The organism is Micromonospora sp. HM134 (assembly GCF_007833915.1).
Classification (GTDB): Bacteria; Actinomycetota; Actinomycetes; order Mycobacteriales; family Micromonosporaceae; genus Micromonospora; species Micromonospora wenchangensis.
Map to the genome: position 1 here is coordinate 453799 of NZ_CP041061.1, position 52346 is coordinate 506144.

84 protein-coding genes (1 of these 84 running past the window's edge) are annotated in these 52346 nt (G+C 72.8%); 73 read left to right on the top strand and 11 right to left on the bottom strand.

Annotation, left to right across the window (positions count from 1 at the left end; all coding sequences use genetic code 11):
• The first annotated feature begins 258 nt into the window (after nt 1–258).
• The 50 genes from FJK98_RS02220 to FJK98_RS02465 all read left to right on the top strand — a co-directional run bounded on the left by FJK98_RS02220 (nt 259) and on the right by FJK98_RS02465 (nt 28295).
• Nucleotides 259–1080, top strand: coding sequence for a hypothetical protein (locus FJK98_RS02220; RefSeq protein WP_145917514.1), 822 nt, complete (start codon nt 259–261; stop codon nt 1078–1080).
• Nucleotides 1077–1403 (top strand): hypothetical protein, encoded by a 327-nt coding sequence (locus FJK98_RS02225; protein WP_145917515.1) that lies wholly within the window; start codon nt 1077–1079, stop codon nt 1401–1403. The genes FJK98_RS02220 and FJK98_RS02225 overlap by 4 nt, the downstream gene beginning before the upstream one ends.
• Nucleotides 1404–1408: 5 nt before the next feature.
• Entirely contained in the window at nt 1409–2221 is an 813-nt protein-coding gene (locus FJK98_RS02230; RefSeq protein ID WP_145917516.1) for a GGDEF domain-containing protein, read from the top strand.
• Nucleotides 2218–2577, top strand: a complete 360-nt coding sequence (locus FJK98_RS02235) for a hypothetical protein (protein ID WP_145917517.1) — start codon at nt 2218–2220, stop codon at nt 2575–2577. Before FJK98_RS02230 ends, FJK98_RS02235 begins: the two co-directional genes overlap by 4 nt.
• Nucleotides 2574–2876 carry a hypothetical protein gene (locus tag FJK98_RS02240; protein ID WP_145917518.1) on the top strand — a complete coding sequence of 101 codons (303 nt, stop codon included), beginning with the start codon at nt 2574–2576 and terminating at the stop codon, nt 2874–2876. Before FJK98_RS02235 ends, FJK98_RS02240 begins: the two co-directional genes overlap by 4 nt.
• A complete protein-coding gene (locus FJK98_RS02245) occupies nt 2873–3157 on the top strand; it encodes a hypothetical protein (protein WP_145917519.1) in 285 nt (94 codons plus the stop codon). The genes FJK98_RS02240 and FJK98_RS02245 overlap by 4 nt, the downstream gene beginning before the upstream one ends.
• A complete protein-coding gene (locus tag FJK98_RS02250; protein ID WP_145917520.1) occupies nt 3157–3678 on the top strand; it encodes a hypothetical protein in 522 nt (173 codons plus the stop codon). The genes FJK98_RS02245 and FJK98_RS02250 overlap by 1 nt, the downstream gene beginning before the upstream one ends.
• Nucleotides 3675–4136: a hypothetical protein gene (locus FJK98_RS02255; protein ID WP_145917521.1), complete on the top strand. Its 462-nt coding sequence runs from the start codon at nt 3675–3677 to the stop codon at nt 4134–4136. Before FJK98_RS02250 ends, FJK98_RS02255 begins: the two co-directional genes overlap by 4 nt.
• Nucleotides 4133–4636: a hypothetical protein gene (locus FJK98_RS02260; protein ID WP_145917522.1), complete on the top strand. Its 504-nt coding sequence runs from the start codon at nt 4133–4135 to the stop codon at nt 4634–4636. Before FJK98_RS02255 ends, FJK98_RS02260 begins: the two co-directional genes overlap by 4 nt.
• Entirely contained in the window at nt 4633–4875 is a 243-nt protein-coding gene (locus FJK98_RS02265; protein WP_145917523.1) for a hypothetical protein, read from the top strand. Before FJK98_RS02260 ends, FJK98_RS02265 begins: the two co-directional genes overlap by 4 nt.
• Nucleotides 4872–5816, top strand: coding sequence for a PD-(D/E)XK nuclease-like domain-containing protein (locus FJK98_RS02270; protein WP_145917524.1), 945 nt, complete (start codon nt 4872–4874; stop codon nt 5814–5816). The genes FJK98_RS02265 and FJK98_RS02270 overlap by 4 nt, the downstream gene beginning before the upstream one ends.
• Complete coding sequence (locus FJK98_RS02275) at nt 5813–6130, top strand: hypothetical protein (RefSeq protein ID WP_145917525.1); 318 nt, start codon at nt 5813–5815, stop codon at nt 6128–6130. Before FJK98_RS02270 ends, FJK98_RS02275 begins: the two co-directional genes overlap by 4 nt.
• Nucleotides 6127–7029: a hypothetical protein gene (locus FJK98_RS02280; RefSeq protein ID WP_145917526.1), complete on the top strand. Its 903-nt coding sequence runs from the start codon at nt 6127–6129 to the stop codon at nt 7027–7029. The genes FJK98_RS02275 and FJK98_RS02280 overlap by 4 nt, the downstream gene beginning before the upstream one ends.
• Nucleotides 7026–7262: a hypothetical protein gene (locus tag FJK98_RS02285; RefSeq protein ID WP_145917527.1), complete on the top strand. Its 237-nt coding sequence runs from the start codon at nt 7026–7028 to the stop codon at nt 7260–7262. Before FJK98_RS02280 ends, FJK98_RS02285 begins: the two co-directional genes overlap by 4 nt.
• On the top strand, nt 7259–7516 hold the full coding sequence (locus tag FJK98_RS02290) for a hypothetical protein (RefSeq protein ID WP_145917528.1): 258 nt from the start codon (nt 7259–7261) through the stop codon (nt 7514–7516). Before FJK98_RS02285 ends, FJK98_RS02290 begins: the two co-directional genes overlap by 4 nt.
• Nucleotides 7516–8127, top strand: a complete 612-nt coding sequence (locus FJK98_RS02295; RefSeq protein ID WP_145917529.1) for a crossover junction endodeoxyribonuclease RuvC — start codon at nt 7516–7518, stop codon at nt 8125–8127. The genes FJK98_RS02290 and FJK98_RS02295 overlap by 1 nt, the downstream gene beginning before the upstream one ends.
• Nucleotides 8124–9065, top strand: coding sequence for a hypothetical protein (locus FJK98_RS02300; RefSeq protein WP_145917530.1), 942 nt, complete (start codon nt 8124–8126; stop codon nt 9063–9065). Before FJK98_RS02295 ends, FJK98_RS02300 begins: the two co-directional genes overlap by 4 nt.
• Nucleotides 9058–9249, top strand: a complete 192-nt coding sequence (locus FJK98_RS02305) for a hypothetical protein (protein ID WP_145917531.1) — start codon at nt 9058–9060, stop codon at nt 9247–9249. The genes FJK98_RS02300 and FJK98_RS02305 overlap by 8 nt, the downstream gene beginning before the upstream one ends.
• Nucleotides 9240–9689: a hypothetical protein gene (locus tag FJK98_RS02310; RefSeq protein WP_145917532.1), complete on the top strand. Its 450-nt coding sequence runs from the start codon at nt 9240–9242 to the stop codon at nt 9687–9689. The genes FJK98_RS02305 and FJK98_RS02310 overlap by 10 nt, the downstream gene beginning before the upstream one ends.
• Nucleotides 9686–9940 (top strand): hypothetical protein, encoded by a 255-nt coding sequence (locus FJK98_RS02315; RefSeq protein WP_145917533.1) that lies wholly within the window; start codon nt 9686–9688, stop codon nt 9938–9940. The genes FJK98_RS02310 and FJK98_RS02315 overlap by 4 nt, the downstream gene beginning before the upstream one ends.
• Nucleotides 9937–10299: a hypothetical protein gene (locus tag FJK98_RS02320; protein WP_145917534.1), complete on the top strand. Its 363-nt coding sequence runs from the start codon at nt 9937–9939 to the stop codon at nt 10297–10299. The genes FJK98_RS02315 and FJK98_RS02320 overlap by 4 nt, the downstream gene beginning before the upstream one ends.
• A complete protein-coding gene (locus tag FJK98_RS02325; RefSeq protein ID WP_145917535.1) occupies nt 10296–10661 on the top strand; it encodes a hypothetical protein in 366 nt (121 codons plus the stop codon). The genes FJK98_RS02320 and FJK98_RS02325 overlap by 4 nt, the downstream gene beginning before the upstream one ends.
• Complete coding sequence (locus tag FJK98_RS33025; RefSeq protein WP_168222367.1) at nt 10658–10816, top strand: hypothetical protein; 159 nt, start codon at nt 10658–10660, stop codon at nt 10814–10816. Before FJK98_RS02325 ends, FJK98_RS33025 begins: the two co-directional genes overlap by 4 nt.
• Nucleotides 10813–11040 carry a hypothetical protein gene (locus FJK98_RS02330; RefSeq protein ID WP_145917536.1) on the top strand — a complete coding sequence of 76 codons (228 nt, stop codon included), beginning with the start codon at nt 10813–10815 and terminating at the stop codon, nt 11038–11040. Before FJK98_RS33025 ends, FJK98_RS02330 begins: the two co-directional genes overlap by 4 nt.
• On the top strand, nt 11037–11324 hold the full coding sequence (locus FJK98_RS02335; RefSeq protein WP_145917537.1) for a hypothetical protein: 288 nt from the start codon (nt 11037–11039) through the stop codon (nt 11322–11324). The genes FJK98_RS02330 and FJK98_RS02335 overlap by 4 nt, the downstream gene beginning before the upstream one ends.
• A gap of 235 nt (nt 11325–11559) precedes the next feature.
• Nucleotides 11560–12594, top strand: coding sequence for a hypothetical protein (locus FJK98_RS02340; RefSeq protein WP_145917538.1), 1035 nt, complete (start codon nt 11560–11562; stop codon nt 12592–12594).
• Nucleotides 12595–12841: 247 nt separating this feature from the next.
• Nucleotides 12842–13201: a hypothetical protein gene (locus FJK98_RS02345; RefSeq protein ID WP_145917539.1), complete on the top strand. Its 360-nt coding sequence runs from the start codon at nt 12842–12844 to the stop codon at nt 13199–13201.
• Nucleotides 13198–13467 carry a hypothetical protein gene (locus FJK98_RS02350; RefSeq protein WP_145917540.1) on the top strand — a complete coding sequence of 90 codons (270 nt, stop codon included), beginning with the start codon at nt 13198–13200 and terminating at the stop codon, nt 13465–13467. Before FJK98_RS02345 ends, FJK98_RS02350 begins: the two co-directional genes overlap by 4 nt.
• Nucleotides 13464–13670: a hypothetical protein gene (locus FJK98_RS02355; RefSeq protein WP_145917541.1), complete on the top strand. Its 207-nt coding sequence runs from the start codon at nt 13464–13466 to the stop codon at nt 13668–13670. The genes FJK98_RS02350 and FJK98_RS02355 overlap by 4 nt, the downstream gene beginning before the upstream one ends.
• Nucleotides 13667–13939 (top strand): hypothetical protein, encoded by a 273-nt coding sequence (locus FJK98_RS02360; RefSeq protein ID WP_145917542.1) that lies wholly within the window; start codon nt 13667–13669, stop codon nt 13937–13939. Before FJK98_RS02355 ends, FJK98_RS02360 begins: the two co-directional genes overlap by 4 nt.
• Nucleotides 13936–14244 (top strand): hypothetical protein, encoded by a 309-nt coding sequence (locus FJK98_RS02365; RefSeq protein WP_145917543.1) that lies wholly within the window; start codon nt 13936–13938, stop codon nt 14242–14244. Before FJK98_RS02360 ends, FJK98_RS02365 begins: the two co-directional genes overlap by 4 nt.
• Nucleotides 14245–14273: 29 nt before the next feature.
• Entirely contained in the window at nt 14274–14531 is a 258-nt protein-coding gene (locus FJK98_RS02370; protein ID WP_145917544.1) for a hypothetical protein, read from the top strand.
• Between the two features lie 68 nt (nt 14532–14599).
• The gene (locus tag FJK98_RS02375) at nt 14600–15613 is read left to right on the top strand and encodes a hypothetical protein (protein WP_145917545.1); all 1014 of its coding nucleotides are present in this window, start codon (nt 14600–14602) and stop codon (nt 15611–15613) included.
• 12 nt (nt 15614–15625) lie between these two features.
• Entirely contained in the window at nt 15626–16291 is a 666-nt protein-coding gene (locus FJK98_RS02380; RefSeq protein WP_145917546.1) for a hypothetical protein, read from the top strand.
• A 14-nt stretch (nt 16292–16305) separates the two neighbouring features.
• Nucleotides 16306–16572 (top strand): hypothetical protein, encoded by a 267-nt coding sequence (locus tag FJK98_RS02385; protein ID WP_240762568.1) that lies wholly within the window; start codon nt 16306–16308, stop codon nt 16570–16572.
• Between the two features lie 179 nt (nt 16573–16751).
• Nucleotides 16752–17132: a holin gene (locus FJK98_RS33800; protein ID WP_168222369.1), complete on the top strand. Its 381-nt coding sequence runs from the start codon at nt 16752–16754 to the stop codon at nt 17130–17132.
• Between the two features lie 90 nt (nt 17133–17222).
• The gene (locus tag FJK98_RS02395; protein WP_145917547.1) at nt 17223–17741 is read left to right on the top strand and encodes an HNH endonuclease; all 519 of its coding nucleotides are present in this window, start codon (nt 17223–17225) and stop codon (nt 17739–17741) included.
• A gap of 124 nt (nt 17742–17865) precedes the next feature.
• A complete protein-coding gene (locus FJK98_RS02400; protein WP_145917548.1) occupies nt 17866–18378 on the top strand; it encodes a phage terminase small subunit P27 family in 513 nt (170 codons plus the stop codon).
• The gene (locus FJK98_RS02405) at nt 18362–20092 is read left to right on the top strand and encodes a terminase large subunit (RefSeq protein WP_205789359.1); all 1731 of its coding nucleotides are present in this window, start codon (nt 18362–18364) and stop codon (nt 20090–20092) included. The genes FJK98_RS02400 and FJK98_RS02405 overlap by 17 nt, the downstream gene beginning before the upstream one ends.
• Nucleotides 20093–20096: 4 nt before the next feature.
• Nucleotides 20097–21575 (top strand): phage portal protein, encoded by a 1479-nt coding sequence (locus tag FJK98_RS02410; RefSeq protein ID WP_145917549.1) that lies wholly within the window; start codon nt 20097–20099, stop codon nt 21573–21575.
• On the top strand, nt 21565–22629 hold the full coding sequence (locus tag FJK98_RS02415; protein ID WP_145917550.1) for a hypothetical protein: 1065 nt from the start codon (nt 21565–21567) through the stop codon (nt 22627–22629). The genes FJK98_RS02410 and FJK98_RS02415 overlap by 11 nt, the downstream gene beginning before the upstream one ends.
• A gap of 38 nt (nt 22630–22667) precedes the next feature.
• A complete protein-coding gene (locus FJK98_RS33510) occupies nt 22668–23294 on the top strand; it encodes a hypothetical protein (RefSeq protein ID WP_205789361.1) in 627 nt (208 codons plus the stop codon).
• A 51-nt stretch (nt 23295–23345) separates the two neighbouring features.
• The gene (locus FJK98_RS02430; RefSeq protein ID WP_145917552.1) at nt 23346–24530 is read left to right on the top strand and encodes a DUF5309 family protein; all 1185 of its coding nucleotides are present in this window, start codon (nt 23346–23348) and stop codon (nt 24528–24530) included.
• A 12-nt stretch (nt 24531–24542) separates the two neighbouring features.
• Nucleotides 24543–25115 (top strand): hypothetical protein, encoded by a 573-nt coding sequence (locus FJK98_RS02435; protein WP_145917553.1) that lies wholly within the window; start codon nt 24543–24545, stop codon nt 25113–25115.
• A 27-nt stretch (nt 25116–25142) separates the two neighbouring features.
• Entirely contained in the window at nt 25143–25703 is a 561-nt protein-coding gene (locus FJK98_RS02440) for a hypothetical protein (protein WP_145917554.1), read from the top strand.
• 12 nt (nt 25704–25715) lie between these two features.
• Nucleotides 25716–26129, top strand: coding sequence for a hypothetical protein (locus FJK98_RS02445; RefSeq protein WP_145917555.1), 414 nt, complete (start codon nt 25716–25718; stop codon nt 26127–26129).
• A gap of 5 nt (nt 26130–26134) precedes the next feature.
• Nucleotides 26135–27079, top strand: a complete 945-nt coding sequence (locus FJK98_RS02450) for a hypothetical protein (protein ID WP_145917556.1) — start codon at nt 26135–26137, stop codon at nt 27077–27079.
• A 9-nt stretch (nt 27080–27088) separates the two neighbouring features.
• Nucleotides 27089–27487: a DUF6093 family protein gene (locus tag FJK98_RS02455; protein WP_145917557.1), complete on the top strand. Its 399-nt coding sequence runs from the start codon at nt 27089–27091 to the stop codon at nt 27485–27487.
• Nucleotides 27487–27873 (top strand): hypothetical protein, encoded by a 387-nt coding sequence (locus tag FJK98_RS02460; protein WP_145917558.1) that lies wholly within the window; start codon nt 27487–27489, stop codon nt 27871–27873. The genes FJK98_RS02455 and FJK98_RS02460 overlap by 1 nt, the downstream gene beginning before the upstream one ends.
• Complete coding sequence (locus FJK98_RS02465) at nt 27873–28295, top strand: hypothetical protein (RefSeq protein WP_145917559.1); 423 nt, start codon at nt 27873–27875, stop codon at nt 28293–28295. Before FJK98_RS02460 ends, FJK98_RS02465 begins: the two co-directional genes overlap by 1 nt.
• Here FJK98_RS02465 and FJK98_RS02470 read toward each other — a convergent pair.
• Nucleotides 28292–28666: a hypothetical protein gene (locus tag FJK98_RS02470; RefSeq protein WP_145917560.1), complete on the bottom strand. Its 375-nt coding sequence runs from the start codon at nt 28664–28666 to the stop codon at nt 28292–28294. The two genes, FJK98_RS02465 and FJK98_RS02470, sit on opposite strands and share 4 nt — an antisense overlap.
• Nucleotides 28667–28742: 76 nt before the next feature.
• Here FJK98_RS02470 and FJK98_RS02475 point away from each other — a divergent pair, with 76 nt between their 5' ends.
• The 11 genes from FJK98_RS02475 to FJK98_RS02525 all read left to right on the top strand — a co-directional run bounded on the left by FJK98_RS02475 (nt 28743) and on the right by FJK98_RS02525 (nt 38637).
• Nucleotides 28743–29078: a hypothetical protein gene (locus FJK98_RS02475; protein WP_145917561.1), complete on the top strand. Its 336-nt coding sequence runs from the start codon at nt 28743–28745 to the stop codon at nt 29076–29078.
• Nucleotides 29079–29134: 56 nt separating this feature from the next.
• Entirely contained in the window at nt 29135–29347 is a 213-nt protein-coding gene (locus FJK98_RS02480) for a hypothetical protein (RefSeq protein WP_145917562.1), read from the top strand.
• Complete coding sequence (locus FJK98_RS02485; RefSeq protein ID WP_145917563.1) at nt 29347–29817, top strand: hypothetical protein; 471 nt, start codon at nt 29347–29349, stop codon at nt 29815–29817. The genes FJK98_RS02480 and FJK98_RS02485 overlap by 1 nt, the downstream gene beginning before the upstream one ends.
• Nucleotides 29814–30347 (top strand): hypothetical protein, encoded by a 534-nt coding sequence (locus FJK98_RS02490; protein ID WP_145917564.1) that lies wholly within the window; start codon nt 29814–29816, stop codon nt 30345–30347. Before FJK98_RS02485 ends, FJK98_RS02490 begins: the two co-directional genes overlap by 4 nt.
• A 32-nt stretch (nt 30348–30379) precedes the next feature.
• The gene (locus FJK98_RS02495) at nt 30380–30700 is read left to right on the top strand and encodes a hypothetical protein (RefSeq protein ID WP_145917565.1); all 321 of its coding nucleotides are present in this window, start codon (nt 30380–30382) and stop codon (nt 30698–30700) included.
• A gap of 18 nt (nt 30701–30718) precedes the next feature.
• The gene (locus FJK98_RS33035; RefSeq protein WP_168222370.1) at nt 30719–33496 is read left to right on the top strand and encodes a phage tail tape measure protein; all 2778 of its coding nucleotides are present in this window, start codon (nt 30719–30721) and stop codon (nt 33494–33496) included.
• Nucleotides 33497–33503: 7 nt separating this feature from the next.
• The gene (locus FJK98_RS02505) at nt 33504–35363 is read left to right on the top strand and encodes a carbohydrate binding domain-containing protein (RefSeq protein WP_145917566.1); all 1860 of its coding nucleotides are present in this window, start codon (nt 33504–33506) and stop codon (nt 35361–35363) included.
• Entirely contained in the window at nt 35360–37012 is a 1653-nt protein-coding gene (locus FJK98_RS02510; protein WP_145917567.1) for a hypothetical protein, read from the top strand. The genes FJK98_RS02505 and FJK98_RS02510 overlap by 4 nt, the downstream gene beginning before the upstream one ends.
• A 5-nt stretch (nt 37013–37017) precedes the next feature.
• On the top strand, nt 37018–37203 hold the full coding sequence (locus FJK98_RS02515) for a hypothetical protein (protein ID WP_145917568.1): 186 nt from the start codon (nt 37018–37020) through the stop codon (nt 37201–37203).
• Entirely contained in the window at nt 37200–38132 is a 933-nt protein-coding gene (locus tag FJK98_RS33805) for a hypothetical protein (RefSeq protein WP_240762570.1), read from the top strand. The genes FJK98_RS02515 and FJK98_RS33805 overlap by 4 nt, the downstream gene beginning before the upstream one ends.
• A 274-nt stretch (nt 38133–38406) precedes the next feature.
• Complete coding sequence (locus FJK98_RS02525; protein WP_145917569.1) at nt 38407–38637, top strand: hypothetical protein; 231 nt, start codon at nt 38407–38409, stop codon at nt 38635–38637.
• Here the strand turns inward: FJK98_RS02525 and FJK98_RS02530 are convergent, their stop codons facing one another.
• Nucleotides 38638–38961 (bottom strand): hypothetical protein, encoded by a 324-nt coding sequence (locus FJK98_RS02530; RefSeq protein WP_145917570.1) that lies wholly within the window; start codon nt 38959–38961, stop codon nt 38638–38640. It lies immediately after the preceding gene.
• 26 nt (nt 38962–38987) lie between these two features.
• On the opposite strand from FJK98_RS02530, the gene FJK98_RS02535 reads away from it, so the two are divergent.
• Together FJK98_RS02535 and FJK98_RS02540 are read left to right on the top strand one after the other, a co-directional pair.
• On the top strand, nt 38988–39224 hold the full coding sequence (locus tag FJK98_RS02535; RefSeq protein WP_145917571.1) for a hypothetical protein: 237 nt from the start codon (nt 38988–38990) through the stop codon (nt 39222–39224).
• A gap of 1 nt (nt 39225) precedes the next feature.
• Nucleotides 39226–39456, top strand: a complete 231-nt coding sequence (locus FJK98_RS02540) for a holin (protein ID WP_145917572.1) — start codon at nt 39226–39228, stop codon at nt 39454–39456.
• An 85-nt stretch (nt 39457–39541) separates the two neighbouring features.
• Here the strand turns inward: FJK98_RS02540 and FJK98_RS34495 are convergent, their stop codons facing one another.
• From FJK98_RS34495 to FJK98_RS33040, 4 genes are all read right to left on the bottom strand, one after another.
• Nucleotides 39542–39676, bottom strand: coding sequence for a hypothetical protein (locus FJK98_RS34495; protein ID WP_255470111.1), 135 nt, complete (start codon nt 39674–39676; stop codon nt 39542–39544).
• Nucleotides 39677–40000: 324 nt separating this feature from the next.
• Entirely contained in the window at nt 40001–40252 is a 252-nt protein-coding gene (locus tag FJK98_RS02545; protein WP_145917573.1) for a hypothetical protein, read from the bottom strand.
• Nucleotides 40249–40449 carry a hypothetical protein gene (locus FJK98_RS02550; protein ID WP_145917574.1) on the bottom strand — a complete coding sequence of 67 codons (201 nt, stop codon included), beginning with the start codon at nt 40447–40449 and terminating at the stop codon, nt 40249–40251. Before FJK98_RS02550 ends, FJK98_RS02545 begins: the two co-directional genes overlap by 4 nt.
• A complete protein-coding gene (locus FJK98_RS33040; protein ID WP_168222371.1) occupies nt 40446–40589 on the bottom strand; it encodes a hypothetical protein in 144 nt (47 codons plus the stop codon). Before FJK98_RS33040 ends, FJK98_RS02550 begins: the two co-directional genes overlap by 4 nt.
• 172 nt (nt 40590–40761) lie before the next feature.
• Here FJK98_RS33040 and FJK98_RS02555 point away from each other — a divergent pair, with 172 nt between their 5' ends.
• Nucleotides 40762–40974 (top strand): winged helix-turn-helix domain-containing protein, encoded by a 213-nt coding sequence (locus FJK98_RS02555; RefSeq protein ID WP_240762571.1) that lies wholly within the window; start codon nt 40762–40764, stop codon nt 40972–40974.
• Between the two features lie 177 nt (nt 40975–41151).
• On the top strand, nt 41152–41646 hold the full coding sequence (locus tag FJK98_RS02560; RefSeq protein WP_145917576.1) for a hypothetical protein: 495 nt from the start codon (nt 41152–41154) through the stop codon (nt 41644–41646).
• A gap of 223 nt (nt 41647–41869) precedes the next feature.
• On the opposite strand, the gene FJK98_RS02565 is transcribed toward FJK98_RS02560, so the two are convergent.
• Nucleotides 41870–42232 carry a hypothetical protein gene (locus tag FJK98_RS02565; RefSeq protein WP_145917577.1) on the bottom strand — a complete coding sequence of 121 codons (363 nt, stop codon included), beginning with the start codon at nt 42230–42232 and terminating at the stop codon, nt 41870–41872.
• 56 nt (nt 42233–42288) lie between these two features.
• Nucleotides 42289–42834: an SRPBCC family protein gene (locus FJK98_RS02570; protein WP_145917578.1), complete on the bottom strand. Its 546-nt coding sequence runs from the start codon at nt 42832–42834 to the stop codon at nt 42289–42291.
• Nucleotides 42835–42964: 130 nt separating this feature from the next.
• Between FJK98_RS02570 and FJK98_RS02575 the strand changes: the two genes are divergently transcribed.
• The 3 genes from FJK98_RS02575 (at nt 42965) to FJK98_RS02580 (ending at nt 44548) form a co-directional block, all read left to right on the top strand.
• The gene (locus FJK98_RS02575; RefSeq protein ID WP_145917579.1) at nt 42965–43609 is read left to right on the top strand and encodes a TetR/AcrR family transcriptional regulator; all 645 of its coding nucleotides are present in this window, start codon (nt 42965–42967) and stop codon (nt 43607–43609) included.
• Between the two features lie 125 nt (nt 43610–43734).
• Entirely contained in the window at nt 43735–43887 is a 153-nt protein-coding gene (locus FJK98_RS33045; protein ID WP_168222372.1) for a hypothetical protein, read from the top strand.
• A 73-nt stretch (nt 43888–43960) separates the two neighbouring features.
• The gene (locus tag FJK98_RS02580) at nt 43961–44548 is read left to right on the top strand and encodes an HAD family hydrolase (RefSeq protein ID WP_370516987.1); all 588 of its coding nucleotides are present in this window, start codon (nt 43961–43963) and stop codon (nt 44546–44548) included.
• A gap of 22 nt (nt 44549–44570) precedes the next feature.
• Here FJK98_RS02580 and FJK98_RS02585 read toward each other — a convergent pair whose 3' ends face one another.
• A complete protein-coding gene (locus FJK98_RS02585; protein ID WP_145917580.1) occupies nt 44571–45191 on the bottom strand; it encodes a pyridoxamine 5'-phosphate oxidase family protein in 621 nt (206 codons plus the stop codon).
• Nucleotides 45192–45340: 149 nt separating this feature from the next.
• Between FJK98_RS02585 and FJK98_RS02590 the strand changes: the two genes are divergently transcribed.
• Genes FJK98_RS02590 through FJK98_RS02600 form a run of 3 tightly spaced genes read left to right on the top strand, consistent with a single transcriptional unit; the run spans nt 45341 to nt 47519 of the window.
• A complete protein-coding gene (locus tag FJK98_RS02590; RefSeq protein ID WP_145917581.1) occupies nt 45341–45847 on the top strand; it encodes a DUF2231 domain-containing protein in 507 nt (168 codons plus the stop codon).
• A 50-nt stretch (nt 45848–45897) separates the two neighbouring features.
• A complete protein-coding gene (locus FJK98_RS02595; protein ID WP_145922531.1) occupies nt 45898–46383 on the top strand; it encodes an Hsp20/alpha crystallin family protein in 486 nt (161 codons plus the stop codon).
• Between the two features lie 8 nt (nt 46384–46391).
• Complete coding sequence (locus FJK98_RS02600) at nt 46392–47519, top strand: glycosyltransferase family 9 protein (protein ID WP_145917582.1); 1128 nt, start codon at nt 46392–46394, stop codon at nt 47517–47519.
• A gap of 143 nt (nt 47520–47662) precedes the next feature.
• Here the strand turns inward: FJK98_RS02600 and FJK98_RS02605 are convergent, their stop codons facing one another.
• Nucleotides 47663–48535, bottom strand: coding sequence for a glycosyltransferase family 2 protein (locus FJK98_RS02605; RefSeq protein ID WP_145917583.1), 873 nt, complete (start codon nt 48533–48535; stop codon nt 47663–47665).
• Nucleotides 48532–50421: a D-glycero-beta-D-manno-heptose 1-phosphate adenylyltransferase gene (rfaE2, locus tag FJK98_RS02610; protein WP_205789362.1), complete on the bottom strand. Its 1890-nt coding sequence runs from the start codon at nt 50419–50421 to the stop codon at nt 48532–48534. The genes FJK98_RS02605 and rfaE2 overlap by 4 nt, the downstream gene beginning before the upstream one ends.
• Before the next feature lie 124 nt (nt 50422–50545).
• On the opposite strand from rfaE2, the gene FJK98_RS02615 reads away from it, so the two are divergent.
• Both FJK98_RS02615 and FJK98_RS02620 read left to right on the top strand, forming a co-directional pair.
• Nucleotides 50546–51094, top strand: a complete 549-nt coding sequence (locus FJK98_RS02615) for a type 1 glutamine amidotransferase domain-containing protein (RefSeq protein ID WP_145917584.1) — start codon at nt 50546–50548, stop codon at nt 51092–51094.
• 122 nt (nt 51095–51216) lie between these two features.
• Nucleotides 51217–52346, top strand: the 5' portion of a protein-coding gene (locus FJK98_RS02620; RefSeq protein WP_145917585.1) for an MDR family MFS transporter. It continues 544 nt past the right edge of the window; only the first 1130 of its 1674 coding nucleotides appear in the window; the start codon lies at nt 51217–51219; its stop codon lies beyond the right edge, outside the window.

Sequence of the window (52346 nt, forward strand, 5' to 3'; positions counted from 1 at the left end):
GGGCCACCCTCCCGCAGGAGGTCTCCATGCTCCACAGCCCGCAGGTCCCCGCCCCGATCCAGCCCGGTTCGCCCGGTGCCCCGGGTTCGCCCGGCACCCCGCCGGCTCCGGGTCCGCGTCCGGCCTGACCGGGATTCCGGGTGGTCGGCCGTGACTACGGCTCCGGCCGGCCACCCGGACAGCAAGACGCGGGCCGTCCCTGCCTGGACGACCCGCGCGTACCGACCCCACTCACCGCTTCAGACAGGAGCAAGGTCGATGACCGATCGTATCCCCAACCCCCAGCCCCTCACCTACGGCACCGTCCAGCCCGGCACCCTCGTCGAGGACGGCGACGACAACGTCTTCCGCGTGGAGCACGTCGCGAGCTGGCGCAACGCGGTCGGCGCGCAGTACGTCTCGCTGACGGTCGTGCCGCTCGGCCCGGGTGCACCGGGCATGTGGACCGAGCTCGCGACCATCGGGCTGCTGCTGGCGTCCGAGGGGATGGTGGCGGATGCCCGTGCCCGGCAGCAGCGGTCCGTGATCGTGTCCGGCCTCGGCCTGGTCGCGGACCGGGTGCGGTCGCACGTGCTGCCGCTGCCGACGTACGGCACGCACGTGTCCCTGACGGTCGGGTCGCCGGCCGAGCTGGGCGTGTGGGCCGACGCGTTCGGTGTCGAGGTGCGGGAGGTCGTGGCGTCGGGTCGGGTGCACTGGTCGGTGACGGTGGACCTGGGTGATGACGACGCGATGTCGCTGAGCCTGAACGTGTCGTGCCTGTCGACGCCGGTGGAGCCGGAGCCGGTCCCGCTGCCAGAGCACCGGCACGTCGCCGCGTCCGGCGGTCAGGGCGAGGGCACCGCCGAGTGCGCCTGCGGGCAGGTGTTCTTCGGGGAGTCGGGCGGTGAGGCGGTCGCGGCCCTGGACCAGCACATCGCCAACCCGGAGGTGCGGTTTCCCGCCGGCACCCCGGAGCGCGCCGCGTACGCCGCCGAGCTGACCGAGGAGTTGGGGAAGTTCGCGCGGGGTGAGGCCCCGTACGAGTACCCGGTGACCAGCCCGGCCCCGGCCGACGACACCACCGGTGGTGACAGGTGAGCGCCGTCGACGAGCGGGCCGCCCGGATCGCCGGCCTGCGTGCCCTCGCCGACGCCCTGGAGGCCAACCCGGACCTGCCTTTGCCGGGCCGTCGGGTCGCGCACTGCGTGCGCGTCGACGACGACGCGGCCGGGCAGGCGGAGGTGATGCGCGCCGCCGAGCTGCTCGGCGTGGAAGCCATCATCGACGGTGGTAGCGCCCACGCCAGCCGGACGTTCGGCGGCGTCACGTACGAGGTGTTCCACGTTGGTTTGCAGCGTAGGGCCGACCACGACGCGCTGATGTCGTACCGGGGCGCTGTCGCCGCGCCGGCCGGGGCGTGATCGCCATGGACCCCATCACCGACGCCTACCGCCAGTGGGTCACCGGCCACGAAACCGCGATGCGTCGGGCCGCCGCCCAGGCGATCGCCGCATCGAACCTGTACCGCGAGCTGGACGCCGAGCTGTCCGTCAAGTTCGCCGACGAGGGCCGGTCTGACACCGCGATCGCGGAGGCGAAGGCCGCGAACCTGGCCCTGTCCTCGGCGTACGGCGCGTTCAGCTTCCACTCCGCGAAGGCGCAGCTGCACTCGGCGGTGCTCCAGGGCGCGCAGGCCGCCCGCCAGCTCGACGGAGTCGCCCAGCTCATCGCCGAGCGCGACCACTACAGGCACCTCGCCCTGCACGACCCCCTCACCGGCGTCTACAACCGCGCCGGCCTGGCCGAGCACTGGCAGACCGTCGCCGCCGGTGAGCGTCTCGGCCTGGTCGACCTCGACCGTTTCAAGCAGGTCAACGACGAGCACGGGCACACGGCCGGTGACACGGTGCTCGTGTCGGTGGCCTGCCAGCTCGCCCGGTGGGGCACGGTGGCCCGGCTGGGTGGCGACGAGTTCGTGGTCGTCGTCCGGCCGGAGACGGGGGCGCTCGCGGCACTGGCACCGCTGTGGACGGTGACGCTGCCCGGCGGCCAGCGGATCAGGGTCGCCGGGTCGATCGGGTGGGCGGACGTCATCCCGGGCGACCTGGGGGCGACGCTGCACCGGGCCGACGCGGCGATGTACCGGCTGAAGCGGCGGCCGGTGCCGGCCCGCCAGGGTCGGCGGCGGGTGCGTGACGCGGTGTCGGTACCGGTGCAGCCGTCGGCGGGTGCCCGATGAGCAGGGGACGCGCCCGCTCCCGGGCCCGCCGCGACGCCCGCTACCGCCGGGCCATCATCCGGCAGCACCTGCTCAACACCGTCTTCCCCGGCCGGTACGCGCCGGTCGAGGACTTCCTCCGCAAGGGCGACACGGTCGACATGTTCGTCGACGCCCAGGTCGACCACTCGGCGTGTGACTTCGGGTGGAAGCCGGTGCAGTGCGACCGGTGCGGCGCGAAGTACGTGTGCACGCCGTCGAGCGACTTCTACTGCGCCGCCGAGGGTGACCACTGCTGCGAGCCGTGCTTGCTGCGGGGGATGCGGGCGACGTCGGTGGTCGTGGTGGGGACGCTGACGATCGGGGGCGACCGGTGAGCCGCCGGGCGCGTCTGCGCTGGCTCATCGCCACCTGGTGGGAGCGGCTGGTCCCGGGTCAGTGCTGGACCGGCGTCGCCGGCTGGGCGCTGCGCGACTACCGGACCCCGTGGTCCCCGATCGGTGAGGGCTGCCGGGACGACCTGGCCAGGGTGGGCACCTGCTACTGCGGGAAGCTCCGCGCCGTCGAGGACACCCGGCAGGCCCGGGTGGACCGGGCGGTGACCGTGGCGATCCGGGCCGCCGTGGCCGTGTCGGTGCTGCTGCTCGCCGCCCTGGTCTGGGCGGTGACCCGATGAGCACCACGGCCTGGGTGATCGTCGGCTGCACGCTCGCCGTGTGCGCGGTGATCCTGCTGCACGCCGTCATCGTCGCCCCCACCATCGACGACCCGGGCCCGCCGTTCGTGGGCACGCCGGAGCCGCTGACGTTCGACGAGCACGCGGCGACGGCCGCCGCCCTGCTCCAGCCCGATGCGCCGATCCTCTCGCCCGACCAGGAGGCCGTGTTGCTGCACGGGGACCAGGTCGCGGACGAGGCCGCGCAGTACCTCCGCAACCTCACCCCTGGAGAGTCCTGATGGATATCACCTTCCAGGTCGACAACGTCGACCTGACCAGCGAGATCGGCCACCGCTACAACGACGACGGCGACCGGGTGCCGCGCACCCTCGGCGAGGCCGTCGCCACGCAGATCACCCGCAACCTGATGACCGCCGACGACTGGGCCAGTGCCCGGAAGCTGGTGCCGATCATCCGCGAGTCGGAGATCCGCGCCGCCGTCCAGGCCGAGATCGCCACCGCGATGACCGCCCCGATCCAGCGCACGAACACCTTCGGCGCGCCGATGGGTGAGCCGACGACCCTCACCGAGCTGGTGATCGCGGAGGCCAAGTCGTACCTGACCCGGAAGGTCGACGACTCGTACCGCAGCAACGGCCAGACGGTGGTGCAGAAGTTCATCGCCGAGGCCGTCGACAAGGCGATCAAGAAGGAACTGGCGGAGGCCATCGCCGACGAGAAGGCGAAGGTCGTGGCGGCTGTGCGGGCGAAGGCCGCCGACCTGATCGCGTCCGCCGTGCGGGAAGGCGTGGGCCGATGAGCATCGTCGTGGACCTGGCCGTGTCCGGCGGCGTCCTGTCCCTGTTCGGTGGCGGTGCCGCCCTGATCCACCTCGTCCGTCCCCGGCGGGCCGTCGCCGACGACGGGTACAGCGTGTCCGACTACCGGCCGACGCCGGGTGGCTTGCCCCGGCCGGTCGACCCGGCTCCGGCCGCCCCCGGGTCGCGCCTGGCGTGGCCCACCAACGCGACCGGCCGGGACGTGGTGTGGACGGTGGACCGGCGGCCGATGCCCCCGCGCCGGGGCGCTCTCCGGCCGGCCGCCGCGCACACCGAGCCCGTCACCCTCGCCGCCCGGCAGGTGCCGTGGACGCCCCCGTACGCGGACCTGATCCACGCGCAGGTGGTGCGGCGGCACGGTGACAGCCCGGCGGACATCGCGGCGCGGATGCTGCGGGAGATCGCGGCCGAGCAGCGCGCGACGGCGGGTGCCCGGTGACCGCCCCGTTCAACCTCGACGCCAACCTCGACGCCATCGAGGCCGACCTGGCGCGGTACGACAGGGCGATCGGGCCCGGCGGTGAGAAGGCATGGTCCGCTGGCCAGCTGGTGCAGTACCTCCGGCCGCTGATCGCCGAGGTCCGCCGGCTGCGTGCCGCCCAGCCGACCGCGCCGGCCGCCGAGCCGACCGACCGGCAGCTGCTCGCCGCCGTCCACCGCTGGGCCCGCACCCACGGCTGGACCGTCACCTGGGTTGGCTGGGCCAACGCCGGCTCGGCCAGCAACGCAACCATCGCCGTCGCGTGGGACGACACCGAGGTCACCGTCTACCGCCGGCCGCTGACCGAGGTCGGTCGGCAGTGGTACGTCGGCGTTGATGGCCACCACAGCCGGCACCCGGTCGCGTCGGTGCGGCAGGCCGTCGACGTGCTCGTCGCCCTGGACGTGCTCCCCGCCGAGCTGTCCTCGGCATACCGGGCGGCGGTGGCCGGCCGATGACCGCGCCCCTGACCGACACGGCCACCAGCACCAGCACCAGCACCGACGACGACGCCGTCCACGTCTTCTGCTGCGACGACAACGTGGCCATCTGCGGCGAGGTCGTACTCGACGTCAACTGGCTCGACGACGACACGCCGACCACCTGCCCGATGTGCCTGCTCGTCGAGGACATGCCGTGCGGCAACCCGGACTGCCCGGACCGCGAGACCGAGGCCGACTGGGTGGACGTCGGATGACCGTCCAGCCCGACCAGGTGCCCGCCGTCACCACGACGGCGGGCACCACCCCGCCCGCCAAGCCGTTTACCGTCACGCAGCCCGGCGTCTACCTCGGGGTGTCCGACGACGACTACCACCGCGACCCCGTCCCCGGCGGATCGCTGTCGTCCACCGGAGCCCGGGACCTGCTCCCACCATCCTGCCCGGCCCTGTTCCGCCACAAGCGCGACAACCCGCAGCCCGTCAAGAAGGTGTTCGAGCTGGGGCACGCCGCCCACACGATGATGCTCGGTGCCGGCCCCGGCCCCGTGATGATCGCGGGCGACAGCAAGTCCGGACCGGACGTCTGGAACACCAACGCCGTCAAGGAAAAGGTCCAGCGGGCCCGCGCGGAGGGCAAGGTGCCGCTGCGCCCCTCCGACTACGAGCGGGTCCAGGCGATGGCCGCGAAGCTCCGCGAACACCCCGTCGCCGCACAGCTGCTCAAACCCGGCGCGGGCGACCCGGAGGCGTCGCTGTTCTGGGTCGACCCGGAAACCCGGGTGAAGTGCCGTGCCCGCATCGACTGGCTGACCCGCTCCACCGGCGGGCCGCGGCTGATCGTGCCGGACTACAAGACGTGCCGGTCGGCGGCCCCCGACGACCTCGTCAAGGCGATCGCCGAGCACGGCTGGCACCGGCAGGCCGACTGGTACCAGAGCGGCATTCGGGCGTTGGGTCTGCACGCGGACCCGGTGGTCGTGTTCATCGCGCAGGAGAAAGAGCCGCCGTACCTGGTGACGGTGGCGCAGCCGGACCCGACGGCGCTGCGGATCGCCGCGCACCTGAACCGGGAGGCCCGGCACCTCTACCGGTCGTGCACCGAGTCGGGCCGGTGGCCGGGCTACAGCGACGACGTCGCCCTGATCTCGCTCCCCGGATGGGTGGAGCGCCAATACGAGATGGAGCTATCGCAGTGAACGACCTGGAGAGGGCGTGCACCGTGCCGTGCCCCGGCTGCAAGCGGCCGGCCGACGCGAGGTGCATCGACCTGGAGAGCGGACGTGAGGTCCCCGGCGTGCACCAGGTCCGGATCTACCGGGCGTACGTGGTCGCGGAGGCCGACGCACACAACCGCGCCATCGAGATGCGCGACCGGGTGCGTGACCTCGTGATCGCCGGAGTCCGCAACCAGGAAATCCACCGCCGTTCGGCGCTGCCGCTACTCGACGCGGTCGGCATCGGCACCGACGAGTCCTGGGCGCTGGTCGCCCAGGCAGAGGAGCAGTCTTGACCACCAACGCCGTCCAACGCATCACCCCGGCCGCGGCGATCCCCGCACCGGCCACCCAGACGACCGCCGTCGAGCAGGCCCGCGCCGTCGCCGAAGTCGCCGCCGCCGTCCAGGTCGCCCAGCAGAACCCCCGCGACATGAACCGAGCCTGGGCCGAGATGCGGTCGGCGTGCGACCGCACCGGCCTCGCCGGCCGCGCCTTCTACTCCGTCCGCAACCGCGGCACCGGGCCGTCCGTGCACCTCGCTCGGGAGCTGGCCCGGATCTGGGGAAACATGGACTACGGGGTGCACGAGCTGCACCGCGACGACGACCGCGGCATGTCCGAGATCCGCGCGTACGCGTGGGACCAGCAGACCAACGTCCGGTCGTCGCGGACCTTCCAGGTGCCGCACGCCAAGATGGCCGGCGGTGCCCGCAAGCCGCTGACCGACCTCCAGGACGTCTACCTCAACAACCAGAACATCGGGGCGCGGGCGGTCCGGGAGTCGATCCTGGCGGCGCTGCCGGCCGACTTCGTCGAGGAGGCGAAGGACCGGTGCCGGCAGACGATCGAGCGTGGCGACGGCAAGCCGCTGGTCGACCGGATCACGGACATGGTGGCGGCGTTCGCGGGCATCGGCGTGCGGGTGCCGCAGATCGAGGACCGGCTGGAGCGCAAGCGCGGTCAGTGGACGGCGGCCGACGTCGCCGACTTGAGCGTGGTGTTCCAGTCGATCCGGCGCGGTGAGCTGGCGGTCGATGAGGAGTTCCCGCCTCGGGTGACGGCGGAGGAGATCGCCGCGCAGGCGTCGGCTCGGCCGGGGCCTGCTCCGGAGCAGTTCTCGGCGGGGCCGGTCGACGACGCGGCCGGGTGGGGCGACGCCGAGGTGGCGCAGCCCGGATCGGCCGGCCAGTGACCGCCGCCGAGCACTTCGCCTGGGCCAAGGGCCGGGCGCTGGAATACGTCGACCTCGACGACCCCGTCAACGCGATGGCGTCGCTCGTGTCCGACCCGCGCAAGCACGAGGGCACCCGCGCGATCCTCCACGACGACCTGCTGGGGCTGTTCGCCGGTGAGGTCAGGTTGGGCGGCGTCGAGGGTGCCCGGCGGTTCATTGAGGGCCTGGCCGGTCCGGCGGTGACCAGGTGACCGACGTGGACGACTGGTTCGACGACGAGCCGCACTGGGGCGCCTACGAGGAGCCGGCCTGGGGTGCCCAGGAAGAGCCGCACTGCCCCCCGTGTGGCGACAGCGGCTACATCGGCCGCCGGCACTGCGCCGCGTGCAACCCCACTCGGGTCCAGCACGTCTGGTGGCTGCTGACCTGGCGGGTGCACCGGGCGGCCCGGTGGGTGGGTGACCGGCTGCGTGGCCGGCAGTACGACAGCGAGGCACCGTTCTGATGGGCGACGACCTGCGCATGGTCGCCCTGGACCTGTCCCTCGCCGCCACCGGCCTGGCCGCGACTCACGATCACCACGGCCGGCCCGGTCTGCTCGCCCGGACCGTGCACACCGCCCGGACCGCGCACGGCGCGACCGATATGGATCACGCCCGGGTCGACGCGGTGCTCCGTGACGTCGCCGCCGCGGTGAAGTGCGTGCCGCACCTGGTGCTGATCGAGTGGCTGCCGCTCTTCGATGGGAAGGGCGCGACCACGCTCCGGCTCGCCGAGCTGCACGGGGTGGTGAAGCACTGGCTGCACGTCAAGGGCATCACCTACCGGGACGTGCACCCGCCCGAGGTGAAGACGTGGGCGACGGGGAAGGGCAACGCGAACAAGGGCCAGGTGCTGGAGGCGGTCACCGCGACGTACGGGCGGCTGGTGCACGTTGACGGGCACGACCAGGCGGACGCGGTGTCGCTGCTGTCGATGGGGATGGCGGCGTACGGGCAGCCGTTGGCGGGGGTGTCCCGGCCGCAGCAGCGGCGGGCGCTGGAGAACGTGGCGTGGCCGACTTTGGCCACGGAGGCGGGTCCGGTGGTGGCCACGGTGCCTGGTGGTGCCCGGTGACCGGGGAGCTGCCGGCGGACCTGGGGCCGTGCCGGTGGTGCGGCGATCCGCAGTGGAGGCACAAGCGGGGCAAGGCCGGGTGTCAGGAGCCGGAGTGCGGGTGCGACAAGTACCTGCCGCCGAAGTCGCCGCCGACCAAGCCGGAGCCGACGTGCGCGTACCCGAACGGTGAGGACGGGGGCGAGCACGACCACGCGATGTGCGAGGACGTGGTGGCCGAGCGGGCCGAGCTGGCCGGCGTGGTCGAGTCCGACCCGGCCAGTCCGGTCCCTGGCGTGGCCGACGTGCGGCCGGACGGCCCGGACCTGGGCGTGCAGGTGGCCGGGTTCGAGCCGGCCCGCCCGGACGACGTCGACCTGGAGCCGCTTCCGGAGCGTGGCGTCGACCCGGCCGCCGACCTCCGCGAGGCGGACGCGGCGCTGCGCATCACCGAGGCGGAGGTCGACCGGCTACACGGCGAGCTGCGCCGGCTGGAGGTCGAGCTAGGGCGGGCGCGCGGCGAGGCAGACCGGATGGCCCAGTCGGTGATCGGCGCGTGCCAGGAACGCGACCTGGCCCGCCGGGAACACGACGGCGCGATCGTGCAGCGCGACCAGGCGTACGAGCGGGTCGAAGAGCTGGACGTCGAGCTGGGCCGCATCCGGGGCGCGCTCGGCGTGGACGTCGACGTCGACCTGGCCGACGCGGCGCGGGACCGGGTGGCGGCGGTGATGCGGCTGTCCGCGCAGTTGGCCTGCCGGACCGACGAGGTGGAGCAGCTGCGCGGCGCGCTGACCCGGGCGAAGGGTGGCTGGGACGTCGGCACGTTGTGGCGGTACGACGCCCGGCAGTGCGAGACGTGCGGGTTCCGGACGACGGTGCCGGGACTCCGGCACGAGCATCCGCTGGTGCCGGTGACGGTGCTGGTGGTGCGCCGCGAGGTGGTGCCCGGTGCGTAGGTGGCTGGCGCGGCTGGTGTCGGCGGAGGTGCGTCGGCTGACGGCCGAGCGGGACCGGGCCCGGACGACCCGGGCGGAGGCGATCCGGGTGGCGCTGCTGTGGCACGCCGCCGCCCGGCGACGGCAGGACCCGGCGATGGACCGGGCCGCCGAGCACAACATCAAGGAGAGCACGTGGCAGTGAAGATGGCCGCCCAGCTGACCCGCGCCCAGCGCGAGTTCAACGGCCTGGACCGTATCGAGCGGGAGCTGCTCGACCAGCGTCGCGGGACCCGGTACGCGGTGGTGGCGTACCACGTCAAGCGGGTGTCGGACGAGATCGACGAGGGCGTGGAGATCCCGACGGTGCAGATCACGCACATCGAGCCGGTGGAGGGGTCGGACGCGGATCGGGTGCGGGAGCTGCTCGCGGACCGGTACAAGGACCGGACGGGGAAGTCGCTCGACGGGGACCCGACGTTGTTCGACGTCGTGCCCGGCGGCGGTGACGAGGGCCAGGACGAAGAGCAGGACGGCGAGCAGGACGGGGTGCCGGAGCCGTCGGGCGACGAGCTGATGGCCCGGCGGGACGAGCGGAATGCGGCCGGCCTGCCGGCGTTCTCCGGCTCGGGGGATCCGCTGTGACCGGCCCGGAGCACTACCGCGAGGCCGAGCGGCTGCTGGAGCAGGGCACCCTGCCCGAGCACGAGCGGGACTACACCGCCCCGAGCGCCGAGGTCATCGCCGCCGCGCATGTCCACGCGACGTTGGCGCTGGCCGCCGCGACCGCGATGAACGACCCGTCGCCGCTGGCGGAGGGCCAGCCGTCCTGGGCGGCGGCGGAGTGGGCGGCGGTGGCCTTCCCGGTCCCGCCGGAGGGCGGTGAGCCGGCGTGACGACTCCCGAGCCCAACCCGTACGACCAGCTGACCTGCCCCCTGCCCGGGTGTGACGACCCGCTGCACATCCGCTGGGTCATGGCGTACGGCCTCATCCACGACGACCTCACCGACCCGGCGACGCCGGGGCCCGGTGACGCGCAGGTCGGGCACTGGCACGTCGGGTGCGAGCAGGGGCACCGGGTGCTGGTGCCCGCGCCGATCGTGTGCCCGTGTGGGCGCGACGAGTGCACGGAGGAGTGCGAAGACGCGGACGTGGACGCATCGGAGGAGCTGCGCACGTTCCGGGCGGCCGACGTGGCGCGGCTGCGGGAGCTGCTGCGCATCGCGCCGCCGGCCGGGGGTGGTCCGTCGTGACCGCCCCGATGATGCTCAGCGACCTCCGCGCCCGCGTCGACCTCGGCGTGGCCTGGCTGGACCAGCACCACCCCGGGTGGTGGCGCACCGACCGGCCCCGCGACGGCGACGGCGGACCGATCGACGTCGACAACCTGTCGATGTCGAACACCTGCTACTGCGTCCTCGGCCAGCTGCTCGGCTCGTTCTACCGGGCCACGATCACCCTCGACGAGGCCGTGGCGTACGGGTTCGACGCGGCGACCCCGGCGATGCCCGAAGAGGGCGAGTGGATGGCCGCGATGCGCGACGAGTTCGAGGCGCTCACCGAGCTGTGGTCGCAGGTGATCGAGCGCCGCAGGGCCGGGGTCAGCGAGCCATGACCGGCGAGCCGGAGCCGGCCGAGCTGTACCGGGTGCTCGTCGACGAGCGGTTCGGGCCGCCCGTCGACGAGCGCCACCCCCGTGACCGCGCCGCCGAGCCCACCTGGGCCGGCGGCGCGGCCCGCCACCCCACCACCGCACAGGAGGCCCGGTGAGGACCCTGGCCAGCCAGACCCGACACCCCCACGCCATCCACCAGGCCCGCCGGGCCGAAGCCCGCGACGGGTGGCCGCTGCCGTCCCGCCTCGGGATCTACGCCGCCACGGACACCCCGCACGAGTTCGTGCGGCTGGACTCGACCCAGTGCCTGGAGTGCTGGGGTTGGTTCGACGACCCGAGGCACCTGGTTGCCCCGGCCGCCCCGGCGGTGACCGGATGAACGACGACATCCTGATCGCCTGCGTCGACCTCGCCGGCCGCGCCGGAGCCACCGACATCGAAATCGGCCACACCGGCGACGACGACACCCCCGCCCACCAGGTCCGCTGGTACGCGGTCGCCACCTACCGGGGTGCCCGCCTCATCGCCGACGACCACCAGTCGCCCACCGCCGCCGCCATGGCCCTGTTACGGGTGGAGGGGCCGCGCGGTGACGTGGCGGCGATGGAACGGGCCCTGGGGAACCGGGCGGCCCGGCGCGCGGCGAAGCGGGGCCGGCGGTGACCGGCCACGGCCCGTCCGGGCGGGCCGGCCACGTGTCGATGACCTGCCTAACCGGGCTGCCCGGGTGCGACGACGCCGGCTGCGTCTGCGCCTGCCACGGCCCCCGGCCGGCGGCCGACGCGTGGGTGCGCCGGCACCTCCACCGGTACGCGTGGCCGCACATCATCCGCCGCCTACGAACCAAGCCCCTGCGGGCGCGTCTGCTCGCTGACCTGCTCCGAAAGGCCAACCGCCGATGATCCCCATCCGCGTCCCCGCCAACGCCACCGTCCACACCCAAGGCATCCGCACCCTGCGGCCTGAACACCACCTCCACGGCCAGGACTGCCCCGTCTGCGATGGCCAGCTCGGCGGCGAACCCGTCGTCCTGGTCTACGTCGGCGCGCACGTCGACGACCGGGCGACGTCTGGGTGGATGACCGGTGCTGCCGTCGTCGTCCACGCCGCGTGCGCCGGGGTGGACGGCCAGCCGGACGCCCACGCCGACGGCGCGTACACCGCCGCCGACATCCGGACCGCCGAGATGGCTCTCGCTGCCCTCTGGGCCACCCCGGGCACCACGCCGGAGTGCATGGGCCGCGCCGTGCTGGCCGCGCTGGCCGCCGCTGGCCGGCTCATCCCCACCCACCCGGCACCCACCGACGTCGACTCGGCCCGCGTCCTGGCCGCGCTCGCCGCGCTGGGTTGGGAGGACGACCGCCGCAACCCCGAGCACCCCGGCGCGCTCTACAGCACCGCCGAGGAAGCGATCCGCGCGGCCGACCGGCTCACCCCGGGCGGCGGGTGCCCGTGCACCTGCCACCGCCCCGACGACTGCCCCTGCCCACCCGGCGCACCCGCCCACCGCCACGGAGCCGGCCGCTACTGCATTGCCGACCAGACCGGCCACGACCCGGCCGACCCGCGCGAGGCCGCCGACCGCCTCTACATCGCCGCCACCGCCCTGGAGGCCAACCTCCGGCCGCCAGGCGTCGACCCGGCCGACCTCCCGGCGGACCACGTAGAGCTGATCCAGGCCCTCGCCGCGTACCCCGCCCCCAGCGTCGGCCGGCACGTCCTGGTCGTCGCCGACGACGGCACGTGGACGGTCGAGCACCCGGCCGGCTGCACCGTCCACACCCCCACCGGGCCGGCCGTGATCTGCATCGTCGGCGACCTGGCCGCCGAGCAGCTGCCCACCGGCCTGCCCGGCGGCCGGTACGAGGTCGCGGCGAACGACTTGGCCGACAGGTTGCTCATCGGCGACCGGCTCGATTCAGCGGAGGGCTGACCGGTGCCACATATCAGCGCCATCAACGGCGGGAAGCGCCACGCACCCACCCGTGCCGTCACCGGCGGAACCCTCGCCATCAACCCGACCTCCCGGCCCTGCCCGAAGTGCGAAGCGGAGACCGGCAAGCCGTGCCGCCGCTGGGTCGGCGGCCGGGTCAGGGGCAAGGACGTCGGGGGCGGCTACTGGCGGCCCCTGAAGAACTTGCACGCCGAGCGGCGACGCCACCGAAACGGGGAGAGCTGACGTGGACGACGACCAGCTGCGCAAGCTCGCCCACACCAGGCCCGGCTACGCCACCTACCCCGACAGCGCCCCCGGCTCGCCCTCGTGGTGGCGGCGCCCGGTCCCCGGCACCACGCCCGGCCGGCCGGCCACCCGCCGCGACGTCGCCACCTGGCGGCCCGCCCGCCCCGGAGACACCCCCGAGCACGGACCCGTGCAGCCCGTCGACGCCCCGGCCGACGAGCTGGCGGAGGTGGCCGCCGCCATCACCGAGGCCGCCGCCACCGGCAAGGCGGTATGGCTGCCCGGCGGCCGGGGCTACGTCGAGCCGGCCCGACGCCGCTGGTGGCACCGGATCACCCGGCGAAGGGCAGCACGATGACCGCCCAGCAGCTCGACCTCTTCGCCCTCGACACCCCACCGGCCTCTCCGGTCCGCCCTCGCACCTGGGCCGACGTCCGCGTCGGCGAGCAGACCACCTACAACGTGCCCGGCTCGCCCTGGCGCGGCGTGTGGACCGTCCGCCGCATCGAACGCCACCCGAACGTCCCGTACGAGCTGATCGCCGCCCTGGTCGAAGCCGACGGCCGCGTCTGGGTGAAGTGCCCGCACCGCGACGCCCCTGCCGACGTGGGCGTGAACCGGTGACCGCCCCGGTGTGCGCCACCCCCGACTGCGGCCGGCCCGCCGTCGCCGCCGTCACCACCACCCAGGCCCGGATCAGCGTCCGCACCGACCGGCTCGACGACCCGGCCACCGCCGCCGCCTGGGCCGAATACCTCCGCTGCTGGTGGTGCGCCACGGCCGCCGTCGACCAGCACATCGCCATCGGCCAGGGGGTGAACCGGTGACCGCCACCCCGCACTCGGCGCGCGTGTTCATCGCCGTCGACCCCGTCCAGGACTACGAGGAGACGCTGCGAATCCTCGGCGTCTACGGCTCCCTGGCCGCCGCCCAGGTCGCCGTCAGGCAGCACCGCCGGAGCCCCACCGGCCCGTACGCCGGCTGGCCCGGCCGCGAAACCGAGATTCAGGAGTGGGTGGGCGACGAGCACCGGCGCACCTGGACCTACCGGCCGCGCAACGGGTGGACCGGGCCCTGGGCGGTGAGGCGGCCGTGACCCACCAGGCCCCGCTCATCCACCACCCCGGCCGAGGCGGCATCTGGAGGCGCTTCCTCCTCGACGGCACCCGCGCCGTCAACGCCGCCCCCTGGCTCGACGCCCTCGCCCAACACGCACCCGTCGGCACCTGCCGACGCGACGGCGGCTACCTGTTCCCCGCCGGCCAGCCCTACACCACCACCAGCCAGCCCAACGCCAACAGCACGGGCAGCGGACGCCAGTGGTACCCCGCCGCCTGCTCCACCTGCCACGAACAGACCGCCGCACCAGGCCCGGCACCCGCACGCAAGCGGCGCCGATGACCCACCCGCACGAAGGAGAGCACAGCACCGTGACCCCGATCGCCAACGGCCCCGCCCGCAACACCCCACGCGGCCGTACCCGCATCCGCACCCGGGCGGGCATCGCCGACACCGTCCCGGCCGGCCCCGGCGACTGCCGCTGCCACGGCGGCCGGCCCATCACCATCGGCCGGTTCGTCGACGAGCGCCTGGTCGACGTCGAGCTGCGGCACCTCCGGTCGACCGGTTGCGGCCTCCCGTCCGAGCACATCGAGCCCCGGGTCTACCAGGCCGACATCCGCCGCTGACCCACCCGGCCCGGACCGCCACCACGGCGGTCCGGGCCAGCACATCCGAACCAAGCGGAAGGCCCGCCTTGAAGACCTACAGCGACCGCGGCACCTCAGTCCACACCTGGACCGAACTACTCTCCCGCGTCCGCTTCGGCACCCAGAAGGCCCTCGGCAAGAACGTCTCCGGCGCCCGCATCCACGCCGTCGCCGAACGCCTCGCCCGGTACGCCACCCACAAGACCGGCCGCGACATCCGCCCCGGCCTCGCCCGCATCGCCGTCGACCTGGAGATGGACTACCGCACCGTCAAGGCCGCCGTCGCCGTGCTGGTCCGCTACGGGCTGCTGCACCTCGTCGCCGAAGGGGAACGCCGCGGTGACGCCGACGAGTGGCAGCTGACCATCCCCGAGGATCTCCTCGACCGCGAAGGCATCGACGTGTGGTCGCCCGCCCGGCACCGCCTGGAGATCGACCGGTGCCGTGAGAAGGTCCGCGGGAAGTACGCGCCCCGCCCGGATCTGCGGGGGCCGGACGGGCCGCAGAACGGCACTTCTGCGGGGGCCACAGAGGCCGCAACCGAGCCGTCTGCGGGGGCCGGAGAGGCCGCAGACGAGCCGAATCCGGCCGAATCTGCGGGGGCCGCAAGGGCCGCAGAACCGTCGTCTGCGGGGGCCACAAGGGCGAATCTGCGGCCCTTCCGGCCCCTGCCACCTATCAGTGACCACGTAGGTAACTACGACCTGGCAAACCGTGGAGATGTCCGTACGGCCCTGACAGGTCCGCGCGCGGACGGCGTCGACGACGATTCGGATTCGGATGTGGGTGGTGGGTCGAGCACCGCACCGGACGCCCCGGCCGCCGAGCCCGCCATCGAGGAGACGACCGCACCACCCCCGGCGCCCACCCGGCCCGCCGGCCGCCGACCCGGCTGCGCGAAGCACCCCGCCCTCGCCGCCGGCACCCGCCACGACGGCCAACCGAAGTGCCCGCTCTGCCGTCGAGGCGCACCCGCCAGCACACCACCCACCGATGACGAGCACCAGGCCGACGGCGAGCACCAGGCCGTCGTCATCGAGCTCTACCCCCGCACCGCCTGAACCGGAGACGCCGTGACCCACCCGCACCAGCTCCACGCCACCCGCGCCGCCGGATCCCTCAACACCGCACGCACCCACCTCGACAACGCCGTCACCGCCGAAGCCAACGCACGCCGCGCAGAAGCCCGCACCATCGCCGCCGCCGGCGCCATCCAAGCCTGGCGGCCCATGCCCGGCCCATCCGGCCAAGGCGGCCACGGCGACCTCGTCGGCCGCACCGCCGTCAGCACCCTCGAACCCGAGTTCCGCGACGGCCGCCTCGCCCGCCTCACCACATCCACCACGGCCACCCTCACCTGGCTCGCCGACAACCTCGACGGCCGCAGCACCGAGGCGTCCTTCGGCATGGACCCGCTCGCCCGCATCCAGGCGCTGACCACCCGCCTACGGCCGTCAACCGCCCGGCACCTGACCCTCTGGCTCGACGAAGCCGACACCCGCATCCGCGACACCCTCCACCTCGACCCCGCCGGCCAGGCCCTCACCGGCATCCGCTGCCCCCGCTGCGCCCGCCGCAAGCTCACCGCCCACACCACCGGACCCCGCACCACGTGGACAGTCACGTGCACGACCACCTGCCTGTGCACCGGACCCAACTGCCCCTGCACCATGCCCACCCGCGTCGCCGACATCCCCCACATCTGGGGCCCCGACCACCCACTCACCGCCACCGCCTGAGGAACAATCGAACCGTGCACGACGACCTGATCCCCCACGACGGCGACCACTGGGGCACCGCCACCCAGATCGCCCGCCGACTCGGACCCGACGTCACCCCCGCCATGCTCCGCAACTGGGCCACCCGCGACGGCCTACCCAAAGCCCGCATGACCGACCCACACGGCCGCCCCCAAGTCCGATACCCCCTGGCCAAGGCCACCGACATCGAGGCCACGAAGTACCTCTCCGGACGCGGACGCAAGCGCCGACTTGACGCCAACACCCCCGTCGCCGCATGATTTGATCACTCCGAACTGGTAGACGAACCCTGCCCGAAACACGAACGGCCCGGACGAGCACCACGCTCCCGGGCCGTTGTCGTACCCGGAACCCTCAGCACGGCGGGCACGCCGATGCAGCGTCCGGACGGCGCGGGATCACGCACCCCGCGCCCGCCGTGCTGAGTCCGGAGGCACCCATGCCCAGAGCCCTCAAGGCGTGCTCCACCACCGGATGCCCCGAGCTCGTCCCCACCGGCCGATGCCCCGGCTGCCGGGCCAAGGCCGAAGCCCGGCGCGGCACCGCACGACAGCGCGGCTACGACCGCAAGCACGAGACCCAGTTCCGGACCCGAGTCCTACGACGCAACCCGCTGTGCGTCTGCACCGACGACACCCACGACCACGGCCGCCAGTGCCTACGGCCCAGCACCGTCGCCGACCACTGGCCCCTCAGCCGACGCGAACTGGTCGACGCAGGCCTCGACGCCAACGACCCCACCCGAGGGCGCGGGCTGTGCAAGGGCTGCCACGACCGGCACACCTCAGTAGCCCAGCCAGGCGGCTGGAACGCCAGGTGACGTCACACCCTGATGCGACCATGAACGAAAGGGCCCGGCGGGTGCGTCAACACCCCCGGGCTGTGGCCGATCCTCTCGCGAAGGACCGACATGAAGCAGGGTACCTGCGCGCACTGCCGTGCGCCCTTCAGCCTCACCCGATCTGACCAGCGGTTCTGCTCGACCCGATGCAGCAACGCCGGCAACACCCGGCGCTGCGAGCGCGAGGGATGCACCCGACCGCACCGAGCCAAGGGCCTCTGCAACCGGCACTACAAGGACGAGCGATACCCCGACCAGGCGTACGCCTTCCCCGATGACCCAGAGGCAAAGCGCAAGCGGGACCTCGCCAAGGCCAAGCGCAGGCGCGCAGCACAGCGCAGATCCGATGCCGAAGACGTGGACCGCGACCGTGTCGGCGAGCGCGACGGCTGGCGCTGCGGCATCTGCCACCGCAAGGTCAACAGGCGCCGGGCATACCCGGACCCACTGAGCCCGTCACTCGACCACGTGGTGCCGATCAGCCGAGGCGGCCCACACACCTACGCCAACACGCGCATCACCCACCTGCGCTGCAACCTCGAACGAGGCAACCGAGGTGGCAACGAGCAGCTGGCTCTACTCGGCTGACCGTGACGCAGAGTAACAGGGGGGTGGGGGGTAGACCCCAGACCCCCTGGTCACAGAACCGCCGGAGAGGGCTGCACGTGTCGCCGCACCATTCGGACTTTGCGCGGATCACGGAGGGTGACGGATGGGTGAGGCTGCCGGCCGCAAGAAGCCGTACTTGCAGGTGGTCCGTGAGGGGAACCCGGGCAAGCGTCCGGTCGATCCGGGGCTGATCCTCGCCGCGGCGAAGGACCTCGCCGAGCCGGACTGGCAGCAGACGTTCCCGGCGGTCCGCAGCGACAAGGTGCAGCAGGACGTCAACCGCCGCGCCCGGGAGATCGCCCGCCGGGAGTGGCGGCGGGTGGTGCCGGTGCTCCAGTTCACCGCCGGCCTGGCCGACGTCGACGTCAACCTGCTGCACGACTACTGCGTGGTGGTGGCCCGGATCGACCAGTGCGAGCGGGACCTGTCGACGCGCGGGATGTTGATCCAGGGCGAGCGGGGCTGGCAGAAGAACGGCGCGACGACGGTCGTCGGCCAGTACCGCTCGCAGCTGCGGGTCTACATCCGGGAGCTGGGTCTCTCGCCGTCGGCCAGGGCGAGTTTCGTGGCGCCGGGGGGCGGCGATGACGGCGACGACGGTGATCCGTTCGACTGAGCTGCCGGTCCCGTACGAGGCGCTGATCGAGCTCGGCATGACGGCCGAGCAGATCGAGCAGGCGCGCCAGTCCGCGCCGCTGGTGCTCGCTTTCCAGGCCGACCGGGCCGAGGGCGCGTACTTCGACGTGGAGCGGGTGCGCAAGGCGCTGCGCGGGCTGGCGAGCTTCCGGCACACGAAGGGCCGCTGGGCGGGCAAGGCGCTGCGGCTGGGCCAGGGCCTGGACCCGTGGCAGGTGGCGTGGGTCATCGCCCCGGTGTTCGGGTGGGTGCGGTGGGACGACGAGGCCGACCAGGTGGTCCGGGTCATCCGGACGGTGTGGATCGAGATCCCCCGGAAGAACGGGAAGAGCACCCTCGCGTCGGGTATCGCGAACCTGCTGCTGTTGGCCGACGCCGAGGTGGGCGCCGAGGTGTACGCGGCGGCCGGTGACAAGCTTCAGGCGCGTCGGGTCTTCGACGACGCGAAGAAGATGCTCCTGACGTCGCCGCACGCACGCCGGCGGACCCGGCCGCTGGCGGACGTGGTCGTCGATAACAAGCTCGGCGGGATCTTCCGGGTGCTCAGCAAGGTCGCTGAGGCGGCGCACGGCTTGAACGTGTCCGGGGCGGCGATCGACGAGATTCACGTCCACAAGCGGCGGGACCTGGTCGACGCGATCGAGACCGGCACCGGTGCCCGCGCGCAGCCGCTGATCGTGTTCCTGACGACCGCCGATGAGGCGGTCGAGGGGTCGATCTACGACGAGAAGCACAGCTACGTGCGGAAGGTCGCCAACGGCGTCGTCGAGGACCCGTCGCACTACGGGGTGATCTGGGCGGCGGAGGACACCGACGACCCGTTCGCCGATGAGACGTTGCGCAAGGCCAACCCGGGCATCGGGGTGTCGCCGAGCTGGTCGTACCTCCGCAAGGAGGTCAACAAGGCGCGGAGCACGCCGAGCTACTTCCCGACGTTCTGCCGGCTGCACCTGAACCGGCGGATGCGCGACGCGGCGCGGGCGATCGACCTGAACCAGTGGGACGCCTGCGGGGGGATCGTCGACCTGGCACGGCTGAAGGGCCGGCCGGCGTGGGGTGGTTTCGACCTGTCGGCGGTCAGCGACTTCACCTGCTGGTGGCTGGCGGTCGACTCGCCGTCGGAGGACGTCGAGCTGGAGATGTTCTGGCGGTACTTCGTCCCCGGCGACCGGGTCGACGACTTGCAGCGGCACCTCCAGGTGCCGCTGCGCCGGTGGATCGACGAGGGCTGGGTGACGGCCACCGAGGGCAACGTCATCGACTACGAGAAGGTCCGGGACGTGGCGATCGCCGACTGCAAGGTGGTCGACATGCGGCGGATCACGTACGACCGGATGTTCGCGGGGCAGATGGTCCAGGAGATCGACGCGGCGCTGCGGGGCGTGCAGGTGGTGCCGGTGGCGCAGACGTTCATGGGCCAGTCGCCGTCGATCAAGGAACTGTGGCGGCTGCTCGGCAAGACCGAAGACGGCCAGACGGCGGGCCGGATGCGGCACGGCGGCGATCCGGTGACCCGGTGGATGGCCTCGGTGGTCGAGACGATCTCCGATGGCCAGGACAACTACCGGCTGGTGAAACCGAACCGGGTGAAGTCGCAGTCCCGCATCGACGGCATCGCGGCGCTGACGACAGGGCTGGACGGCTACGTGCGTCGGCCGCAGGTGAAGCAGAAGAGGATCATCGTCAGGAGGTGACGCCGTGCTGCCCGACGACGATCTGGGCTGGCTGACCCACCTGGCCATCCGCCACGACCGGGACCTCCCGGTGCTGCGGGAGCTGAACGACCTGTACGAGGGTACGGCGCCGCTGCACTACATCCACCCGGAGATCCTGCGGGAGGTGGGCGACCGTATCCAGGCGGTGTCGCTGGGCTGGCCGATGCTGGCGGTCGACCCGCTGGAGGAGCGCCTGGAGCCGCTCGGGTTCCGCTACCCGGAGGCCGCCGACGAGCCGGATCCGGATACCCCGCCGGAGGAGCTGGCCAGCCGGGCGGCCGACGCGAACCTGATGCGGGTGTGGCAGGACAACGACCTCGACGAGGAAGCGCAGCTGGGTCGGCTCGACGCGCTGGTGATGCGCCGGTCGTACCTGGCGGTGGGCACGAACGAGGACGACGCGGATACGCCGCTGGTGACGGTGGAGTCGCCACTGGAGATGTACGCCGACATCGACCCGCGCACCCGGCAGCCTCGGGCGGCGCTGCGCCGCTGGGCGGAGGACCAGGATTCGCTGGTGCGGCTGCCGGAGGAGTACGCGACGCTGTATCGGCCGAACGCGACGATCTGGTACGACCGGGGCCCGCAGGGCTGGTGCGAGATCGGCCGCGACGAGCACAACATCGGCGAGGTGATGGTCACCCCGCTGACGAACCGGGCGCGGCTGGCGGACCGGTACGGCCGGTCGGAGCTGACCGCCCCGCTGCTGAGCCTGGCGCACGCGGCCAACAAGATCGCCAGCGACATGATGGTGGCGGCGGAATTCCACGCGCTTCCGTTGAGAGCCTTGTTCGGCATCGGCGAGGACGACCTGGTCGACGACAAGGGCAACAAGCTGACGGCCCTGCAGGTCATCATGGGGCGGCTGCTGACGCTGGAGGGCGTCGAGGCGGGCGAGGTGAAGCCGTACGAGTTCGCGGCGTCGTCGCTGTCGAACTTCCACGACTCGCTGACCCAGCTCGCGAAGCACGCGACGGCGCTCGTCGGTCTGCCGCCGACGGCGTTCGGGGTGGTGACGGACACGCCGGCGAGCGCGGAGGCGTGGCGGGCGGCGGAGGCCCGGCTGATCAAGCGGGCCGAGCGGAAGCAGACCCCGTTCAGCGGCTCGTACGAGCGGATGAACCGGCACGTGCGCCGGCTCCAGGATGGCGACTGGGATCCGGCCGCGCGGCGGCTGGAGACGATCTGGCGGGACCCGGCGACCCCGACCCGGGCGCAGGCCGCCGACGCGGTGGCGAAGCTGTTCGGCTCCAAGGAGCCGATCATCACCAAGCGGCAGGCCCGGGAGGATCTGGGCTACACGCCGGGTCAGATCCGGCGCATGGAGGCCGAGGACGAGGTGGCCGCGCAGCGCGACCCGGTGCGGGAGATTGTCCGGCTGGGGATCGCCGGGCAGCCGGCCCCGGCCGAGGTCCCGCCGACGAACGCCCCGCCGGTGGTGGAGCCGGCCGGTGTCGGCTGAGCAGGTCGCCCTGGCCCACTACCGGCGCCGGCGGCACCTCGCCGAGCGGCTCGCCGAGGTTGCCCGTCGGATGTGGCGGCGGGTCGACCCGGGTGACATCGCCCGGTCGTGGGCGGGGCAGGTGGCGGAGCTGGCGGCGGTCGTGACCGCGGCGCAGCTGGCGGCGGCGCTCACCGCCGACGGCTACCTGGACGAGGTCCTCGACGCCCAGGGCGTCAACCCGGCGCGGGACGCTGCGGTGGCGCCGGCCGCGCTTGCGGGGGTCGCCTCGGATGGCCGACCGTTGGAGTCGCTGCTGTTCCAGCCGGCGATCGGGACGCTGGCGGCGATCGGCGCTGGCGCTGACGTGGGGCGGGCCCTGGCCGGCGGGTACGCCGTGCTGGACATGGCGGTCCGGACGCAGGCTGCGGACGCGGGCCGCGTGGCTGATCAGGTGGCGTTGGCGGCCCGCCGGCAGGCGACCGGGTATCGGCGGATGGTGGTGGGTCGGACGTGCGGCCGGTGTGTGGTGTTGGCGGGCCGCTGGTATCGCTACAACCAGGGTTTCGACCGGCATCCGCGCTGCGACTGCGTGCATGTGCCGTGCCGTGAGGACACGGCCGACGCGGTGGCCACCACCCCGCGGGCGTGGTTCGACAGTCTGGACCGGGCCGAGCAGGACAAGCAGTTCACCCGGGCGGGCGCTGAGGCGATCCGGCTGGGCGCGGACATCGGCCAGGTCGTCAACGCCCGCCGGGGCGCGTTCGGGCTGACGCCGGCCGGGGCGCGGATCACCGCCGACGAGGCGCGGATGCTGCGCAACGGGCGCGACGTAGGTCGGCTCCAGACCCAGAACGTGTTCGGCCGGGAGCTGTTCACCACCACCGAGGGTGTGACGACCCGGGGTCAAGCCGGCGTCAGGCTGGGCGCTCGGGAGCGCGGGGTGAAGGTCGAGGGTGCTCGGTACACCTCGGCGCGGGTGCCCCGGCTGATGCCGGAGTCGATCCTGCAGATCGCCGGCAACGACCGGACGGAGGCGCTGCGGCTGCTGCGCCGGTTCGGATACATCAACTGATCGGGGCGCGATGCCCTGGTCACCTACTGGAGGTCGCGATGACCCAGCCTGTCCCTACGCCGCCGCCGGGCGATCCGGTGCCGACGCCACCCCCCACCCCTCCGGCCCCGGTGCCGGCTCCGCCCGCGCCGCCGGCTCCGGCCGATCCGGGCGACAGGCCGCTCGGCCCGGCCGGCGAGAAGGCTCTCGCCGCCGAGCGAGAGGCCCGAAAGGCGCTGGAGAAGCAGCTCGGCCCGCTCATGCAGTTGGCGCAGACCCTCGGCGGTCAGCCCGGCGACGGGAAGACCGACCTGGAACGGCTGACCGAGCGGCTGACCAAGCACGAGGAGGAACTGTCCACCGAGCGGGCCGCCAGGTACCGCGCCGAGGTGGCCGCCGCGAAGGGCCTCACCCCGCAGCAGGCGGCACGCCTGCGGGGGGCGACCCGGGAGGAGCTGGAGGCCGACGCGGACGAGTTGCTCGCGCTGTTCCCCGCCGCCGCCGCCCCGGCCGGACCCGCCGCCGCCCCGACCGGCCCCCGCACCCCCGCCCCGGACCCGTCGCAGGGTGCCCGAGGCACCCAGCCGCCCGACCTGGAGGCGCAGATCGCCGCCGCCCAGAAGGAAGGCGACTTCCGCAAGGTCATCGCCTTGCAGAAGCAGAAGCTGGCCAACGTCCAGCGGTAACCGAAGGGCCGGCGCGGGCCGCGCCCAGAATCAACGAAGGGAGCACCAGCCGTGGCTGGTATCACCGCGCTCGGCACGACGTACAACCTGCCGAACTACACGGGCATCCTGCACCTGCTCACCCCGACCGACACCCCGTTCTTCTCGGCGATCGGCGGGCTGACGGGCGGCGGGCAGACCACCGACACCGAGTTCGAGTGGGGCGTCTACGACCTGCGGACCGCCGGTCAGAACGTGGCCCTGGAGGGCCAGGACGCGCCCACGGACCAGAACCGGGTCCGCGCGTCGCAGAAGAACGTGGTCCAGGTCCACCACGAGACCGTCGGCGTGTCCTACACGAAGCGGGCCGCGACCGGCCGGCTGAGTGGCCTCGCCACCGCCGGGGCCGCCAACCCCGTGATCGACGAGCTGGACTGGCAGACGGAGCTGATGCTCAAGCAGATGGTCCGCGACGTCGAGTGGTCGTTCATCAACGGCACCTACCAGCTGCCGGTGGACAACACGACCGCCCGCAAGACGCGGGGTCTGCTCGCCGCGATCACCTCGAACGTGGTGTCCGTCGGGGCCGCGGCGCAGACCGGCACGGCGGCGGCGGCCACCGACCTGATCACCCTGACCGCGCACGGCCTGACCGACGGGGACACCGTCCGGTTCTCCAGCGTGGGCGCGGCGACGCCGCTGTCCACCGCGACCGTCTACTACGTGGTCAGCTCGTCGGCGAACACCTTCAAGGTGGCCACCACCAAGGGCGGCACCCCGGTCGACATCACCGTCGACGGCACGGTCATCTGGAACGAAGGCGTCGCCCTCACCAAGGACGCCCTCGACGGGCTGCTCCAGACCGCGTACGACAACGGCGGCCTGATGGAGTCCGAGACCCGCACCCTGATCGTCGGGTCGGCGCAGAAGCTCGCCGTGACGAAGGCGTACACGACCGCCGGGTACGTCATCAAGAGCGTCGAGGGCAACGTCGGCGGCGTCGTCGTCGACCGCATCGACTCCGACTTCGGCACGCTGAACATCATGCTCAACCGGCACATGCCGGCGGACACGATCGCGGCGGTGAGCCTGGAGGACTGCAAGCCGGTCTACCTCGAGGTGCCCGGCAAGGGCCACATGTTCGAGGAGCCGCTGGCGAAGACCGGCGCGAAGGACCGCAACCAGCTGTACGGCGAGGTCGGTCTCGCCTACGGCAACCAGCTGAAGCACGCCAAGATGACCGGCCTCAAGGCGTAAGGAGCCGCCCCGATGAGCAGCAGCAAGAAGACGACCGACAACGGCGCGGACCTGGTGGTCACCGCCGGCTACGTGACGGTCCGGACCCAGGTCGGTGCGGGCGTGGCCTACGTCGACGTGCCGCAGGGCCAGGTCCTGCCCGACGACGTGTCCGACGAGGACCGCACCCGGCTGGTCGCGGCCGGGTCGGTGGGCCGCCGCGACGGCAAGCCCGCCGACTCGGCCTCGCGGGAGGACGCGGCGCGGGCGGCCCGGCCGGTGCCGGGCGAGGTGGAGCCGGACGAGATCCCGGCGGACATCATCCCGGGCGGCACCGTCGAGCAGATCATGGAGTGGGTGGGCGACGACCTGGCCCGCGCCCGGGTCGCCCGGCACGAGGAACTGGCCAAGGGCGACAAGGCGCGGGCGACGCTGCTCGCCCGGCTCGACAAGGTGAAGGCGGCGGAGGAGACCGAGCCGCCGACGGTGCCGGAGCACTACGACGAGACGACCAGCCCGGCGGCCCCGGGCGGGGTGGCGACGCCCCTGGGCGACCCGGGCGCGGGCGGCGGGAAGCCGGCCGACGGGGACGACGCGGGCCGCTGACGGCGGCGGGCGGGGAGGTGAGGTGCGATGGCTGACATGCTGGCGGCGCCCGAGGATCTCGCCTCCCTGCTGGAGCGCGACGACCTGGACCTGGCGAAGGCGACGCTGCTCGTCGAGTGCGGCACCGCGGTGGTGCAGGTGGCGGCGGGCGGGCAGCGCATCGTCGAGGTCGTCGACGACACGGCGGTGGTGGCGGCCGGGCCGGGGCAGTGGCTGTCGCTGCCGCAGTGGCCGGTGCGGTCGGTGGCGTCGGTGGACTACGGCGGCACGGCGCTGGCCGTCGGGCCGGCCGGGTACCGGTCGCACGGTTCCCGGCTGTTCCGGCGGTGCGGCTGGTCGGACTGCCCGGGTGATCTGGTGCAGGTGACGGTGGTCTACAGCCACGGGTACGCCGAGGGCGCGCAGGAGTTGCAGTTCGCGCGGGGTGCGGTGCTGGGGCTGATCCGGGACGTGGTCGACAACCCGGCCGGCCTGCGGTCGGAGCAGCTGGACGACTGGTCGGCGACGTACTCGGCGCTGTCGGCGCAGATGGACGGCACGCCGGCGCTGCGTGCGGCGCTGCGCCGCCAGTACGGCCGGAGACGGTAGGAGAGGGGCCCAGTGGCCGAGTCGTACCCGAACCGGGGCAAGTGGCGGATCACGAAGAGCGGCGTCGACAACCTGACGCTGCGGGTGTGCGTGTTCACCGGGACGCAGACGGGGGTGCACACGCTCACCCTGAACACCGTGGCGGATCTCGACGCGGTCAGCGGCGTCAGTATCCACTCCGAGCGGGTCACCCTGACCGGCGTCACGGTGACCCAGGACGACGCGAACAACCGGGCGTCCGTCGACTGCGCGGATCTGGCGTTCGCCGCCGCCCCGGGTGTCGTCGCCCAGGGCGTCGCGATCTACCACGAGATCGGAGCGTCGGATGCCCAGCGCGAGCTGCTGAGCGTGCACACGACCAACTTCCCAAAGCCGATGGACGGCGGCCTGTCGATCGGCGTCGCCGACTTCCTGCGCCAGAGCTGACCGCTGTGGCGACCCGGATCTACCTGCCGCGCTGGGACGGCCGGCAGGCACCGGCCACGGCCGGGTTCGGTGCGGCGTGGGACCGGACGGCCAGCGCGTGGCGACTGTCGGCGGCCACGACGAAGGGCGCGACGACGCCGCTGTCGACGACGGGCACCGACTACCCGAAGGACGGGCCGGCGGCCGGCTACAATGTGTTGCAGGCGCAGTTCGTGTCGGCCCCGCTCGCCGCGCAGACCATCTCCGGGACGTTCTCGGCGGTCGTGCGGGCGGGTGAGTCCGCTTCCGCCGCTGACGCCAGCCTCCAGGTGGTCATCCGGGCGGTCTCCGCCGACGGCGGCGCCGAGCGGGGGGTGCTCTACCCGGGGCACACCGCCGCCCTGACGGCGACAGCGGATGTGATCGGGCAGGAGCTGGGCACCACGGCGGCGACCCGGATCGTCCCGGCGGGCACGGCACTGTCGCCGCTCGCGGTGCAGGCCGGTGACCGCCTGGTCGTCGAGCTGGGGGTGCGGTTCCACGGCACGAACACCGGCGTCAACGCCTTCATGCAGCTCGGCGACGCTGCGGCGACCGCCGACCACACCCTGACGTCGGGGGCGACGACGTCTCTCTGCCCCTGGGTGGAGCTCACGGCGGACCTGGTCTTCGGCCCGGTGCCGGTGGACCTGGCCCCGGCTGCCGGGTCCGGTACGGCCGTCGCGGTCACGCCGACAGCCGGGCCGGTGACGGTGAACCTTGCGCCTGCCGTCGGCGCAGGCGCTGCGGTGGCGCTCACGGCGACGCCCAGCCCGGTCGCGGTCGCACTGGTGCCGGCGGCAGGTATCGGCTCTGCGGTGGCGGTCCGGGTGCGCGAGCGATTCGCCCCGCGCCCCCAGGCCGGCACTGTGACGCGGCCAGCAAGCGGCACCGTGGCCCGCCCCGACCGGGGTGTGGTGGTCAGACCGTAGGAGGTGCTCGTGAGCGTGGAGTCGGCACTACGGGCGGGCCGACGGGCCGCCGAGCGGCTGATGGTCGACCGGTGCACGATCCGCCGCACCACCGGCGTCAGCACCAACCCCGAAACGGGGCAGACCGCGCCCACCGACGCGACCATCTATCAGGGTCGGTGCCGGGTGCAGCAGTCGGCCGTGCAGTCCCGGGAGGAGTCCCCCGGGCAGGCCGAGCTGCTGATGGTCCCCCGAGAGCTGCACCTGCCGGTGGCGACCTCCGGCGGCGTGCGCGTCGACGACGAGGTGGTCATCGACGCGTGCACGTACGACCCGGACCTGGTGGGACGGCACCTGACCGTGCGGGGCGAGTCGGCGAAGAGCCTGGCGACCGCCCGGCGGCTGCACATCGAGGAGGCGGCGTCCTGATGGACATGGAGATGGACGTCTCCGGCGACCGGGAGTTGGCCGTCGCCCTGAACCGCGCCCAGTCTCGCTCGGTGCCCGAGGTCGAGAAGGTGGTGGCCAAGGGGAGCCTCAACATCAAGCGGGATGCGGCGCGGCGCGTCTCCGGACTCAAGCACGCCCCGGCGTACCCGGCGGCGATCGGCTACGACCTGTACCACGGGCTGACCACCGTGCGGTCGGAGATCGGCCCCGACAAGGAGAAGCGTCAGGGCGCGCTGGGCAACATCCTGGAGCACGGCACCCGCAACAATGCGCCGATCCCGCACCTGGGGCCGGCGATGGACGCGGAGGAACCCCGGTACGTCCAGGCCCTTGAGGACCTGGCGCAGGACCTGCTGGAGGACTGATGGGCATCGTGCAGGACCACGCCGATGCCTACCTGGGGCTGCTGCGCGCCACGGCGAACCTGACGGTGTACCCGCTACCGGACGGGCAGGACGCGGGCCGCCGGGTGCCAGCCGGGGTGCTCCCGCCCTACGTGGTGGTCGACGTCGCGATCGAAACCCTGGCCGGTAGCAGTCTCGACGGGTTGTCGGACCGGGTGGTGGCGAGGGCCTTCTGCCATTGCGTGGGCCAGAACGACATCGCGTGCCGGGCGGTCGCGCAGCTGGTCCGGGCGGCGCTGCTCAACGCGCGGCCGGTGGTGCCGGGCCGGGCGGTGGGGCTGATCCGGCATGACGCGAACCGGCCCCCGACATCCGATGAGTCGTCGGGGAAGCTGGTGGTGGAGCAGACCGACATCTACCGCCTGGAGACCTACCCGGGCTAGCTGAGACCGGTCAACGACAGCAGCCGCCACTCGTCGCCGGCATCGCGCACCTGGCAGGTGAAGGTGCTGCGGATCGTCGCGCCGAACGTGTTCTGGGCGTCGACGGACCCGGTGACGGTGTAGTCGCTGCCGTAGCCGGTGTGGGTGATGCCGGTGAACTCGGCGCTGGCCGGTGCCTTCAGGCGCTTCTTCACGAAGTCCTGGCAGACCCGCTCGGCGTCCGGGCCCGGATCGGACGGCGGGTCGTCGCCGTCGAGCGCGACCATCCCGCACAGCAGGGCCAGGAGCCCGCCGATTCCCACAAGCCATGCCAGCGCGGTGTTGCTGCCGCTGGTCGTCGCCGGCTGCTCGGCCGGTGGCTGCTCAGTCACGGCCGCCAATGTACCGGCGGTCATCCACTCTGCACGCTCCGCCGATGGGCGGATTCGACACCAGGAGGAACGCCTGATGGCGCTCTACACCCACGCCGTCGGCCTGTCGGCCGCCGGCAGCTACTCCACGCCGGCCGCCGTCGCATCATCGGACACCATCTCCGCCGCCGACATCGGCACCCGAGGTGCGCTCCTGCGGGTCATCTGCGGTGCCACCCCCGCCAACGTCACCGTCGTCGACCCGGGCACCACGCCGTCGGGCAACGCCGGTTCGCCGTCGGCGGTCGCGGTGTCCGCCAGCAGCGCCCGCAACATCTACGTCTCGCCGGCCGCGGTGAACCCGTCCACCCAGGTGGCCACCGTCAACTACAGCGCCACGTCCTCGGTGACGTGCGAGCTGTACCGGCTGTGAGGGAGGCGACGATGCGCTGGTGCGTCATCCGCCACCCCGAGCTGGGTGTGGCAACCGTGGCAGAGCCGTCCCTGGCCGTGCACCGGCCGCTCGGCTGGATGCGTGTGTCGGAGTACACCGCCGACAAGGACAGCCTCGACGTCGGCGCCTACGCCGACGCCCCCGACCTGGACGCCGAGCCGCAGGAGCCGGCCGCCGACTCCGCCCCCGACAAGCCGGGGGCGAGGACCCAGAAGGCCGAGCCGACGGCCGGAAAGCGAGAGAACTGATGGCGGTCATCATCATCGACGGCCGGGTGCGGGTCACCTGGTGCAACAGCGTCGCGAACCTGGCGGCGCCGACGGCATCGGAGGCCAACGGAGGCACCCGGCTGGAGCAGCTCATCACCCCCGACGGCCTCGACATCAAGATCGGCACCGGTTCGGTGAACACGTCGAACCTCGGCTCCCGGTTCACCACCGCCCGCGCCGGCCGGATCACGCCGGAGGTCGGGATCACCTTCCACCACGACACCGTCGACACCGCCTGGAACCTGTTCCAGTACCGGACCACCGGTGTTCTGCTGGTGCGCCGGGGCATCGACAAGGAGACGGCGTTCGCCTCGGGTCAGCCGCTCCAGGTGCTGCCGCTGGAGGCCGGCATGGCGGACGAGGTGAAGCCGGGCCCGGACTCCACCCACGACTTCATGGTGCCGTTCTTCGTGTACCTCGACCCCGAGCCCCGGGCAGTGATCGCGTGAGCGACACCAGTCAGTTCGACGCGATTCTCGCGCAGGCGAAGCTGCCGGAACGAACGGTGCCGCTGTGCCTGCGCGAGGATCTCGTCGCCGAGTACGAGCGCCTCGACAACGAGCTGCTCGGCGCGCCGCGCACCGCGTCGAGCCTCGGCGAGGTGGCCCCGGCGACGGTCATCGCCCGCCGCATGGAGGAGCTGCGGAAGGAGATGCTGGCCCACCAGGTGCAGTTCCTACTGCGGGCGTGGCCGGCGCGGCGGTTCACCGTGCTGCGTGACGCGATGCCGAAGAAGGCCGACGACCAGTCGGACGACGAGTTCGCCGACGTGTGGCACGCCGCCGTGTGTGACCTCGTGTCGAAGATGCTCGTCGAGCCGAAGGCCACCGCAGAGCAGGTGGCCGAGCTGGCTGACCGGCTCGCGGAGTCCCAGTGGCTGGCCCTGTCGAACGCCGCCTGGGACATCAACGCCCGCGGCCAGGCCATCCCTTTCTCCGTCGCCGCCTCCGCGATTCTCGGGAGCGCCGAGACGAAGTAGAGGCGGCCACACGGGTAGGGGCACCGCTGTCGGTGTGGCTCGGGGAGCCCACCCGGGAGGTCGTCGAGCACTACGACCCGGCCGGCACGCTCACGGGGCGGTCGGTGATCACCCGGCCGTCGCCGTGGACGGACGAGGACCGGGCGTGGCTGCTGGCCCACCTGGTGGAGCAGCGCGAGGCCTGCCCCGGGTGCGGGCTGCCGCTCGACGAATGCCGGGACCCGAAGTCGGCCGGGTCGTGGACGCCGCTCGTCGACACCTGCCAGGCGTGCGTGGTCGCCCAGGCCGAGATGGACAACCAGACCGAGGGGCCCCGCCGCCGCGGCGTGTACGTCGGCGTCCGGCGCATCTGATCAAGGGGGTGATGGGATATGGCTGACCGCACCGTCACCGTGTCCCTGATGGCGAAGGTGGCCGGCTTCAAGGCGGGGATCACCACCGCCCAGGCGTCACTGAAGGACTTCCGCGGCGAGTTGGACACCCTCGCGACGAAGAACAGGCGGGGTTTCCACGACATCACCGAGGCGGCGGGCGGGGCCGGCCTGGTGCTGGCCGGGGCGTTCGCCTACGCGGCCAAGGCGGCGGCCGACTTCGACAAGCAAATGTCGGCCGTCAACGCCGTCACCAACGGCAGCGCGCAGGAGCTGGAGCGGCTGCGGCAGGCCGCCCTGGCGGCCGGTGCGGACACGCAGTACAGCGCCACCCAGGCGGGGCAGGCGATCGAGGAACTCGCCAAGGCTGGTATCAGCACCGCCGACATCCTCGGCGGCGCCCTCGACGGCGCCCTCGCGTTGGCGTCGGCCGGCTCGCTGGACCTGGCCGAGGCTGCCGACGTGGCCGCGAAGACCATGAACGTCTTCGGGCTGACCGGTCAGGGCGTCACGCACATCGCGGACGTCCTGGCCTCGGCCGCCAACAAGAGCGCCACCGACGTCCACGAGATGGGCGAGGCGCTGCGGATGGGCGGGCTTGTCTCCAAGCAGGCCGGGCTGAGCCTGGAGGACACCGTCGGGACGTTGGCGGCTTTCGCCGACCGGGCGCTGATCGGCTCGGACGCCGGCACCTCCCTGAAGACGATGTTGCAGATGATCGCCGCGCCGACCGGCAAGAGCGCCGATCTGATGGCCGAGCTGGGCATCAACCTCTACGACACGCAGGGCCAGTTCGTCGGTGTCGAGAAGATGGCCGGCATCCTGAAGGAGCAGCTGGGTGGGCTGACCCAGCAGCAGCGTGCCGCCGCCATGGCCCAGATTTTCGGCGCCGATGCGACCCGGGCGGCGACCGTCCTCTACGAGCTGGGTGCCGACGGCGTCCGGGAGTACGTCACCGCCGTCGACGACTCGGGGGCTGCGGCGGAGACCGCGGCGAAGAAGACGGACAACTTGGCGGGCGACATCGAGCGCTTGCAAGGGTCGATCGAGACGATGGCGATCCAGGCCGGGTCGGGCGCGAACGGCGGCCTGCGGACGCTGGTGCAGATGGCGGACGGGCTGGTGGGGGCGTTCTCCGGACTGCCCGGGCCGGTGCAGACGACCATCACCGTGCTGGCCGGTCTGGGCGGGGCCGGCCTGCTGGGCGGGGCCGGGCTGCTCCGGGTCAAGGCGACGGCGGGCGAAGCGCTGGACGCCCTGCGGGACATGGGCCCGACCGGGGAGAAAGCCGCAGCGGGTATCTCCCGGCTCGGCCGCGTGGCAGGCGGGTTCGGGCTGGCCAGCGTCGGAGTCCTCGCCGTCTTCGAGGGCATGCAGGCCTTCGGTAGCTGGGTGGAGCGCAAGCACGCCCCGGTGAAGGCCGACATCGACAAGCTGACGACCTCGATCAAGGAGTTCGCCGACACCGGCAAGATCGTCGGTGAGCTGGCCAGCAAGTACGGCGAGAACCTGCAACGCATCGGCGAGGACATCGCCGGCATCACCAAGGGCATGCAGGACCTCAAGCGCACCCAGGACGACATCGCCGCCGGGCTGTCGGCCCCGGAGATCGGGGCCAACTGGGACCCGGTCGACCCACAGGCCGTGCAGCGGGTCAAGGACCTGGACCAGGCCCTCGCGAACATCGTCGCCGCCGGCGGCGCGTCCACCGCGAAGATCTTCCTCGACGAGCTGCGGTCGTCCGGCCGGGTGACCACCGAGCAGTTCGCCGCGCTCGCCGGCATGCTGCCGCGGTACAACCAGGCGGCGCAGGCGGCTGCGGCTGCGAACGGCGGGCTGGCCGCCGGCTTCGGGTCGGTGGGCGCGAACGCGCAGACGATGGCTGGGAGCCTCCAGGACGCCATCGACAAGGGTCAGACGCTGCTGGATGTGTGGAAGCAGCTCAACGGGGCCACCCTGAATTTCGACCAGTCGCAGCTCCGGGCGAAGGATGCCCTGGAGACCGTGAAGAAGGCGTTCGAGGCCAACGGCAGGGCCATCGAGGGGAACTCCCGTAAGGCCGTCGAGAACCGTGTCCGGGTCGGCGAGTTCGCCCAGGCCGCTGCGGATGCCGCGCAGCGGAAGTACGAGGAGACCGGGTCGATCGAGCTGGCCAACGACGTCTACAACGACTACATCGGGCAGCTGCGCAGGACCTTGCGGCAGGCGAACCTGACCGAGGGGCAGATCGACAGGCTGATCGCCACCTACACGTCGATGCCACCGCCTAAGCCGCTGCGGATCACGGCCAACACGCAGCCCGCGTTGGATGCGGCGCGCGGCATCGTTTCGCGGATCAACAACATGTCGGCCCGGATCAACGTGTACGCCGAGCCGTCCGGGGGCTTCGGCGGTGGGGCCCACACGGGCTTCGGCTACAGCACCGGCATGGCGGCGGGCGGCCCGGTTGAGGGGCCGGGGCCGAGGGGCGTGGACTCGGAGTGGCGGCTGCTGGCTCCGGGCGAGCACGTGTGGACGGCCGACGAGGTGGATGGCGTCGGCGGGCATGCGGCGATGGCCCGGCTGAGGGCGATGGCCCGGGGTGCGGGGCAGCCGGCATGGACGGCGGTGCCGGTGCCGGCACCGTCAGCGTCGGCGGCGGGCCCGGTGTCGGGTGCTGACGATCCGGCCGTCCTGGCCCGGGTGGTCCGGGCCGCCCTGGTCGGCGTGGAGGTGCGGCTGGACGGCCGCGCGGTCGGTTACATCCATGGCCGTGAGGCCGACATTCTGAGCAGGTAGGAGCACCGTGGGGTACGACTTGCAGTTCGTCGACTCGATCTCTGCGGCCCCCGCTGTCCGGCTGAACCTGGCTGGTCCCGGCTGGTCGGTGCGCGAGGGCACCACGTTCGGCATGCCGGAGCTACGGCGGTCGGTGGTGCAGACGTTGCTGGCGGACGGTGACAGGTATCCGGCTGCCGCGTACGGGAATCGGATGCTGCGTTTGGTGATCCGCTACGACGGGTCGTCGGGTGATGCGGTGGCCGCGCAGTTGCAAAGGCTGTATCAGGAGCTGGACCGGCCGAGTAACGTGCTGCTCTTTCGCCCGGAGACCAGCCTGCCGATCTTCTTCCGCACGTACCGCTGTGGACCGGAGAGCGTCGTCTGGGACCCGTTCACCCGGGAGGTGTCGGTCCAGGTTCCCGCTGAGCCGTTCGCGGTCGGCCTACGGGAGACGCTGCCGGCGGTGACGGTCGGCAACGACCCGACCGAGACCAGCGAGTTGAACACCAACCCGTACTTCGAGGTCGACGCGTTCGGCTGGGTGGGGCAGGGCGGCTCGGTGGCCCGCAGCACGGCGCAGGCCCACGAGGGTGTCGCGTCGCTGCTGTTGACCCCGGACGGGGTGACGGCGACGGCGGAGGCCCGCGCGGTCGACCTGGTGCCGGTGACGGCCGGGCAGACGTATCGGGCGTCGGCGTGGCTGCGGTGCGCGGCAACCCGTTCGATCTCGTGCAACATCAACTGGCACAACGGCGCGGGCACCTACATGTCGACGTCGACCGGCGTCGCGGCGGTCACCGCCGGCCTGTGGCAGTTGGTGGACTTCACGGCGGTCGCGCCGGTCGGGGCGGCGCAGGCTCGCCTGGTGCCGGCATCGCTCGGGTCGACCCCGCCGGCCGGGCACACCACGCACATCGACGAAGCGCGCATCCGGCTGGTGTCGGCGACCGCCCCCGGTGGCCTCTGCTTCGACGTCACCTCCCCGAAGGGGGACGTCGAGACGCCGCTGTACCTGGCGATCCAGGGCAGGGACGTCACCACCGACCCGGCCGGCTTCAGTCCGGGTTCGGGCCGGCGTACGTCGCTGATCGCGGTCCGTCGCAGGGGGACGCCCTCGGCCGCGCCGGTGGTGCTGCCGGTCGAGTCGATGTCCCTCACGACCGACACGACGCTCCAGGCGGCTGGCGGCGGCAGTCAGGGCCAGTTCGCCCGGACCTCGTTCGTCGGCACCCCCGGCATGACCAGTCGGGCGACGATCGCCCTGCACCCTGCCGCCGCGAGCGTGGACGTCCGTGGCACCTACCGGGCGTTCATCCGGATGCGTCACTCGGTCAGCGCGGACGTGATGCAGGTCCGGCTGACCTACGTCATGGACTCGTCCAGCGTCGCCGGGGACACGGTGACGGTTCCGTCGGGTACGACCTGGCGGTGGGTGGACGCCGGCTTGGTGCAGATCCCGCTGGGCTACGACCCGGGCACCGATGGGCTGTCCGGTGCGCCGCTGCCGGTGTGGGGGGTGTCCATCTTCCTGTCCGCGTCGAGGGTGTCCGGCTCGGGCACCCTCGACACGGACACGATCATGCTGGTGCCGGCCGACGACCGGCTGTGCACGGTGCGTTGGCCTGAGTTCGGCCAGCCGACGACGTACGTGCTCGACTCGGCAGCCACGGCGGTGTACGCCACCAGCCCGGCCGGTGAGGTGCGGGCTGCCATCGCGGAGATGGCGGGGTTGACGCCGATGGTGTCGCCGGGCGTCACCAACCGCGTGCACCTGCTGCGCGATGTGGGCAGCGAGTACAGCGACGGCGACGACGCGACCGGGTACGTCCGGGTGACCCCGTACTACTGGCCCAAGTATCTGTTCGTGAGGGGGGTGACCTCATGAGCCTTCCGATTCCACTGAGCGTCAAGCTGACCACCCCCCGGGGCGAGCGGAACGTCACCCGGGAGACCCGCGACCTGGTGATGCGGTGGACCGACCCGGGCGGGTACGCGTCCTGCCAGATCGCGCTGGACCGTCCGCTGACTCTCCAGCCAGACGAGGTCGCCTACTACGGCAACCTGCTGGTCCACGACGGCCGGCATGGCGGCATCGTCTGGGATGGACGGCTGGAGGACCCGGGTCGGTCAGCCGGGGCGCAGGGCCAGGTGTGGGACCTGGCGGCGGTGGGCGGCCAGGCGCACACCCGCGACCGGACCGTGCCGCTGATCTACGTCGACCAGCCGATGAGCAACCTCGACCGGGTCGACAACGCGACGCCGGGCGCGTACGACTCCGTCGGCGCTGACCCGGCGTCGACGAGCAGCCAGGAACAGTCGCTGATCCTCCAGTTCCCGGAGGGCATCACCCTCGTCCCCAACAGCCGCGTGGTGATGAGGTACGTCGGCATCCAGCGGTCCGGGCAGAAAGTCGCCCGCGTCGATCACGCCAGTTGGGACGCGGGGCGCACCGACAGTGCGTTCCAGGTAGAGGTAGTCGCGCGGACGGACGGCAGTCTCGCCAGCGGCGAGGTGGCCCGGTCCGACAACTGGAACACCGCCGGGGGCGGGTCGTCACCGCGCCGCATCGTGACCCACTTCAACAGCGGCCGGAACACGATCGAGTGGAGAGCGATCTACACGGGCGTCGGCGGCAAGGTGGGCAACGACGCGCACTGGGCCAGCTTCAACGGCCTGATCGTGCTGGCCACACGGTGGACTGCCGCAGGGGCAGAGCAGCTCACGGCAGCCACCTACGGCAACAACTTCGTGTACGCGCACGAGGTGGTGGCCGACCTGCTCGGGCGGCTCCTCACGAGCTTCGACGGTGCCGCCGCCCGGATCGACACGACCACCCACCCGATCGACCAGCTCGCCTACCCCGACGGCGTCGACCCGGCGCGCGTGCTTGACGACCTGCTGAGCATGGAGGCCGGCTACACCTGGCGCGCGTGGGAGCGCAACGCCGCCGGCCGGTACCGATTCGAATGGGTGGCTCTCCCGACGACCGTCCGCTACGAGGCCGATGTCACGGACGGGTACGACTCGACGGGGTCGGCCGATGGCCTCTACAACCGCGTGACGGTCAGGTGGCGCGACTCCAAGGGCAAGCCCCGTACGACCACGCGGACCGCCACCGTGCCCGCCCTCGACAACGCCACCCCGCCGCTGATCCGGCAGGGAGCCATCGACCTGGGTGCCGATGTCGGATCGACAGCAGACGCCCAGCGCGCCGGTGACCAGTGGCTCGCCGACCGGCGATGGGCGCCCAACGGCGGCCGACTCCGCATCGCCCGCCCGATCTTGGACCTGGAGACGGGCCGGATGGTGCATCCGTGGGAGATCCGGCCGGGTCTGATCCGGGTGCGCGGCGTGCTGCCCAGGCCAGACGCGCTCAACGCGGCCAGCCGGGACGGGGTGACCATCTTCCGCATCGTCGCCAGCGAGTACCGAGTCAGCGACGGTGCGGCGACGTTGGAGCTGGACTCTTACGCACCCTCGACGTCCCGGATGCTCGCCACCGCCCAGACCAAGCTGCGCCAGATCCGGAGGTGACCAGCATGGACGACGAGCCGCTCTACACCCTGGCCGAGGCCGAAGCCGAGCTACGCCGCCGGCAATGCGCGGTGACACAGCACCGACTGACCCCGGTCGACGGGTCGCCGTGCCGGCTGTACTGCGCGGGCTGTGACACGACGTTCGACCTCGTACCCGTCAAGCCCATGCCCGTCAAGGAGGCATCGTGACCACGGCCCCCGCCAACCTGCTGGCGGTCCGCCGGTTGCTGCTCGACACCATCACGTCGTTGGACCCAGCGGCCGTCGGCATCGTCGGTGATCCGGCCCACCGGGGCGGCTACCACTGCGGCTCCGACCGGGTCGTGTCCAACGACTACTCGGTGGTGGAGTCGTCCCGCGACCGGACCGGCCTCACCCTCTACGCCTCCGGGCTGGACGTGGGCACGTTCAGCGTGCGGGTGGGTGGTGTCACCCACAACCTGCGGACGTTCTCCACCTGGTGCGTCGCCCAGTGCCAGGCCGGCGCTCCGGACACCCGGGACATCAGGGAGATCATCTACTCGCCCGACGGCAAGGTCGTCAGGCGGTGGGACCGGCTGGGTAAGCGCAGCTCCGGCGACGACTCGCACCTGTGGCACACCCACTTCAGCTTCTTCCGCGATGCGATCAAGGCCGGGCGGGATCTCACCTCGCTGTTCCGGCGCTACCTCATCAGCATCGGCCTCATCCAGGCCCCGAAACCCGTGGAGGTGCCCGTGGCACAAGACCCCGTCGCGTGGGCGACGACCAACCGGACGGCCGCCTTGCTGTCCGGCGCCCCCGCCGACTACCAGATCGACGGCGAGAAGACGCGCCGCCGGGAACCGAACCGGATCGCCGAGGCCCTGGCCCGGATCGAGGCGAAGGCAGAGGCGACCCTCGCCGCGGTGAAGGGTGTGGACGGGCCGGGGATCATCGCCCGCATCAATGAGGTCGCGGTGGCCGAGGTGCAGCGTGACGCCCAGGCGCTGGCCGAGCTGACCGGCCGGCTGGACGCGGTCGCCGACCTGCTCGGCCGGCTGGAGTCCGGGGAGCTGACCGCCGAGCAGGTGCTGACCAAGCTGCGGGACCTGCTGCCCACCGGCGCCGCTCCGGTCCCGGGCCAGGCACGTGAGTGACGGGCGAGCGCATCCGGCAGATGGTGCGGGACTGGTGCTCCGTGCTCCTTGGCCTGGGGATCGTGGGGCACCAGGCGTTCATCGTCCCGCCCGGGCAGGCGTCGGAGATGCTGGTGGTGGCCGGCCTCACGCTGGTTACGGGGCCAGCGCTGGGCGGGGTGGTCGGCCTGCGCCGGGAGGCCAGTGGGGGCGGATCTGGCTCTCCGTCGTCGCCCTCGTCGTCGCCGTCGGAATCCTCGTCGTCGCCAGCACCGTCCGGGGCGGGTGATCCGGCGTGACCTGGACCGGATGGCGGGTGCTGGTGGCGTGTCTACTCGCGGCCCTGGGGTCGTCGGCGACGTCGATCCTGTACACCAACGCGGCGGCCCACCAGGCCGAGCAGCGGTGGTGCGGGATCGTCGCCACCCTGGATGACGCGTACCAGCAGACCCCGCCGCAGACGCCCGCTGGGAAGCGGATCGCCGACTCGATCGCCGAGCTGCGCCGGGAGTTCGGCTGCTCGTGACTACGGCGGCGGCCGGTCGTACCGGACGCCCTGGCGTTCCAGCCGGGCCCGGACCTCGGCCGCATGCTGCGCGGCCACGTCCATGTCCGCGCCGGCGGCGGCGAGCAACTGCACGGTCGGCCCAGAAATCCCGAGCGGGTCGGCCATCGCGGTACCGGCCCCGATCCCCAGCAGCACCGGGTCGTCGGTCACGGCCCGGACGGCCGTGACCGCCTGGTCCCGGTCGACGTCCCGATCGACGCCGGTCCCGTACCGGCCGGCGACCCCCGACAACTCGGCCAGCACCAGCCGCTCACGGGCTGGCAGGGAAGGCACGTGCACCACCCCATCAACGTACCCAGGAGGTACCCATGCCCATCAGGGCCAAGTTCCGCTGTAACTCCGTCGAGTTCCGGGGCGACCCGACCGACGAGGCCACCTCACGCAGCTACAAGCTGACGGCGGTCTACGACACCAGCACCCCGGAGAACGAGCGGTTCACCAAGGCCACCCCCTGGGGTGAGCTGACCATCGCCGTCGACAACCCGGCCGCCCGGTTCGAGGTCGGCGCGACCTACTACCTCGACTTCACCCCCACGGAGGACTGACGTGTTCACCACGAAGTTCTGGAAGGCCGCCGCCGAGCGGGCCGGCAAGAGCGCCGCGCAGGCGCTGCTGATCCTCTGGGGAGGTGACGCCGTCTTCTCCGCCTGGGACGCCGACTGGACCACGGCCGGCGGCGTCGCGGCCGGCGCGGCGGTGCTGTCCCTGCTGACCTCGGTGGTGTCGGCGGGTGCCGGTGAGCCGGACTCGCCGAGCCTGGTGCCCAACGAGCGGTAGGCATCTCCAACACCGAACGCCCCCGTCTGGCCTTGCGGCCGGGCGGGGGCGTTTCGTCGTCAGCGGGCCCGCAGTGCGTCCCGGTTCAGGTGAGGCCGAGCTGCACGAAGTCCTTGGATAAGGCCAACGACAGCGCGCCACGCTCGGCTCCGGTCGGGTGGGAGAGCTTCGTCCGTCCGGGCAGGACTGCCGGGCCGGCATTGCCGGTCGTCCGTGGCACGGAGTACGAAGGAGTCGGGCGTAGGCCCGTCGGTTTCTCCGATCGGCCGGCCGGTCTGCGTTCCGCGTTCAGGTGCGCGCCCTGGGAAGCCCGCAGCTTGGACACCAGGTGCGATCCCTCGTTACGTTGCGGAACGAGAAGGACGCACTCGAAGCGCCCCCGCCCCTGCCCCGTTGGGGCGGGGGCGTTTCGTCGTGGGGGCGGCTGGTCCGGCGGCGCAGCCGGGTCGACTGCAGGCGCACCACCCGCCGGTGACGGACAGCTCGCGCTCACCCGCGCACTGGTGCGGCAGGTCGAGCACGCCCGGGGCGCAGCCGAGGCAGATCACCGGTCGGCGGCGTCCCGCAGCGTGTCGGGTGGGACGGCGACGCGGATGCACCACGGCTCCGGGCAGGCCACCGACTCCCACCGGCAGTCGAGGCCGTGAGCGTGGACCCAGACCAGGCCGAGCGGGTGCGTCTCCGCCACCTCGACCAGGCGCAGGTCCACGTACATGCTGCCGATCGTGCCGAGGTGGGTGACCCACTCGCCGGGGCGTAGGGATACCCGGGTGCCGGGGGCGATGGTCGCGGTCACCAGCTGGCCACCAGCTCGCGGAGCGCGGCCCGGTCGGCGCGGTGCCGGTCGATGATGTCGACCGCCCAGTCGTGCTGGTCGCATCCGTCGCCGTCGCACTCCCGGCAGCCGGGTCCGCCGTCGCGGTGGGCGTCGACGACGGCGTGGGCGACCTGGACGACGTCGTCGACGTGCAGGGGTTCGACGATGCGGCTCACCAGATGTCCCGCCTGTCGGCGGGTTCGATGGCCCAGCTGCCGGTGTGGGTGCCGTAGAGGGTGGCGGGCCCGGTGGCGTCCAGGGGTGCTGGCGGGCGGCGGAAGTGCTGCCGGATGGTGCGGATGAGTGCGCGGATCATGATCCCTCCGGGGGATGACGGATGATCACCGTTCAGTCGCTCTCTGCACCCTACCTGCCCTACCTGCCCCACGTAGGTAGGTTGCAGAGATCATTGCGTGCCCGACTGTCCACATGCTGCGATTCCCGGCGTACCCGCCCACGGAAATGAGCACATGGCCGCCGTCCGCCGCATGACCTACGCCCAGATCGCCGCCGACCTGGCCGGTCGCATCACCCGTGGCGAGTACCCGCCGCACACGAAGTTGCCCAGCGTGCGGGAGCTGGCGGAGCTGTACTCGGTGTCGCCGGCCACGATCGACAAGGTGCACGTGTTGCTCCGTACGCAAGGCTTGACGTACGGGATTCCCGGCGGAGGGGTGTTCGTCGAAGGGCCGGAATCCTGAGCGGATCATCCGCGAGCGCGTTACATGTCGTTCACATTGATTGCGCCATGAGTGAGTCCGGACATCGAAGGATTGCCTGAGCAGCGGTGACTCGGCGCACACTCCCTCGCTATGACCGAACAAGTGGGGATAGAGACGCGGCCCACCAGGCCGCGGACCGAGCTCGGCTATCTCGTGATGGCCACTGTGGCGGGCACCCTCGCCGCTGTCCTCTTCGCCGTCGACCACCTCGCCCGAATCGAGGTGGCGATGGGTACTTACCCCCTGCTGGGCAGCCTGGTCTGCGTCGGTGGGTGCGGTTGGCTGGTCCGCTCCGGTGACAGCCGGCGGCGGAGGGACCTGAACGACGGCCTGGTCGAGCTGCTGGGAATGCAGGCTCAGGCGCGTGAGCAGCTCCGTGCGGAACTGGCGCAGCTGACGATGCAGATCGAGGCGTTGCGTCGTCAGATGCGCCAGCCGATGGGGCGGGCTGCGGGGGTCTGCTCACCGGTCGGGCACATGTACGTGTCGGGGGCTGCCGCTGCGGCGACGGACAACAGCCCCGACACGGTGACCCGGCTGCCGGACCCGGAGTCGTTGGGCGCGGCGCGGCGGTTGGCTCGGGCGTTGTTCGAGGCGGAGCGCCGTCGCGGTGAGGACAATCCTGAGGACACGCAGAACATGCGAAGGTGACGGAACGGGGCTTCACGTTAGCCGTAACAGCAGGTCAGTGAATATGCGTTCGCATCCGTGCCGAATACCGCCGTGCACTCGTAATGCGTAGGTCGACGGTTCGATTCCGTCAGGCGGCTCGATGAGAAAGCCCAGGTCAAGTGACCTGGGCTTTCCTGTTTCGACCTGGAACGGGGCCATCCGGGCGGCCTGCCCCCGTCGCTGCGGGCGAGACCCCGCCCGGTCACCGGGTGCTGCGGCGTCCGCGTAGCGCGTGGTAGGCGACCGCGAGGGCGATGCCGAGGACGACGATGACGACCTCGTGCGCCGGGTGGAGGTTCTTCGACAGGCTGGGGGCGCGGTCCGGGCCGATCGCCCAGAGCGCCAGTCCCGCCGCGTAGGCCGCGCCGAGCGCGCCGGCCCACCACCGCAGCGGGCGGAGGGCGTCGTTGCGCAGCACGGCGACCAGTGTGATCGCCACCGGGACGACGGCCACCATGGCGAACTGGACGGCGACGAGGACGGCGGCCGTCCAGGCGCTGATGACGAGGGGTCGTGAGCGGGGCAGCACGCCCGGGGGCGTGAGCGTCGTCGGTGCGGGGGACATGGCGGGTTCCTTCCGGTACGGGGGGCCGGCAGCGGGGTCGGGTGGCCGCCCCGGGTTCAGGGGCGGGCGGCCTGGTCGGCGTGCTCGGCGGTGGCCTTGAGGTCGGCCAGCCACGCCTCCAGTCCGTAGCCGAGGTAGGTGGTGGAGGTCGCCACGTCCGCCTCCACCTGGGCGCCGGTCCAGGTCTCCTCGGTGCGCACCAGCACCCCGCCGGTGACCTCGGTGAAGGTCCAGACGTGGACGCCGTTGTCGATGTGCAGGCCGTCGCCGACTCCCGGGCCGGCCCAGCGGAGGCACCGGTAGGGCGTCAGGTGCGCGACGGTCGAGGTGATGGTCAGCGTCGTGGCCGGGGTCATCGGGGTCTCCGGGACGGGGGTGGTCCAGCGGAACGCCGACCCTGCGCGCAGTTCGCCGTCGTCGAGGCGGGTGACGGTGGTGACCGGCGCCTGCCAGGAGGGCCAGTTCCCGACGTCGGTCTGGAGGTGCCAGACGGTGTGCAGCGACGCGTCGATCAGCGTCTCGGCGCGGTACCGGATCCGGGCCGTCGGGTCGACGCCCTGCCCGTCGCAGGTGATCACCGGCTGGTTCGCGGTCGATGCCATCTGTCTCCACCTCTTTCATGTATGCGACTGCCTGTCGCCGTCATTAGAGGCTATAACTAAGATGAGATTCGGTCAATAGCGATAGTGATACCCTGTAACTGGCGTGAGCGTGATGACGGAAGGACGGTCCATGGGTGCCGACGTGACCGGTCCGCGCGAGCGGTACCGGGCCCAGGTGCGGGCGGAGATCAAGCAGCGGGCCTGGGAACAGCTCGCCACGACCGGGGTGTCGGCGCTGTCGCTCAAGGCGATCGCCGAGCACCTGGGAATGAGCGGCCCGGCGCTCTACCGGTACTTCGCCAGTCGGGACGAGCTGATCACCGCACTGATCCGCGACGCGTACCGCAGCCTCGCCGACGCCCTCCGCACGGCCGCCGACGCCGGGGCGGACGTCGCCGGGCTGGCTCGTGCCGTACGGGCCTGGGCCCTGGACGATCCCCAGCGCTACCTGCTGATCTGGGGCACGCCCGTACCCGGCTACCACGCCCCCGACGACACCACCGCGTTCTCGGCCGAGATCATGGCGACGGTCGTCGACGCCTACCGCAGGCGCGACGTCCCGCCCTCGGGGCGACGGATCGAGGCCCACCTCGACGACCATCGGGGCTGGGTCGGGGACCCGACCGTGCCTGCCGCGACGCTGCGGCAGGCGCTGGCCTTCTGGACCCGGGTGCACGGCGTCCTGTCGCTCGAACTCGCCGGCCACTTCGCCGGCATGGGGTTCGACCCGGCGCTGCTGTTCGACGACGAGATCGACGACCTCCTCGGCCGCTGAGCGCCGGGTCGGGACGCGCCGCCGGCCCCCTCCCGCCACCGCGACGGCACCGGTCGATGCCCGTTGTCCGGTACGGCTAAGGTCAGCAGTCGGCTACCGTACGCATACGAGGATGGGACCCCTCGATGAGATGTGCCTTCTGTGGCCGGTGGTGGCCGTTGCCCTGGGCGTGCGGCCGGTGCCGGCGTGACCGCCGCCGGATGCGCCGCGACTACCTACGCCGCGCCGCCCCGCAGGACGCGCTGCGCGACCTGACCCGCACCGACCCGGACCGCTGACCGGCCACCACGCCGTCCGGCGGGAGCCGGCACGGGCGAAGGGGCACGGTCCCGCCGTGGCTATCCTGGGCCCGTGCTGCCCCTGCCGCCCGGCGACTTCCGGGCCTACCTGTTCGACTGCGACGGCACCATCGTCGACTCCATGCCGGTGCACCACCTGGCCTGGCGGGCGGCGCTCGACGAGTGGGGCTGCGACCTGCCGGAGGACCTCTTCTACGCCTGGGGCGGCCGGCCGGTGGCCGACATCGTCGTCGACCTCAACGCGCGGCACGGGCTGGCCATGCCGGTCGACGTGGTGGCCCGGCGCCGGGAGGACGCCTACCAGAGCTTCCTGCCGCAGCTCACCGCCGTGCCGGGGGTGCTGGCACACATCGAACGGGCACACCGGCAGGTGCCGTTCGCCGTGGTCTCCGGCAGCACCCGGGAATCGGTGACCGCCTCGCTGACCGCGCTCGACCTGCTCGACCGGTTCGACGTGCTGGTCTGCGCGGAGGACTACGCACGGGCCAAGCCGAACCCGGAGTGCTACCTGCTGGCGGCCCGGCTGCTCGACGTACCGCCGGAGCGGTGCCTGGTGTTCGAGGACACCGACCTGGGGGTCGCGGCGGCGACGGCGGCGGGCATGGCCTCGGTCCGGGTCCCGCCGCCCTGGCAACGCTGAACCGCCGCCGGGCCGGGGGCCGTCACCCCCGGTAGAGCTTCTCCGCGTACGTCGGGCCGTAGTAGTGCTCCAGGTCGGCCAGGCTCTCGGTCAGCGTCTCCACCTCCTTGGCCAGCCGGGCCCGCGACGGCAGCGCGTCCGGCTGCCAGGTTTCCGGCTGCCACAGCGCGGACCGCATGAACGCCTTCCCGCAGTGGTAGAAGATCTGCTCGACGGCCACCTCGACGGCGAGCACCGGCCGGTGCCCCTGGACCAGCATGTCGTCGAAGTAGGGCGCGTCGCGCACCAGTTTCGCCCGGCCGTTGATCCGCAGGGTGTCCGTCCGGCCCGGGATCAGGAAGATCAGCCCGACGTGCGGGTTGTCGAGGATGTTGCGGTAGCCGTCGGCCCGCCGGTTGCCCGGCCGCTCCGGAACGGCGATCGTCCGGTCGTCGAGCACCAGCGCGAAGCCGGCCGGGTCACCCTTGGGCGAGACGTCGCAGCTACCGTCCGCGCCGGCCGTGGCGACCAGGCAGAACGGCGAGGCGGCCAGCCACTGCCGGTCCCGCTCGTGCAGCACGGTGCGTTCCTTGGCCGCCGCCCGGGGCATCGGTGCCCCCAGCAGCGCGCGTAGCTCCTCGTGCGAGGTGATCTCCGCCGTCACGTCCGCCTCCCCCGTCCGTTGGTCCCGGTGGCGGGCGGTGGCACACCGGCCGCCGTACGTCAGCCTAGGCGGGCGTGGCGAGCGGGTCTGCCCCCGACGACGGCGGGTACCGGCTCGTCCCGCCCCCGACGACGCAGTGGAGGGCCGCCATGGAGAGCCGACTGAAGGTGCTCGGGCACCCGGTGCACCCGATGCTGGTGATGTTCCCGGTGGCGTTGCTGGTCACCGGCACCCTCTTCGACATCGTGGACACGGTCGGCGGGCCCGACTTCCTCGCCGAGGTGGCGTACTGGAACATCACCGTCGGCCTGGTCGGTGGCCTGCTGGCCGCGGGGGCCGGCGCGTTCGACCTGCTGGCCATCCCGGCCGGCACCCGGGCCAAGCGGGTGGCGCTCACCCACGCGGCGGCGAACGTCGCGGTGATCCTGCTCTTCACGGCCGTCTGGGCGGTCCGGTTGAACGCCGACTCCCGGGCGGCCGGCGGCGCGCTGATCGCCATCGAGGTGGTCGGCCTGGCCATTCTCGGGGTCAGCGCCTGGCTCGGCGGGGAACTGGTCGACCGGCTGGGGGTCGGGGTCGACTCGGACGCCGGCCTGGACGCCCCCAGCTCGCTGCGGCCCACCGCCGCCCGCCGGCCGATGGGAGAGGTGCGGTGAGCGAGCAGCCGGGCCGGGGCCGGCGCGACCGCCAGCAGGGCTGGGACCCGATGGGTGAACTCCAGGCGCTGCGTGCCGAGCTGAGCCGGCTGGTCGGCGGCCGGGGCGCGTCGCCCGACGTCGAGCTGACCGAGGTCGCCGACGGCTGGCAGGTGGTCGTCCGGCTGCCCGGGGTGGCGCCGGAGGAGGTCGCCGTCGAGCTGGACGACCGGGAACTCTGCGTCCGGGCCCGGTCCGAAGCCGAGGTCAACGCCGACCAGGGCATTCCCGGCGGGTTCGAGACCCGGGGTTTCGAGTACCGGTTGAACCTGCCGTCCCGGGTCGACCCCGACGCCATCGACGCGGTGATGGACCACGGCCTGCTCCGGGTGCACCTTCCCCGGGCGGCCCGGCCCGCGCCGCGCACCATCACCGTCGGCCGTACCGGCTACCCGCCCGGCCCCACCCGCAGCGGTACGCCCACCGGCGTGGACCCGGCGGCGGACCGGGAACTGCACCGTCCGGGCACCGCCGCCGACCCGCTCGACCGGCCGTAGGGACCCCGGTGGACAGCCCCGCCCTGGGTGGCCCGCTGGGGGAGCGGGTGCCCGACGTGGCCCGGATCGCCGTGCTGCGGGCCAACGCGCTCGGCGACCTCGTCTTCCTGCTGCCCGCCCTGGACTCGCTGCGGGCGGCGTACCCGGCGGCGGAGATCGTGCTGTTCGGCGCGCCGTGGCACGGGGCGTTCTGGCGGGACCGGCCCGGCCCGGTCGACCGGGTGCTGGTCGTCCCGCCGGCCCCCGGCATCCGCGAGCCCGGCCCCGACGAGCGGCCCGGGTCGCTCGACGACTTCCTGGCCGCCGCCGCCCGGGAGGGCTACGACCTGGCGTTGCAGGTGCACGGCGGCGGGGCCAACTCCAACCCGATCATGAGCCGGCTGGGTGCCCGGGTCACCGCCGGGTTGCGCGCCGAGGACGCCCCACCGCTGGACCGCTGGCTCCGCTACGTCTACTACCAGCCCGAGGTGACCCGCTACCTGGAGGTGGTGGGCCTGGTCGGGGCGGACGCGGTCACCGTCGTACCGAAGCTCGCGGTGACCGACGCGGACCGGGCACAGGCGCGGGCGGTGCTGGGCGAACCGGACCGGCCCCGGGTGGCGCTGCACCCCGGGGCGACCGACACCCGGCGGCGCTGGCCGGCGCGACGGTTCGCCGAGGTGGCCCGGGCGCTGCACGACGACGGGTACGAGGTGCTGGTCACCGGCACCCCCACCGAGCGGGCGGTGGTGGACGAGGTGGTCGCGGCGGCCGGGGTGCCGGTCCGTCCCCAGGTCGGCACGCTCAGCCTCGGCGGGTTGGCCGCCGCGTACGCCGGCTGCGCTCTGGTGGTCTCCAACGACACCGGCCCGCTGCACCTGGCCGGCGCGGTGGGGGCCCCGACGGTGGGCGTCTACTGGGTCGGCAACATGATCAACGGGGCGACGCCGTTGCGCGCCCGGCACCGCCCGATCGCCGCCTGGACGACGCGCTGCCCGGTCTGCGGGGTCGACTGCACGCCCGGGATCTATCCGCACCGGCCCGGCGACGGCAACTGCCCGCACCGGGATTCGTTCGTCGCCGACGTGCCGGTGGCCGAGGTGCTCGAAGCCGCCGCCGACCTGCTCCGCCCCGAACCGGGTAGCGCCGCCGGCTGACGGCCCGGCCGGGCAGTGCCCCCGGTCGACGGCCCCGGCCGGGCAGGGCCGGTCGACGGCCCCGGCCGGGGCGACCCTGGCGCGGCCGGCGGCCGGAGCCGGCCGTGCGGATGGCCGTCGTCTGCGGCACCGCCGGGCACGGATCAGGCCGGCTGAGGGGTGTCGGCGGAGACGACCTGCCACGCCTCGACGTCACGGTCGGTGACCGTGGTCGGTGACTCCAGGTGGTACGCGCCGCTGGGCAGCACGCCCGCGCCGCCGTACCGGGCCAGCACCGCGAGCTGGGCGGCGACGTCCTCGCCCTGGTGGTTCTCCGGCACCCGCCGCCAGAACTCGAAGCCGCCCGCGTCGACAAGCGCCGCCCGGTCGTAGAGCACGCAACCGCCGATCCAGGAGACCTTGTACGCCCGCCACGCCCCCGCCGGCAGGCCCAGCTTCTGCTGGACGTGCAGCAGGTTCGCGGCCGGGTGGATGGCGGCCCGCTGCCACTGCGGGGTGTCGGGGCGGACCCGTTCCGGCACCACCGGACCGTCCCACTCCTCGTAGTGCCCGTGCGTCTCGGGGCGGACGTCGTCGGCGTACGACAGGCCGTGCACGGCGTTGCCGACGAACCCGCAGCCCAGCTCCCCGATCGCGGTGACCAGCCGGTCCAGGGTGCCCGGTTCGAGCCAGACGTCGTCGTCGAGGCAGAGCACGTACCGGGCCACCGACCGGTCCAGCAGGTACGCCCGGTGCTCGGCCAGCCCGCGCCGGGGCAGCCGGCGGGTGAGCAGCACCGGGTGCCCCCGGTGGCGCAACGCCCGGACCATGGTGGCCGCCGCCGGGTGCGCGTACGCCGGGCCGTGGTCGGACTGGTCGCTGACGACCACCCCGAAGTCGGGGACCTCGACCTGGGCGGCCAGCCCGGCCAGGGTGACCGCCAGTTCGGCCGGCCGGTTGCGGGTGGGGATCAGCACGTCGAGCCGACGGGGTCGGCGGAACTCCCCGGCCGAGCCGAGGTCGAGCGGTCGGTTCACGTGGTCCTGCCCAGGTGTTCGGGGGTCGGGGTCGGGGCGGCCGGGGTGGGGTCCGGGTCGGGTGCCGGCGGCGGACCGGCGTCGGGTCGTACCGGATCGGCCGGCGCGTCGACGGCGGTGGCCGGGCCGATGGCGGCCTGGGCGCGGATCCGGTCGATGATCGCCGAGGTGGACCGGTCCGGCACGTAGCCGAGGGTGCGCACCTGACCGCCGAGCCGGCGCACCAGGGGCGCCTCCGGGACCATCTCCGGCGGGTAGTCGCCGCCCTTGACATACACGTCGGGGCGGACCGCCTCGATCAGGTCGGCCGGCGAGTCCTCCTCGAAGACCACCACGTGGTCCACGCAGGACAGCGCGGCGAGCAGGGCGATCCGGTCCTCCACGGGGTTGACCGGCCGGTCGGGGCCCTTGAGCCGGCGGACGCTGGAGTCGGAGTTGACCGCCACCACCAGCAGGTCGCCGAGCGCGCGGGCCTGCTCCAGGTAGCGCACGTGACCCGGGTGCAGCACGTCGAAGCAGCCGTTGGTGAACACCACGGACCGGCCGGCCCGCCGGTGGTCGGCGACGATCGCGTCCAGCTCGCCGGTGCCGACGAGCGTCGGATGGGTGCCGCCGCCGGACGTGCCGCCGAGCGCGTCGAGCAGGTCCTCCCGGCGGCACACGCAGGTGCCGGTGTCGGAGACGGTGATGGTGGCGGCGAGCTGGGCCAGCTGGGCGGCGGTGGGCAGCGGCGCCCCGGCGGCCAGCGCGAGGGTCATCGCCGCCAGGTACGCGTCGCCCGCGCCCACGGCGTGACTGGCCGGGACGGGGGTGCTGTGGCTGCGCCGGGGCGCGCCGTCCGGGCCGCCGACGATGGCGCCCTCGGTGTCCAGGGTCACCGCGACCACGTCCGCGCCGGTGTGCGCCCGCAGCTCGGCCAGCCGCGCCTGGGCCAGCCCGGCCCGGTCGACCCCCTCGCCGACGGTGGCGTTGACGGTCACCCCGGCCCCGGTCACGCTCAACCCGTCCCCGGTCATCGCGACCCGCCCCTCACCCGGGGTCGGTTCCCCGGTCGGGCCGGTCGGCGCCCGGCCGACCCCGCCCGGGGCGGTGCCCACGACCAGCTCCGACGGCCCGTCCGCCGGGTCGTTCGGCGGGTGGTCCAGGTGCAGGCCGGTGCCGCCGGTACGGGTCGGGGCGGGCGGCGCGCCGAAGCCGGCGGCGGCGCGGGCCAGCAGCCGGGTCGCCTCGGCGAAACTGGGGGTGACCACCGTCGGGTTCAGCCCCCGCCAGTCGGCGAGGTCGTGGGCGTCCAGGGCGACGGTGGCGTACCGGTAGCGGTGGGCGACCAGCCAGGCGCGTACCGGGGCGGGCAGCGCGCCGAGGCCGTAGTCGCAGACCACCAGCGTGGGCGCGACCCCGCCGGCCACCGCCCGCAGCTCCTCGGTGGCGCAGCTCAGGGCGGTGAGCAGCCGGCCGACCCCGTCGTCGTCGAGCGGGTCGTCCGGGTCGCCGGAGTCCTCGCGGAGCAGGATCTGGTTGCCGGCGAGCATCCGGCGTTTCACCGGCGTCGGCCGGTGCGGTTCGCTGACCGTACGGTCCCAGACGCCGGCCCGGTCCAGGCAGTCGTGCAGCTCGTCGCCGGCCACGTCCGCGCCGACCGGGGCGACGAGCAGGGCCCGCCCGCCGAGGGTGGCGATGTTGACCGCCGTGTTCGCGGCCCCACCGGCGGCGGTGATCCGTCGGCGCAGGGTGAGGATCGGCGCGGGGGCCTCCCGGCACAGCCGCTCCGACTCGGCGAAGCGCCACTCGTCGAGCATGGCGTCGCCGACGACGAGGACGGCGCGTTCCCGCCAGCTCTCCACGACGGTGGCGAGCCGGCGCTGTTCCGCTGCTGCTCCTGCCATGCCCACCGGGGTCCCCCGGCCTGACCTGGCCAAACCCGCCGCCGTCTACCCGTGGCCGGGGTCGGTGTTTCGGGGCCTGTGCCCCGGGAACCGACCAGAGGTATCCGGAGAGGGGAAAACCGACATGGCAGCCACGACATTGCAGGGCAAGCGGATCGCGTTCCTCGCCACCGACGGCGTGGAGGAGGTCGAGTACGTGCAGCCGCGTGAGGCGGTCGAGAAGGCGGGCGCGACCGCCGAGCTGGTGTCGCTCAAGCCCGGCACCATCCAGGCCTTCAACCACCTGGACCAGGGCAGGACGTACGACGTGGCGGTGACGGCGGCCGACGCGGACGCCGACGGCTACGACGCGTTGGTGCTGCCCGGTGGGGTGGCCAACCCGGACTTCCTGCGTACCGACCCGGACGCGGTCCGGTTCGTGAAGGCGTTCTTCACCGCCGGCAAGCCGGTCGGGGTGATCTGCCACGGCCCGTGGACCCTGGTCGAGGCGGGTGTGGTGGCGGGCCGCCGGATCACCAGCTGGCCGAGCCTGCGTACCGACCTGACCAACGCCGGCGCGAGCTGGGTCGACGAGCGGGTGGTGACCGACGGCAACCTGGTCAGCAGCCGCAAGCCCGACGACCTGCCGGCGTTCTGCGCGGCGATCGTCGACCGGTTCGCCGACGGCGACTGAGCCGTACCCCGACGGGCATGTCGGTCCCTGGTGGCCCGCGTGCCCGTCGGTGCCGGGCGGGTCCGCGGGCAGGTTTCCCCGGTGGGCAGGCATGTTCGCGGGGGAGCGGGAAAGAAGGCGGGATGACCGCCCAGACCCACGGCCAGCCGGTGCTCCAGGCCCGCCAGCTCCGCCTGTTGATGTTCGGCCTGATGACCGGCATGCTGCTGGCCGCGCTGGACCAGACCATCGTCGGTACGGCGTTGCCCACCATCGTCGGCGAGTTGGGCGGGATCGACCACTACTCGTGGGTGGTGACCGCCTACCTGCTCGCCTCGACCGCCTCCACCCCGCTCTACGGCAAGATGGCCGACCTGTACGGCCGCCGCCCGGTCTTCCTCTTCTCGATCGGCACGTTCCTGCTCGGCTCGCTGCTGGCCGGGCTGTCGCAGGACATGACCCAGCTGATCGTCACCCGGGGCGTGCAGGGCATCGGCGCGGGTGGCCTGATGACGTTGGCGTTCACCATCATCTCGGACGTGGTGTCGCCCCGGGAGCGTGGTCGCTACCAGGGGCTGTTCGGGGCGGTCTTCGGCGTCTCCTCGGTGGCCGGGCCGCTGGTCGGCGGCTACTTCGCCGAGACCAACTGGCGGTGGATCTTCTATTTGAACGTGCCGCTGGCGCTGCTGGCGATCGTGGTCTGCTACCACGTGCTGCGGTTGATCCCGTTCGAGCGGCGGGAGCACACCGTCGACTGGCTGGGCGCGGCGCTGCTGGTCGCCGGGGTGAGCGCGCTGCTGCTGGCGCTGAGCTGGGGCGGCAACTCGTACGCCTGGGGGTCGGCGACGATCATCGGGCTGTTCGTGGCGGGCGCGGTGCTCGGGGTGGCGTTCGTGCTCCAGGAGGCCCGGGTCACCGAGCCGATCCTGCCGCTGGGGCTGTTCCGCTCGGCGACGTTCGCGCTGGCCAACTCGGCCGGTTTCGTGCTCGGTCTGGTGATGTTCGGGTCGATCATCTTCATCCCGCTCTACCTCCAGATCGTCAAGGGCGCCTCACCCACCCGCAGCGGTCTGCTGATGCTGCCGATGATGGCCGGGATCATCGTCACCTCGATCGTGACCGGCCGGGCGATGAGCCGGATCGGCCGGTACAAGTGGTTCCCGGTGGCCGGTTCGGTGGTGCTGGTCGCCGGCATGCTGCTGTTCACCCGGCTCCAGGTGGACAGCTCGCTCTGGGCGGCGTTCGGCTACATGGTGGTCATCGGCGTCGGGCT

Bases quoted from the DNA above. Each gene is read 5' to 3' on its own strand.
- FJK98_RS02220 (WP_145917514.1), top strand. From the start codon at position 259: ATGACCGATCGTATCCCCAACCCCCAGCCCCTCACCTACGGCACCGTC.
- FJK98_RS02230 (WP_145917516.1), top strand. From the start codon at position 1,409: ATGGACCCCATCACCGACGCCTACCGCCAGTGGGTCACCGGCCACGAA.
- FJK98_RS02235 (WP_145917517.1), top strand. From the start codon at position 2,218: ATGAGCAGGGGACGCGCCCGCTCCCGGGCCCGCCGCGACGCCCGCTAC.
- FJK98_RS02245 (WP_145917519.1), top strand. From the start codon at position 2,873: ATGAGCACCACGGCCTGGGTGATCGTCGGCTGCACGCTCGCCGTGTGC.
- FJK98_RS02250 (WP_145917520.1), top strand. From the start codon at position 3,157: ATGGATATCACCTTCCAGGTCGACAACGTCGACCTGACCAGCGAGATC.
- FJK98_RS02255 (WP_145917521.1), top strand. From the start codon at position 3,675: ATGAGCATCGTCGTGGACCTGGCCGTGTCCGGCGGCGTCCTGTCCCTG.
- FJK98_RS02265 (WP_145917523.1), top strand. From the start codon at position 4,633: ATGACCGCGCCCCTGACCGACACGGCCACCAGCACCAGCACCAGCACC.
- FJK98_RS02270 (WP_145917524.1), top strand. From the start codon at position 4,872: ATGACCGTCCAGCCCGACCAGGTGCCCGCCGTCACCACGACGGCGGGC.
- FJK98_RS02295 (WP_145917529.1), top strand. From the start codon at position 7,516: ATGGGCGACGACCTGCGCATGGTCGCCCTGGACCTGTCCCTCGCCGCC.
- FJK98_RS33025 (WP_168222367.1), top strand. From the start codon at position 10,658: ATGACCGGCGAGCCGGAGCCGGCCGAGCTGTACCGGGTGCTCGTCGAC.
- FJK98_RS02335 (WP_145917537.1), top strand. From the start codon at position 11,037: ATGAACGACGACATCCTGATCGCCTGCGTCGACCTCGCCGGCCGCGCC.
- FJK98_RS02340 (WP_145917538.1), top strand. From the start codon at position 11,560: ATGATCCCCATCCGCGTCCCCGCCAACGCCACCGTCCACACCCAAGGC.
- FJK98_RS02350 (WP_145917540.1), top strand. From the start codon at position 13,198: ATGACCGCCCAGCAGCTCGACCTCTTCGCCCTCGACACCCCACCGGCC.
- FJK98_RS33800 (WP_168222369.1), top strand. From the start codon at position 16,752: ATGCCCAGAGCCCTCAAGGCGTGCTCCACCACCGGATGCCCCGAGCTC.
- FJK98_RS02395 (WP_145917547.1), top strand. From the start codon at position 17,223: ATGAAGCAGGGTACCTGCGCGCACTGCCGTGCGCCCTTCAGCCTCACC.
- FJK98_RS02400 (WP_145917548.1), top strand. From the start codon at position 17,866: ATGGGTGAGGCTGCCGGCCGCAAGAAGCCGTACTTGCAGGTGGTCCGT.
- FJK98_RS33510 (WP_205789361.1), top strand. From the start codon at position 22,668: ATGACCCAGCCTGTCCCTACGCCGCCGCCGGGCGATCCGGTGCCGACG.
- FJK98_RS02435 (WP_145917553.1), top strand. From the start codon at position 24,543: ATGAGCAGCAGCAAGAAGACGACCGACAACGGCGCGGACCTGGTGGTC.
- FJK98_RS02440 (WP_145917554.1), top strand. From the start codon at position 25,143: ATGGCTGACATGCTGGCGGCGCCCGAGGATCTCGCCTCCCTGCTGGAG.
- FJK98_RS02460 (WP_145917558.1), top strand. From the start codon at position 27,487: ATGGACATGGAGATGGACGTCTCCGGCGACCGGGAGTTGGCCGTCGCC.
- FJK98_RS02465 (WP_145917559.1), top strand. From the start codon at position 27,873: ATGGGCATCGTGCAGGACCACGCCGATGCCTACCTGGGGCTGCTGCGC.
- FJK98_RS02475 (WP_145917561.1), top strand. From the start codon at position 28,743: ATGGCGCTCTACACCCACGCCGTCGGCCTGTCGGCCGCCGGCAGCTAC.
- FJK98_RS02485 (WP_145917563.1), top strand. From the start codon at position 29,347: ATGGCGGTCATCATCATCGACGGCCGGGTGCGGGTCACCTGGTGCAAC.
- FJK98_RS33035 (WP_168222370.1), top strand. From the start codon at position 30,719: ATGGCTGACCGCACCGTCACCGTGTCCCTGATGGCGAAGGTGGCCGGC.
- FJK98_RS02510 (WP_145917567.1), top strand. From the start codon at position 35,360: ATGAGCCTTCCGATTCCACTGAGCGTCAAGCTGACCACCCCCCGGGGC.
- FJK98_RS02515 (WP_145917568.1), top strand. From the start codon at position 37,018: ATGGACGACGAGCCGCTCTACACCCTGGCCGAGGCCGAAGCCGAGCTA.
- FJK98_RS02535 (WP_145917571.1), top strand. From the start codon at position 38,988: ATGCCCATCAGGGCCAAGTTCCGCTGTAACTCCGTCGAGTTCCGGGGC.
- FJK98_RS33040 (WP_168222371.1), bottom strand. From the start codon at position 40,589: ATGATCCGCGCACTCATCCGCACCATCCGGCAGCACTTCCGCCGCCCG.
- FJK98_RS02555 (WP_240762571.1), top strand. From the start codon at position 40,762: ATGACCTACGCCCAGATCGCCGCCGACCTGGCCGGTCGCATCACCCGT.
- FJK98_RS02560 (WP_145917576.1), top strand. From the start codon at position 41,152: ATGGCCACTGTGGCGGGCACCCTCGCCGCTGTCCTCTTCGCCGTCGAC.
- FJK98_RS02565 (WP_145917577.1), bottom strand. From the start codon at position 42,232: ATGTCCCCCGCACCGACGACGCTCACGCCCCCGGGCGTGCTGCCCCGC.
- FJK98_RS02570 (WP_145917578.1), bottom strand. From the start codon at position 42,834: ATGGCATCGACCGCGAACCAGCCGGTGATCACCTGCGACGGGCAGGGC.
- FJK98_RS02575 (WP_145917579.1), top strand. From the start codon at position 42,965: ATGGGTGCCGACGTGACCGGTCCGCGCGAGCGGTACCGGGCCCAGGTG.
- FJK98_RS33045 (WP_168222372.1), top strand. From the start codon at position 43,735: ATGAGATGTGCCTTCTGTGGCCGGTGGTGGCCGTTGCCCTGGGCGTGC.
- FJK98_RS02590 (WP_145917581.1), top strand. From the start codon at position 45,341: ATGGAGAGCCGACTGAAGGTGCTCGGGCACCCGGTGCACCCGATGCTG.
- FJK98_RS02595 (WP_145922531.1), top strand. From the start codon at position 45,898: ATGGGTGAACTCCAGGCGCTGCGTGCCGAGCTGAGCCGGCTGGTCGGC.
- rfaE2 (WP_205789362.1), bottom strand. From the start codon at position 50,421: ATGGCAGGAGCAGCAGCGGAACAGCGCCGGCTCGCCACCGTCGTGGAG.
- FJK98_RS02615 (WP_145917584.1), top strand. From the start codon at position 50,546: ATGGCAGCCACGACATTGCAGGGCAAGCGGATCGCGTTCCTCGCCACC.